This window comes from Bradyrhizobium prioriisuperbiae (assembly GCF_032397745.1).
GTDB lineage: Bacteria > Pseudomonadota > Alphaproteobacteria > Rhizobiales > Xanthobacteraceae > Bradyrhizobium_A > Bradyrhizobium_A prioriisuperbiae.
Window position 1 is genome coordinate 6355334 of the sequence record NZ_CP135921.1, and the last position, 56006, is coordinate 6411339.

General features: G+C 63.1%; 55 protein-coding genes and 1 pseudogene (2 of these 56 running past the window's edge). 29 read left to right on the plus strand and 27 right to left on the minus strand.

The window, feature by feature from the left end; genetic code table 11:
* The 5 genes from RS897_RS30110 to gmk all read left to right on the plus strand — a co-directional run.
* Positions 1-127, plus strand: partial view of an acyl carrier protein gene (locus RS897_RS30110; protein WP_006610957.1) — the 3' portion only. Its footprint begins 113 nt before the window's first position; only the last 127 of its 240 coding nucleotides appear in the window; its start codon lies beyond the left edge, outside the window; its stop codon occupies positions 125-127.
* A 98-nt stretch (positions 128-225) separates the two neighbouring features.
* On the plus strand, positions 226-1491 hold the full coding sequence (fabF, locus tag RS897_RS30115; protein WP_315832338.1) for a beta-ketoacyl-ACP synthase II: 1266 nt from the start codon (positions 226-228) through the stop codon (positions 1489-1491).
* Positions 1492-1725: 234 nt separating this feature from the next.
* Positions 1726-3000, plus strand: coding sequence for an endolytic transglycosylase MltG (gene mltG / locus RS897_RS30120; RefSeq protein ID WP_315832339.1), 1275 nt, complete (start codon positions 1726-1728; stop codon positions 2998-3000).
* A gap of 187 nt (positions 3001-3187) precedes the next feature.
* Complete coding sequence (locus RS897_RS30125; protein ID WP_315832340.1) at positions 3188-4075, plus strand: YicC/YloC family endoribonuclease; 888 nt, start codon at positions 3188-3190, stop codon at positions 4073-4075.
* Between the two features lie 3 nt (positions 4076-4078).
* The gene (gmk, locus tag RS897_RS30130; RefSeq protein ID WP_315832341.1) at positions 4079-4735 is read left to right on the plus strand and encodes a guanylate kinase; all 657 of its coding nucleotides are present in this window, start codon (positions 4079-4081) and stop codon (positions 4733-4735) included.
* A gap of 71 nt (positions 4736-4806) precedes the next feature.
* Here the strand turns inward: gmk and RS897_RS30135 are convergent, their stop codons facing one another.
* The 6 genes from RS897_RS30135 to lptG form a co-directional block, all read right to left on the minus strand.
* On the minus strand, positions 4807-5865 hold the full coding sequence (locus tag RS897_RS30135) for an alcohol dehydrogenase (protein WP_315832342.1): 1059 nt from the start codon (positions 5863-5865) through the stop codon (positions 4807-4809).
* A 21-nt stretch (positions 5866-5886) separates the two neighbouring features.
* Positions 5887-6741, minus strand: coding sequence for a 16S rRNA (adenine(1518)-N(6)/adenine(1519)-N(6))-dimethyltransferase RsmA (gene rsmA, locus RS897_RS30140; RefSeq protein ID WP_315832343.1), 855 nt, complete (start codon positions 6739-6741; stop codon positions 5887-5889).
* Positions 6738-7742: a 4-hydroxythreonine-4-phosphate dehydrogenase PdxA gene (gene pdxA / locus RS897_RS30145; protein WP_315832344.1), complete on the minus strand. Its 1005-nt coding sequence runs from the start codon at positions 7740-7742 to the stop codon at positions 6738-6740. The genes rsmA and pdxA overlap by 4 nt, the downstream gene beginning before the upstream one ends.
* A gap of 4 nt (positions 7743-7746) precedes the next feature.
* The gene (locus RS897_RS30150; protein ID WP_315832345.1) at positions 7747-8694 is read right to left on the minus strand and encodes a SurA N-terminal domain-containing protein; all 948 of its coding nucleotides are present in this window, start codon (positions 8692-8694) and stop codon (positions 7747-7749) included.
* A 120-nt stretch (positions 8695-8814) separates the two neighbouring features.
* A complete protein-coding gene (locus RS897_RS30155) occupies positions 8815-11322 on the minus strand; it encodes an LPS-assembly protein LptD (protein ID WP_407654345.1) in 2508 nt (835 codons plus the stop codon).
* Complete coding sequence (gene lptG, locus RS897_RS30160) at positions 11322-12422, minus strand: LPS export ABC transporter permease LptG (protein ID WP_315832346.1); 1101 nt, start codon at positions 12420-12422, stop codon at positions 11322-11324. The genes RS897_RS30155 and lptG overlap by 1 nt, the downstream gene beginning before the upstream one ends.
* Before the next feature lie 707 nt (positions 12423-13129).
* Between lptG and RS897_RS30165 the strand changes: the two genes are divergently transcribed.
* The 3 genes from RS897_RS30165 (at position 13130) to RS897_RS30175 (ending at position 16065) form a co-directional block, all read left to right on the plus strand.
* Positions 13130-14629, plus strand: coding sequence for a leucyl aminopeptidase (locus tag RS897_RS30165; RefSeq protein WP_315832347.1), 1500 nt, complete (start codon positions 13130-13132; stop codon positions 14627-14629).
* Between the two features lie 50 nt (positions 14630-14679).
* Complete coding sequence (locus tag RS897_RS30170; RefSeq protein ID WP_315832348.1) at positions 14680-15135, plus strand: DNA polymerase III subunit chi; 456 nt, start codon at positions 14680-14682, stop codon at positions 15133-15135.
* Between the two features lie 444 nt (positions 15136-15579).
* Entirely contained in the window at positions 15580-16065 is a 486-nt protein-coding gene (locus RS897_RS30175; protein WP_315832349.1) for a hypothetical protein, read from the plus strand.
* A 615-nt stretch (positions 16066-16680) separates the two neighbouring features.
* Here the strand turns inward: RS897_RS30175 and RS897_RS30180 are convergent.
* Positions 16681-17694, minus strand: a complete 1014-nt coding sequence (locus tag RS897_RS30180) for an IS110 family RNA-guided transposase (RefSeq protein WP_315832213.1) — start codon at positions 17692-17694, stop codon at positions 16681-16683.
* A gap of 139 nt (positions 17695-17833) precedes the next feature.
* On the opposite strand from RS897_RS30180, the gene RS897_RS30185 reads away from it, so the two are divergent.
* Positions 17834-18247, plus strand: a complete 414-nt coding sequence (locus tag RS897_RS30185) for a transposase (protein WP_315832350.1) — start codon at positions 17834-17836, stop codon at positions 18245-18247.
* A gap of 46 nt (positions 18248-18293) precedes the next feature.
* Positions 18294-18974, plus strand: a complete 681-nt coding sequence (locus RS897_RS30190) for a transposase (protein WP_315832351.1) — start codon at positions 18294-18296, stop codon at positions 18972-18974.
* Positions 18975-19006: 32 nt separating this feature from the next.
* Here the strand turns inward: RS897_RS30190 and RS897_RS30195 are convergent, their stop codons facing one another.
* Both RS897_RS30195 and RS897_RS30200 read right to left on the minus strand, forming a co-directional pair.
* Positions 19007-20887, minus strand: coding sequence for an ABC-F family ATP-binding cassette domain-containing protein (locus RS897_RS30195; RefSeq protein WP_315832352.1), 1881 nt, complete (start codon positions 20885-20887; stop codon positions 19007-19009).
* Between the two features lie 372 nt (positions 20888-21259).
* On the minus strand, positions 21260-21901 hold the full coding sequence (locus RS897_RS30200) for a TetR/AcrR family transcriptional regulator (protein WP_315832353.1): 642 nt from the start codon (positions 21899-21901) through the stop codon (positions 21260-21262).
* A 419-nt stretch (positions 21902-22320) separates the two neighbouring features.
* On the opposite strand from RS897_RS30200, the gene RS897_RS30205 reads away from it, so the two are divergent.
* Together RS897_RS30205 and RS897_RS30210 are read left to right on the plus strand one after the other, a co-directional pair.
* Positions 22321-23124 carry an SDR family NAD(P)-dependent oxidoreductase gene (locus RS897_RS30205; protein ID WP_315832354.1) on the plus strand — a complete coding sequence of 268 codons (804 nt, stop codon included), beginning with the start codon at positions 22321-22323 and terminating at the stop codon, positions 23122-23124.
* Between the two features lie 100 nt (positions 23125-23224).
* Positions 23225-24346, plus strand: a complete 1122-nt coding sequence (locus RS897_RS30210) for a DUF5938 domain-containing protein (RefSeq protein WP_315832355.1) — start codon at positions 23225-23227, stop codon at positions 24344-24346.
* A gap of 361 nt (positions 24347-24707) precedes the next feature.
* Here RS897_RS30210 and RS897_RS30215 read toward each other — a convergent pair whose 3' ends face one another.
* The 4 genes and pseudogenes from RS897_RS30215 to RS897_RS30230 form a co-directional block, all read right to left on the minus strand.
* Complete coding sequence (locus RS897_RS30215) at positions 24708-25064, minus strand: hypothetical protein (protein ID WP_315832356.1); 357 nt, start codon at positions 25062-25064, stop codon at positions 24708-24710.
* A gap of 506 nt (positions 25065-25570) precedes the next feature.
* A complete protein-coding gene (locus RS897_RS30220; RefSeq protein WP_315832357.1) occupies positions 25571-25756 on the minus strand; it encodes a hypothetical protein in 186 nt (61 codons plus the stop codon).
* 214 nt (positions 25757-25970) lie between these two features.
* Positions 25971-26231: a hypothetical protein gene (locus RS897_RS30225; RefSeq protein WP_407654346.1), complete on the minus strand. Its 261-nt coding sequence runs from the start codon at positions 26229-26231 to the stop codon at positions 25971-25973.
* Positions 26232-26451: 220 nt separating this feature from the next.
* Positions 26452-26718 (minus strand): annotated as a pseudogene (locus RS897_RS30230) (sulfur globule protein precursor).
* A gap of 423 nt (positions 26719-27141) precedes the next feature.
* Here RS897_RS30230 and ndk point away from each other — a divergent pair.
* Both ndk and RS897_RS30240 read left to right on the plus strand, forming a co-directional pair.
* Complete coding sequence (gene ndk / locus RS897_RS30235; RefSeq protein WP_315832358.1) at positions 27142-27564, plus strand: nucleoside-diphosphate kinase; 423 nt, start codon at positions 27142-27144, stop codon at positions 27562-27564.
* A gap of 112 nt (positions 27565-27676) precedes the next feature.
* Positions 27677-28534 carry a YjbE family putative metal transport protein gene (locus tag RS897_RS30240; RefSeq protein ID WP_407654347.1) on the plus strand — a complete coding sequence of 286 codons (858 nt, stop codon included), beginning with the start codon at positions 27677-27679 and terminating at the stop codon, positions 28532-28534.
* A 51-nt stretch (positions 28535-28585) separates the two neighbouring features.
* Here RS897_RS30240 and RS897_RS30245 read toward each other — a convergent pair whose 3' ends face one another.
* Entirely contained in the window at positions 28586-29515 is a 930-nt protein-coding gene (locus RS897_RS30245) for an autotransporter outer membrane beta-barrel domain-containing protein (RefSeq protein ID WP_315832359.1), read from the minus strand.
* A gap of 64 nt (positions 29516-29579) precedes the next feature.
* On the opposite strand from RS897_RS30245, the gene RS897_RS30250 reads away from it, so the two are divergent.
* Entirely contained in the window at positions 29580-29783 is a 204-nt protein-coding gene (locus RS897_RS30250) for a hypothetical protein (RefSeq protein ID WP_315832360.1), read from the plus strand.
* Positions 29784-30151: 368 nt separating this feature from the next.
* Positions 30152-30355 (plus strand): cold-shock protein, encoded by a 204-nt coding sequence (locus RS897_RS30255; RefSeq protein WP_315832361.1) that lies wholly within the window; start codon positions 30152-30154, stop codon positions 30353-30355.
* 142 nt (positions 30356-30497) lie between these two features.
* On the opposite strand, the gene purN is transcribed toward RS897_RS30255, so the two are convergent.
* Positions 30498-31085, minus strand: coding sequence for a phosphoribosylglycinamide formyltransferase (gene purN, locus RS897_RS30260; protein WP_315832362.1), 588 nt, complete (start codon positions 31083-31085; stop codon positions 30498-30500).
* A gap of 45 nt (positions 31086-31130) precedes the next feature.
* On the minus strand, positions 31131-32204 hold the full coding sequence (gene purM / locus RS897_RS30265) for a phosphoribosylformylglycinamidine cyclo-ligase (RefSeq protein ID WP_315832363.1): 1074 nt from the start codon (positions 32202-32204) through the stop codon (positions 31131-31133).
* Positions 32205-32366: 162 nt separating this feature from the next.
* Here purM and RS897_RS30270 point away from each other — a divergent pair, with 162 nt between their 5' ends.
* From RS897_RS30270 to RS897_RS30290, 5 genes are all read left to right on the plus strand, one after another.
* Positions 32367-32909, plus strand: a complete 543-nt coding sequence (locus RS897_RS30270) for a CDP-alcohol phosphatidyltransferase family protein (protein WP_407654348.1) — start codon at positions 32367-32369, stop codon at positions 32907-32909.
* Positions 32910-33094: 185 nt separating this feature from the next.
* Entirely contained in the window at positions 33095-33778 is a 684-nt protein-coding gene (locus tag RS897_RS30275; protein WP_315832364.1) for a P-loop NTPase family protein, read from the plus strand.
* A gap of 268 nt (positions 33779-34046) precedes the next feature.
* Positions 34047-36248 (plus strand): RNA degradosome polyphosphate kinase, encoded by a 2202-nt coding sequence (locus tag RS897_RS30280; RefSeq protein ID WP_315838793.1) that lies wholly within the window; start codon positions 34047-34049, stop codon positions 36246-36248.
* Between the two features lie 4 nt (positions 36249-36252).
* On the plus strand, positions 36253-37761 hold the full coding sequence (gene ppx / locus RS897_RS30285; RefSeq protein WP_315832365.1) for an exopolyphosphatase: 1509 nt from the start codon (positions 36253-36255) through the stop codon (positions 37759-37761).
* A gap of 47 nt (positions 37762-37808) precedes the next feature.
* On the plus strand, positions 37809-38270 hold the full coding sequence (locus RS897_RS30290) for a cupin domain-containing protein (RefSeq protein ID WP_315832366.1): 462 nt from the start codon (positions 37809-37811) through the stop codon (positions 38268-38270).
* 39 nt (positions 38271-38309) lie between these two features.
* Here the strand turns inward: RS897_RS30290 and rnd are convergent, their stop codons facing one another.
* The gene (gene rnd, locus RS897_RS30295; protein ID WP_315832367.1) at positions 38310-39458 is read right to left on the minus strand and encodes a ribonuclease D; all 1149 of its coding nucleotides are present in this window, start codon (positions 39456-39458) and stop codon (positions 38310-38312) included.
* A 209-nt stretch (positions 39459-39667) separates the two neighbouring features.
* On the opposite strand from rnd, the gene aspS reads away from it, so the two are divergent.
* The 3 genes from aspS (at position 39668) to RS897_RS30310 (ending at position 44450) form a co-directional block, all read left to right on the plus strand.
* Positions 39668-41440 carry an aspartate--tRNA ligase gene (gene aspS / locus RS897_RS30300; RefSeq protein ID WP_315832368.1) on the plus strand — a complete coding sequence of 591 codons (1773 nt, stop codon included), beginning with the start codon at positions 39668-39670 and terminating at the stop codon, positions 41438-41440.
* Between the two features lie 163 nt (positions 41441-41603).
* Positions 41604-43913, plus strand: a complete 2310-nt coding sequence (locus RS897_RS30305) for an NADP-dependent malic enzyme (protein ID WP_315832369.1) — start codon at positions 41604-41606, stop codon at positions 43911-43913.
* 87 nt (positions 43914-44000) lie between these two features.
* Positions 44001-44450 carry a DoxX family protein gene (locus RS897_RS30310; protein ID WP_315832370.1) on the plus strand — a complete coding sequence of 150 codons (450 nt, stop codon included), beginning with the start codon at positions 44001-44003 and terminating at the stop codon, positions 44448-44450.
* Between the two features lie 31 nt (positions 44451-44481).
* On the opposite strand, the gene RS897_RS30315 is transcribed toward RS897_RS30310, so the two are convergent.
* Together RS897_RS30315 and RS897_RS30320 are read right to left on the minus strand one after the other, a co-directional pair.
* Positions 44482-45042 (minus strand): dihydrofolate reductase family protein, encoded by a 561-nt coding sequence (locus tag RS897_RS30315; protein ID WP_315838794.1) that lies wholly within the window; start codon positions 45040-45042, stop codon positions 44482-44484.
* Between the two features lie 41 nt (positions 45043-45083).
* Positions 45084-46028: a polysaccharide deacetylase family protein gene (locus RS897_RS30320; RefSeq protein ID WP_315832371.1), complete on the minus strand. Its 945-nt coding sequence runs from the start codon at positions 46026-46028 to the stop codon at positions 45084-45086.
* A 198-nt stretch (positions 46029-46226) separates the two neighbouring features.
* Between RS897_RS30320 and RS897_RS30325 the strand changes: the two genes are divergently transcribed.
* A complete protein-coding gene (locus tag RS897_RS30325; protein WP_315832372.1) occupies positions 46227-46868 on the plus strand; it encodes a DapH/DapD/GlmU-related protein in 642 nt (213 codons plus the stop codon).
* A gap of 28 nt (positions 46869-46896) precedes the next feature.
* Here RS897_RS30325 and RS897_RS30330 read toward each other — a convergent pair whose 3' ends face one another.
* The 3 genes from RS897_RS30330 to RS897_RS30340 form a co-directional block, all read right to left on the minus strand.
* Positions 46897-47484 carry a glutathione peroxidase gene (locus RS897_RS30330; protein ID WP_315832373.1) on the minus strand — a complete coding sequence of 196 codons (588 nt, stop codon included), beginning with the start codon at positions 47482-47484 and terminating at the stop codon, positions 46897-46899.
* Between the two features lie 70 nt (positions 47485-47554).
* Positions 47555-49192: a hypothetical protein gene (locus RS897_RS30335; RefSeq protein WP_315832374.1), complete on the minus strand. Its 1638-nt coding sequence runs from the start codon at positions 49190-49192 to the stop codon at positions 47555-47557.
* A gap of 92 nt (positions 49193-49284) precedes the next feature.
* Entirely contained in the window at positions 49285-50820 is a 1536-nt protein-coding gene (locus RS897_RS30340) for a L,D-transpeptidase (RefSeq protein ID WP_315832375.1), read from the minus strand.
* 363 nt (positions 50821-51183) lie between these two features.
* Here RS897_RS30340 and RS897_RS30345 point away from each other — a divergent pair, with 363 nt between their 5' ends.
* Positions 51184-51660 (plus strand): CreA family protein, encoded by a 477-nt coding sequence (locus tag RS897_RS30345; RefSeq protein ID WP_315838795.1) that lies wholly within the window; start codon positions 51184-51186, stop codon positions 51658-51660.
* Positions 51661-51723: 63 nt separating this feature from the next.
* Here the strand turns inward: RS897_RS30345 and RS897_RS30350 are convergent, their stop codons facing one another.
* A complete protein-coding gene (locus tag RS897_RS30350) occupies positions 51724-51993 on the minus strand; it encodes a hypothetical protein (RefSeq protein WP_315832376.1) in 270 nt (89 codons plus the stop codon).
* Positions 51994-52220: 227 nt separating this feature from the next.
* Between RS897_RS30350 and RS897_RS30355 the strand changes: the two genes are divergently transcribed.
* Positions 52221-52343 carry a hypothetical protein gene (locus RS897_RS30355; RefSeq protein WP_315832377.1) on the plus strand — a complete coding sequence of 41 codons (123 nt, stop codon included), beginning with the start codon at positions 52221-52223 and terminating at the stop codon, positions 52341-52343.
* Between the two features lie 54 nt (positions 52344-52397).
* A complete protein-coding gene (locus RS897_RS30360) occupies positions 52398-52736 on the plus strand; it encodes a hypothetical protein (RefSeq protein WP_315832378.1) in 339 nt (112 codons plus the stop codon).
* 24 nt (positions 52737-52760) lie between these two features.
* Here RS897_RS30360 and RS897_RS30365 read toward each other — a convergent pair whose 3' ends face one another.
* Together RS897_RS30365 and RS897_RS30370 are read right to left on the minus strand one after the other, a co-directional pair.
* Entirely contained in the window at positions 52761-53024 is a 264-nt protein-coding gene (locus RS897_RS30365; protein ID WP_315832379.1) for a DUF6719 family protein, read from the minus strand.
* Between the two features lie 249 nt (positions 53025-53273).
* The gene (locus RS897_RS30370; protein WP_315832380.1) at positions 53274-53708 is read right to left on the minus strand and encodes a tautomerase family protein; all 435 of its coding nucleotides are present in this window, start codon (positions 53706-53708) and stop codon (positions 53274-53276) included.
* Positions 53709-53894: 186 nt separating this feature from the next.
* On the opposite strand from RS897_RS30370, the gene panE reads away from it, so the two are divergent.
* Positions 53895-54833, plus strand: coding sequence for a 2-dehydropantoate 2-reductase (panE, locus tag RS897_RS30375; protein WP_315832381.1), 939 nt, complete (start codon positions 53895-53897; stop codon positions 54831-54833).
* Positions 54834-54853: 20 nt separating this feature from the next.
* On the opposite strand, the gene RS897_RS30380 is transcribed toward panE, so the two are convergent.
* Together RS897_RS30380 and RS897_RS30385 are read right to left on the minus strand one after the other, a co-directional pair.
* Positions 54854-55906 (minus strand): branched-chain amino acid ABC transporter permease, encoded by a 1053-nt coding sequence (locus RS897_RS30380; RefSeq protein WP_315832382.1) that lies wholly within the window; start codon positions 55904-55906, stop codon positions 54854-54856.
* A 3-nt stretch (positions 55907-55909) separates the two neighbouring features.
* A protein-coding gene (locus RS897_RS30385; RefSeq protein ID WP_315832383.1) for a branched-chain amino acid ABC transporter permease crosses the window boundary here: on the minus strand, positions 55910-56006 show its end. It continues 782 nt past the right edge of the window; only the last 97 of its 879 coding nucleotides appear in the window; the start codon falls outside the window, past its right edge; the stop codon is at positions 55910-55912.

A 56006-nucleotide genomic window follows, 5' to 3' on the forward strand; every position in this document is an offset into this window, starting at 1 on the left:
CGATACGGTCGAGCTGGTGATGGCGTTCGAGGAAGAGTTCGGCTGCGAAATTCCCGACGATGCCGCGGAAACGATCCTGACTGTGGGCGACGCCACCAAGTTTCTGGAAAAGAACGCCAAGAGCTGACGGCCGCATATGGTGTTGCAGAAGCCGGACGGACCGCTTGACCGGTCCACCGGCTTCTTGCCATCTGCCATACGGGCGCCGGGCCGGAGTTTTAGAAAATGAGACGGGTCGTCGTCACAGGCCTCGGCATGTTGTCGCCACTCGGCTGCGGCGTCGAGGAGACCTGGAAGCGCATCATCAATGGCGAGTCGGGTGCGCGGAAGATCGACAGTTTCGACGTTTCCGACCTGCCGAGCAAGATCGGCTGTGTCATTCCACGTGGTGACGGCAGCAACGGGACCTTCAATGCGGACCAGTGGGTCGATCCGAAGGATCAGCGCAAGGTCGACGCTTTTATCGTCTACGCGATGTGCGCCGCCAAGCAGGCGCTCGACGATGCGAATTGGCACCCCACCACCGAAGAGGACAAGTGCGCCACCGGCATTGTTGTCGGCTCCGGGATCGGTGGAATCGATGGTATCGCCGAGACCGCAATCACGCTGAAGGAGCGTGGGCCGCGCAAAGTGTCGCCATTCTTCATTCCCGGGCGCCTGATTAATCTCGCATCCGGGTACGTCTCGATTGCGCATGGGCTGAAGGGCCCGAACCATGCAGTGGTCACGGCCTGCTCGACCGGCGCGCATGCGATCGGCGATGCGTCGCGACTGATTGCGCTGGGTGATGCGGAGGTCATGGTCGCCGGGGGGGCCGAATCTCCTGTTAATCGCATCGCGATGGCTGGCTTCTGCGCGCTTCGGGCGATGTCGACCGGTTTTAACGAAACTCCCGAAAAAGCGTCGCGACCATACGATCGCGACCGGGACGGCTTCGTGATGGGCGAGGGGGCCGGCATCGTGGTGCTCGAGGAGTATGAGCACGCAAAGAAGCGCGGCGCCAAAATTTACGCCGAAGTCGTCGGCTACGGCCTTTCAGGCGATGCCTACCATATCACGGCACCGGCAGAAGACGGCGATGGCGCTTTCCGCTGCATGACTGCGGCGCTGAAGCGGGCAGGTCTTGCCGCGGCCGATCTCGACTACATCAACGCCCATGGCACATCGACCCCGCTCGGCGACGAGATCGAACTCGGCGCGGCGCAGCGGTTGCTCGGCAATGCCGCCTCCAAGGTCTCGATGTCCTCCACCAAATCCTCGACCGGCCACTTGCTCGGTGCGGCGGGAGCGATCGAGGCGATTTTCAGCATTCTGGCGATTCGCGACAATATCGCGCCGCCGACCATCAATCTGGAGAACCCGTCGGTTGAAACCACAATCGACCTCGTGCCGCAGAAAGCGCGGGAGCGGGAGATCAACATTGCGCTGTCCAACTCGTTCGGCTTTGGAGGAACGAACGCATCGTTGATTGTGCGGCGTGTGGCCAATTAACTGGATTTTCGAAGTAATTCCAATGTTTTGCCATATTCCGCGACGATTGGTTTGAATGGGCGTTTGAAAAGATCGCGTTCAGCTATAGTCGGGACCGGTTTCGCTTTGGCGTTTTGAAGACACAGGCTGGATGTGGAGTTTTCGCGCAATCGGTTTCCAGTCTGCATAAATGCGGGTTCGGATGCGGGGGCCGCACCGGACCAAAATTGAATCGACAGGATTCAGGTTGCATCGATGAGTGAAAGACCGCCCATTTCGCCGAGAAGTCCGCGCGCGGCCTTGGAACCCGAACAGGTCCCGCCGCCGCCGAAGCGCTCCGCGCGTGCGCGTAATCCGTTGGTCATTGCTGGAAACGCAATCATCACCATCATCCTTGTCGCGATGCTCGGCGCGGGCGGGGCCTATGTGTACGGCAAGCAGAAGATCGAAGCCCCGGGACCGCTCAAGGAAGAGAAGATCGTCAATATTCCGTCGCGCGCGGGAATGGGCGATATTGCGGATATCCTGCAGCGCGAGGGGGTCATCGACAATAACCGGTGGATGTTCTTCGGCGGCGTCTTCGCCATGAAGGCGCGCCAGGAGCTGAAGTCGGGCGAATACGCGTTCCAGAAGAATGCGAGCCTGCGCGATGTCATCAACACCATTGTTGATGGCAAGGTCGTGCAGCATGCATTCACGATTCCGGAGGGACTGACCTCCGAACAAATCGTGGCACGGCTTTTGGAGAACGATGTGCTTGCCGGGCAGATCAAGGAGATGCCCCGCGAAGGCACGTTGTTGCCCGAGACCTACAAATTCCCGCGGGGCACCACCCGCGACCAGGTGATCCAGCGCATGCAACAGGCGCAGCGTCGCGTGCTGGCCGAAGTCTGGGAACGCCGCAATGCGGATATCCCGATCAAGAGCCCGGAGCAGTTGATTACGCTGGCCTCGATCGTCGAGAAAGAGACCGGCCGCGCCGATGAGCGCAGCCGGGTCGCCGCAGTGTTCGCCAACCGTATCAGGCAGAAAATCAAGCTGCAGTCCGATCCGACCATCATCTATGGATTGGTCGGCGGCAAGGGCACGCTCGGCCGTCCGATCAAGCGCAGCGAAATCCAGCAGCCGTCGCCATACAATACCTATGTCATCGATGGATTGCCGCCGGGTCCCATCGCCAATCCGGGCCGTGCGTCGCTCGAGGCCACCGCCAATCCCGCGCGCACGCGCGATCTGTTCTTCGTCGCCGATGGCACCGGCGGTCACAGCTTCTCGGAGAGCTACGACCAACACCAGAAGAACGTGGTCAAGCTGCGGGCGATCGAGAAGCAGCAGCAGAATGATACGGTCGAGCCGGCCGACGATCCGCAGCCAGCTGCATCGACGCCCGCGGACACGGCACCCGCTGCCGCCGATCCGACCAAGCCTGGCGCCACCAAGCAGAAACAGCGCGCAGCCAATCCGAAGCGGGCGGCTGCCAATGCCAAGGGCGGCGCGGCTCCGGCGGCACCGGAGCCGGTCGAGCAATAGGCGAAATGCTGCGCCAGCTTGTGAGCCCGGACGCGCGCGGATAAAGTCCTGATGTCTCGAATCTGATGGGCTGGCGCGGTCGCTGGACCGGCTTTCGGACCAGAAGCATGCCTTTATTGTTGAGCTATTTTCCGCGGCGGGCCGAACGGCCTTTGCCGGGAACTGCTCGAGTTGGAGCGATTTTATAATGGCGTTATCCAGCATGACCGGTTTCGCGCGGAGCCACGGCAGCAGCGGGCCTTATGCGTTTGAATGGGAGCTGAAGTCGGTCAATGCCAAGGGGTTCGACTTCCGCATGCGATTGCCGCCGGGCTGGGACGACATCGAGCCGTTGATCCGCAAGCGCGCCGCCGATGCATTGTCGCGCGGGACGGTCTACGCCAATCTCACCGTCAAGCGGGCGATTGCGACATCCGCCGTGCGTGTCAATGAAGACGTGCTGGCCTCGATCCTGAAAGTCGCCGGCGAACTGTCGGCGAAGACCGGAGCTGCGGCACCTACGGTCGACGGCTTGCTCGGCATCAAGGGCGTGATCGAGGTGGTCGAACCCGAGAACGACGAAACCGAGGATCAGGCGGCCCGCACCGCGGTGGTCGCCGCCTTCGAGGACGGACTGAAGAATCTTGTCGAGATGCGCCGGCGCGAAGGTGTGGCCCTCGGTCAGATCCTGGGCCTGCGGCTCGGCGAGATCGAGCAGCTTGCGGCCAAGGCGGATGCCGCACCAGGCCGCAAGCCCGAAGCGGTGCGGGCGCGACTGGCCGAGCAGATCACGGCGCTGCTGGAGACGTCGGATCGTTTCGATCCGGATCGGTTGAGCCAGGAAGCGATCATGATCGCGGCGAAAGCCGACATTCGTGAGGAACTTGATCGCATTGCTTCCCATGTCACGCAGGCGCGCGAAATGATCGGCAAGGGCGGCGCGATCGGGCGGCGGCTCGATTTCCTCGCGCAGGAATTCAACCGCGAGGTGAACACCACCTGCTCGAAAGCCAATGATCTGGAATTGACCAACACCGGACTTGAGATGAAGAACGTGGTCGAGCAATTCCGCGAACAGGTGCAGAATCTGGAGTAGGACATGACAAGCGGCCACGGCATCGCAGGTGTGGAGCGGCGCGGACTGATGTTCGTGCTGTCGTCGCCGTCGGGAGCGGGGAAGACGACACTGTCGCGGTTGCTGCTGGACCGCATGCCCGGATTGAGCATGTCGGTGTCTGCGACCACGCGCGCCAAGCGTCCCGCCGAGCAGGATGGCCGTGACTATCACTTCGTCGACAAGGCCCGCTTCGAGGCGATGGTCAAGAACGACGAATTGCTGGAATGGGCGACTGTGTTCGACAATCGCTACGGCACGCCGCGCGCACCGGTAGAGGCAGCGCTGTCGTCGGGAAGCGACGTGCTGTTCGACATCGACTGGCAGGGCACCCAGCAACTGCGCGAGAAAGCCCGTGCCGATGTCGTCAGCGTGTTCATCCTGCCGCCGTCAGCCGCCGACCTGGAAAAGCGCTTGCATACCCGTGCGCAGGACTCCGACGAGGTGATCCGCGGACGCATGAGCCGCGCCACCCATGAACTCAGCCACTGGGCCGAATACGACTACATCGTCATCAACTACGATGTGGAGGACGCGTTTGCCGAAGTGCAATCGATCCTCCAGGCTGAGCGGCTGAAGCGCGAGCGGCGCACCGGCCTGACCGCATTCGTGCGCGATCTGCAAAAGCAGCTTGGTCAGTGAGGCAGCTTGGTCAGTGAGTCAGAAGCGCGGCCACGAGGGCGGCCGCGCATCGCTTGTCCGGTGGGATGGCGTCAGTTCACCATCATGATGCGACCGACGACTTTTCCGGCGCGCAATTCCTCGATCCACTTCTGCACATCGGCCATCGGTTCTTCCTTGATCGGCGGCGCGGAAATCTTGCCCGCGCGGGCCAGCGCCATCAGTTCCTTGCCTTCGGCCAGGGTGCCGGTCATGAAGCCTTCGATGGTCATGCGCTTGTAGATCCACTGCACCTGCGGAATGCTGAAGGTGCCGCCCATCAGCCCGGACACTGCAATCTTGCCGCCGCGGGCGAGCACGGAAACCGCGAAGGCCATCGATTTCTCGTTGCCTGCGAAGTCGACGATTTCGTCAAATCCGCCATTGGTCTCTTTCAGAATGCGCTTGACCACGTCGGGCTCGCTTGGGTCGTAGGCGAACGAGGCACCATTCTTCAGCGCGGTGTCGCGCGCCGCCGGGCTGAGATCTGCGACCGAGATCTTCTGCTTGAACATCGCCTGTGCGAATGAAAGGCCCATCATGCCGACGCCGCCCAACCCGATCAGCAGCAGATTGCGCTGCCGCGGGCGATCGACCAGACGCTTGAGCGCGCCATAGGCGGTGGCGCCCGAGCACATCAGCGTGGCGGCGAGATTGATCGGCAGCGGATCGTAATCGAGCAGATATTTCTCGTCCGGAACGATTACGTGGCTGGCGAAGCCGCCGTCGATCGAGACGCCGAGGAAGCGATTCTTGGCACAGAGATTTTCGTCGCCATTCAGGCAGTCCGGACATTGCCCGCAGCCGATCCAGGGAAACACCGCTTTGCTTTTACCGATCAGCTCGCTGGATCCCTCCGGTCCGACTTCCTCGATCACGCCTGCGATCTCGTGTCCAAGCGTGAAGGGAAGCACCATGCCACGCGTGGTATCGAGGCGCTTGCCGCCGCCGATGTCGGCATAGCCGTCCTGAATGTGAAGATCGGAGTGACACAGGCCACAGCGTTCGATGCGCAGCAGGATCTCGCGGCCCTGAGGCTTTGGTGTATCGATGATGGTTTCGCAGAGCGGAGCATCGAATTTGACCAGTGACTGGCGGCGCATGAGCGGCATGACGTTTTCCCTGACGATTTTTCAGACTGTGGTTTTTATATTGATGAATTCGCGCGCCATGGCAACGAAGCCGTTGACCGGGATGGTCTCGGCACGGCGGGTCGGATCGACGTCTGCCGCGGCCGCGAGGCGCGCGGGGTCCACGCCCAGCGATTTCAGGCTCTGCCGCAGCATTTTGCGGCGCTGTCCGAACGCTGCCGCCGTCACGCGCTCGAGGGCCCGGCGGTCGCATGGCTCGGGAGACGGCCGCGGCACCAGCCGCACCACCGACGAGGTCACCTTGGGCGGCGGGACAAAGGCCGATGGGGCGATGTCGAACAGCCGTTTGGTTTCGGCCCGCCAGTTGGCGAGCACCGCCAGCCGGCCATAAGCTTCTTCGTCAACGCGCGCGGTAATGCGGTCGGCGACCTCGCGCTGGAACATCAGCACCAGCATGTCGAACCATGGCGGCCAGGGCTCGACCGTGAGCCACGAGGTCAGCAAGGGCGTCGCGATATTGTAGGGGAGATTGGCGACGATCTTGGCGCGCTCGCCGTTCAGCAGCGGCCGCGGATCGAAGGTCATGGCGTCGGCCGCGACCACGGTGAGCCGTCCCGGATAGTGCTGCGCGATTTCCTCGAGCGCCGGCAGTACCCGCTCGTCGCGCTCGATGGCGATCACCCGCCGGGCGCCCAGCGCCAGCAGCGCGCGTGTCAGGCCGCCGGGGCCGGGGCCGATTTCGATGATCGTGGACTGATCCAGCGGCTCGGCCGCGCGCGCGATGCGCGCCGTCAGATTGAGGTCGAGCAGAAAGTTCTGTCCCAGCGATTTTCGCGCCGACAACTCATGTCGCCGGATGACGTCACGCAATGGTGGAAGGTCGTCGATACCGCTCATGCCGCGGCTTGTCCCGCCATCCGCGCAGCCAGCCGCAGGGCCGCGATCAGGCTCGACGGGTTGGCGCGGCCGGTGCCGGCAATATCGAACGCGGTGCCGTGATCGGGCGAGGTCCGGATGAAGGGCAGGCCGAGGGTGACATTGACGCCGTCATCGAACGCCAGCGTCTTGATCGGGATCAGGGCCTGATCGTGGTACATGCCGATGGCGCAATCATAGGTGCGGCGTGCCGCGGCATGAAACATCGTGTCGGCCGGCAGGGGGCCGCGGACGCTAATGCCTTCGCGACGCAGCACCTCGATCGCGGGCGCGACGATGGTCTGGTCCTCGCTCCCCAGCGAGCCGTCTTCGCCGGCGTGCGGGTTAAGCCCGGCGATGGCGAGGCGCGGGTCGCTCAATCCAAAATGCCGCTTCAGATCCGCAGCCACGATCCGGCAGGTGGCGACGATCAGGTCGCTGGTGAGCGTCGTGATGGCGTCGCGCAAAGCGAGGTGGATGGTCACGGGGACGACGGCGAGGTCCGGTGACCACAGCATCATCACCGGCATCGGCGTGACGCCATCCCGGGCGGCGAGCTCGGCCAGGAATTCAGTATGGCCGGGATGGGTGAAGCCGGCGCGGTACAGTACGCTCTTGGCGATCGGATTGGTGACCACAGCGGCGGCCCGTCCGGCGTTCACGTCGGCGACCGCCTGGCGGATCGCCGCGATCGCCGCCGGCGCACTGGTGGCGTCCGGATGGCCTGGGCGGGCCGTGACAGGGTGGCCGGTCGGAAGCACGGGAAGGACGTCGGCAAACGTTGCGACAGCTTGCTCCGCCGTCACTTGCGCGAAAGCGACAGTCGCTCCGAGCGCTTTTGCCCGGTCGCGCATGAAGTCCACATCGCCGATCAGGTAGAACGGCGGCAGTCCGTCCGCGCGTCGTCGCAGCCACGCGGCAATTGCGATATCTGGTCCGATACCCGCCGGTTCACCGATCGTCAGCGCCAGCGGCTTGGTCACGGCACTAGCGTTTCTCGATCATCGCAGCTTTGCGGAGATCCTGCAGGTAGGACTTCGACTTGGCCTCGAACTTCTGCACGAACATCTTGTCGCGCAGTTCACGCTTTTCCGGCGTATCCGCGGTGGTCGGTTTGCGCGAACACAGCGCGACCATCTCGACGCCTTGCTTGGTGACTTCCGGCGGGGTGAGGCGGCCGATCTCGATTTTGTCGAGCATCTCTCGCAGCGGCGCGGGGAGGTCGGCAGAGGTCTTGACGACGTTGTCGCGGATCGCAGCGTCGCGCATGGTGCGGAAGATGTCAGTGGCTTGGTCGCAGCTCTGGATGCGACTGCGCAGCGCTTCGGCTTCCTTGCGACGGGCGTCCAGCACGCCGGGGGCTGCGCCGCGCGGCACGACCAGAACGATCGGTCGCATGTTGTATTCGAAGCTGGTCGCCTTGTCCTTGTTCTCGGGATTCTCGTCGCCTTTGACCAGGATCGCCGAATTCACGTCCTTTTCATTGACGACGAGGGAGTCCTTGTAGCGCCCGCGGATCAGGCTGGCCCAGACCGAATCGGCCTTCATCTTGGATTTCATAGTTTCGGGGCGCACGCCTTGCCGGCCGAGCACGGCGGTGAGCTGGTCCGCGTTGAGGCGCATGCGCGCGCCCATCGATGCGTACATCGCGTCGACCTCGGACGCGGTGGGGTCGATGCCGTATTTCTTGGCTTCCTTGAGCTTCACCTTGTCGTCGATCAGCTCGTTGATGATCTGTTCGCGAGGCGGGGTCTTGTGGGTCGACAGCGCATCGAGCTTGCCGCGCTGCTCGATGTCGAAACCGGTGATCGGCTCGCCGTTGACCATGAGGACGACGGACTGGGCCTGCGAGGGCGAGTTCCAGCCACCGACGACCAGCAAGGCGAGGCCTGCTGCCGCACAGCGCACCGGGCGAGACAAGGAGATCTCAATCATGATGGAAACCCGTATGTTCCAAGTCTGAATGTTCCAAGCCTGAACTTGATTAGCGTCTGAATTTCATCAGATCTCACGCAATCGGAAAACTTTGTGTTCCGGCCATGGCGTCGCCGCGGATTACTGCGCGGAACCGACGTTCTGGTTGAACGAGGTCGTGCCGATGGTCCGCAGACCGATTTGCAGCATGACGCGGTGATCGAGCGTCGGCGTCGTCGTCGTCAGCGAGGTATACGAGTAGTCGGTGATGTAGTTCACCGCCAAAACGAAGCAGTCGTCGACGTAACCGGCACCGATAATATACTGATTGACCTTGTTTTTCTGAAGGTCATAACGCACGCCGCCGGACGCCACCCAGTTCGCGGCGAGCTTGATCGAGCCGGTGGTCAGGATGCCTTCGCGGCGGGTCAGGAACCCGAGATCGGGCTGGGCAGCGTAATTGCCGTAGATCAAGTTGACCGACCAGCGGTCGAATGCAGCTCCGCCCTGGAGTTCCAGGCGCGACACATTCAGCGTGTCCTGATCCAGCCGGGTGCTGGCCGAGAAGGTGAAGGTCCGGTTCGGTTGATAGGTGAGGCGGCCGACATAGTCGGACGTGGACTTGTCGAGACCGCTTTCGAGGCCGGTATTGGTCAGGCCGCCGACAGCGTACGAGTTCACGCCGAACAGCTGATAGGACTGGCCGAACAGCACGTTGACCGTACCGCCCTTGTCGAACTGGGTGGTGGCTTGCACGCCCACATTGGCGCGGCCGCCGCCTTCAACGCGGTCCCAACCCGAGAATTTGTTGACGCTGAACAGGTTGCTCGCATCGAACGTCAGGCTCTGGGCGTCCTCGTTCGGCAGTTTGCCGGCCTGGGTCTCGTTCGGCCGGATGATGACCTGCGCGATCGGCTCGATCGTGGTCGTGCCCCACGGCTGCACGTTGATGAACGGATAACGGTACTCCAGGCCAACGGCCGGCATCACCCGCGCGACCTGGGTATCGCCCGGCGCGACGTAGTTGGAGACACCCGGCTGATTGCTGATCGAGGCGTCGATCAGATCGGCGCGCAGCGAGGCAAACGGGGTCCAGATCTGTCCGAGCGGGTCGGTGAACGACCGGCGCCAGTCAACCTGCCCCGACAGGCGAGTGTAATCGCCGGCAACGCCGCGCAACACGCAGTTCGCTGAAGTTCTGTTCGCCGCCGGATCGGCCGAGGTGGGCAAACATAAGCCGTTGACTGCGGCGTTGGTGTTGATGGCTTCGAAGTCGGCCGTCCCTCGGCTCAGGCTCAGGAAATTGGCCTTGTAGCTGAATTCGCCGCCGAGGATGTTGCGGTTCAGGACGTTGGAGTAATCGACGACGGGCCGGATGATGGGGATCTGGCTCTGCACGTCATAGCCGGAGAAGCCATAGTAGTAGAGCGTCCGGGCGTCGAAATAGCTGCGATTGCCGATACCGGTCAGATACAGCTGCGAGGTCGCTTCCGTCGGCGTGGTCAGGAATGCCGACAGCGGGTTGCGGTACACCGACAGGCTGTAATCCGAGAAGAAGGTCTTGTCGCTGATCAGGGTGCCATCCCAGCCCCAGACCCATTTGTCGTTCAGGGCGAACTGGCCGCGGGTTTCGATTGCACCACGCAGATCACGATCGCCGGGCTGGCCGGCAAACGCCTCCGGCTTCAGCTGGCTGATGCCATAGGCGCGGATCTCGTAGGAGCCGTTGATCAGGCGCTGGCGGAACTCACCCTGCATCAGCACGCCTTGGCGGGTGGTGACGCGCGGCGTCAGCGTCAGGTCGTAGTCGGGTGCGAGCGCCCAGTAATACGGGATCTCGAGGCCGAGGCCGGTCGCGTTGCTCTGCATCGCCCACGGCGTCAGGAAGCCGGACTTGCGCTTCACGGTCGGGTCGGGGGTCGAGAAGTAGGGCAGGTAGGCCAGCGGCACGCCGAAGAACTCCAGCCGCGCATCCTCGAAATACAGCATCTTGTCCTGCTGATCGTGGATGATGCGCGCGCCCTTGACCTGCCACAGCGGCGGCTTCTTCGGGTTGTCCCGGCACTCGGCGCAGGCGGTGTACACGCCGTTCTGGAATACGGTGTAGCGGCCGTCGGTGCGATCGGCGCGGGTCGCTGCCATGCGCGTCGCATCGGCCGAATCAAGCCGCAGCGAATCGACGAAGCCGTCACGGTAGTCGTCGCTGAGGTCCATGATGTTGGCATAGGTGATGCGGCCGTCCGCATCGGTCATGCGCACATTGCCCTCGGCGCGCAGGCGCTTGGACTTCTGGTCGTAAATCACCTTGTCGGCCTCGACGGTCGACGAGTTGTGATAAATCTGGACGTTGCCGACCGCCGAAACCCGCTGGTTGTTGTAGTCGTAGTCGACCTCGGTCGCCTGCACGAGCATCTGGCCGTCATTCGGCCGCGGCGGCGGTTTGGGGCGGGGCGGCTGCGGATTGAAGGTGAAACTCTGGGCGGCCGCGGGCTTAACCGCCGCAATCTGCACCAGACCCCCCAAGATCAAGGAGGTGGTCAGGACAGCGGCGACAGTCATCATCGCGGACATGACAGACCGATAGCCGCGCGCAGCCGTGCGCCGCCGGTGATCGGACGTCAGTCTCTGTCGGGCGGCGACAACGGCCACTACCCGTCCTCCTGGTACAACAAGGCCAAAAAGCCGGTGAGGCCGCCCACGCACACGGGCAACCACGCCGCAGCAATGGGATGCATCAACTCGGCCTTGCTCAAATCCGTCGTTACTTTCTGCAAGACGTAGAGCAGAAAGCCTGCACCCACGCCACTCAAAACCATCTTTTGCACGCCGCCGAACCGGAAGAAGCGAAGGCTGACCGCACCGGCCAGCATCACCATTCCAGCCAGCAGAAACGGCCGTGACAGCAGCTTTTGATACTGCAGCCGATAGCCGGCGGTGGCCAATCCGGAATTCTCTGAGGACTTGATATACTGAGGTAGTTGCCAAAATGACACAGTTTCTGGAGTGGAGAAGCTATTCCTGACCTGAGCGGGGGTCAGATTCGTGGTCAGCAGCAGGGTGTCCTGCTCGGTCGGAGGGCTGTCGAGGCTGTATCGGCGGGCCTGCCGGAAGCGCCATCGTCCGGGCTCCAGGGTGGCTTCACGGGCTTCGATTCGCTCCTTGAACTCACCGGTCTTGGACTCGGTGCCGGGAGCAAAGCGGAAAACCGTCAGGCCGGTCAGGCGGGCGCCCTGTTCCTGGCTGCTGGCGGCATTGATAATGGTCTGGCCTTCGCTGGTGAGCTGATTGATCCAGAAGCCGGAGGCGTCCTGCAGGCTCTGCCGTTCGGCGAACAGCTCGGCTTCCAGCTGCTTGGCGCGCTCCTGCATGTCGGCGGACACCGGATTGTAGACCATGGTCGCGGCGGCGCCGAGAATCAGCGCGGTGACCAGCGCCGGGGTCAGGAACTGCCAGGCCGAGATGCCGGCGGCGCGGGCCACCACCAGTTCGAGCTTGCGGGACAGCGAGAGATAACAGGACATCGCGCCGACCAGAATGCAGAACGGCATCAACTGCTCGAGCAATTGCGGCACCTGATACAGCGCGGTCTGCGCCACGACCAGCGCCGACGCGGTGGCGATGTTGGCGGTGCGCCGCATCAGCTCGATGTAATTGACGAACACGACAAGCAGGAAAATGCCGGTGAACACCGCGGTCGTGGCCAGCAGGAAACGGCCGGCAAAATAACGGGCGAGGGTGTTCACGACCATCGGCGTTACCCCGCCACGCCAACAGCGGTCGTCGCACGGCCGCGGTGGCGCGTCACGGACACCGCGCGGGCCGGATGTCTCCTGGCCCGGCTGGTCCGGCAGCGCGGCACCGACGCGAGCGTCGTCCGGCAATTATCGGCGTCGATGGACCCCATCGTCTTTACGCGAACCCCGTTCCCCAAACTGCCTGATCCGGACTGGATCGGGCACTGCCCCAAACACACATTCCAAGTACTCGCCAAGTACTCGCCAAGTACTCGCTTCCAAGTACCCGCTTCCAAGTCCTCGCCAAGCGCTGGATCCGGCTCATCTTCCAAGGCCCCCCACGGACCTGGAATGCTTGACGCGAGTCGACTCCAACCAGCCTGATATCCCAATAGTATCTATTTGATTGGTCAACAAAATGGCTGAGCCATGGTTGGCTTGAGGAATTGGTTAATTATTCATGGCCGTGGCGCTTCGGCCACGCACTGCCCGTGGCCGGGACGCGACTCAGGAGGGCTTGCGATTTGCCCCGGATTTGCCCGGGATTCGCCCCTGAACTTCTCTGAACGTGTCTCTGAACTTGACTTGGATTTTGAGGTGCAGGGCGGATGTGCGGGGGCGATGCTTGGCATGGTAACCGTGACCGGTTCATAGTGGGTATCCCGCCACGTGGCCCCGCTTCAAGCCGTTCGCTTTTTTTTGCGTTTTTGGAGGATCTGCCTATGTCCGACGCCGTCAAGGTCGGCTTCGTCCCGTTTTCCGCCGCCCCCAAGGGTGTTCTGGTCGTGTTCTCCGACGAGACGTTGAAATTCGGGCCGGCGACCCGCAAGGCGCTGGGCGCCGCCGTCGAGACCGTGAAGCGCGCCGCGACCGCCAGCAAATTCAAGGGCAAAAGTGGTTCGGCGCTCGACATCCTGGCCCCGGAAGGCCTCAAGCTCGACCGCCTGATCGTGGCGGGCACTGGCAAGAAGGGCGACCTGAAGGACGAAGACTATATCAAGATCGGCGGCGCCACGATCGGGCGGCTGAAATCGAACGTCGAAGCGGTCACGATCATTGCCGAGCTGCCGGATGGCCCGCTGCAGCCGGGCCAGATCTCGTCGATCGCCTCCGGCATCCGGCTGCGCGCCTATCGGTTCGACCGCTACAAGACCAAGAAGAAAGACGACGACAAGAAGCTGACCGCGCAGATCTCGCTGGCGGTGGCCGACGTCGCCGCCGCGCGCAAGGATTTTGCCCGCAACGATCAGATCGTCGACGGCGTGCTGGTGGCGCGCGAGCTCGTCAACGAGCCGCCGAACGTGCTGTTTCCCGCCGAATTCGCCCGCCGCGCGGCGCAACTGCGCAAACTTGGCGTGCAGGTGGACATCCTCGACGTCAAGGCGATGACCAAGCTCGGGATGGGCGCGCTGCTCGGCGTGTCGCAGGGCTCCGCACAGGACGGCCGCATGGTGGTGATGCGCTGGAACGGCGGCAAGAAGAGCGACAAGCCGGTGGCGTTCATCGGCAAGGGCGTCTGCTTCGATACCGGCGGCATTTCGATCAAGTCCGCCGGCGGCATGGAGGACATGAAGGGCGACATGGCGGGCGCCGCCTGCGTCGTTGGCCTGATGCATGCGCTGGCGGGGCGCAAGGCCAGGGTCAATGTGGTCGGCGCGATCGGCCTGGTCGAGAACATGCCTGACGGCAACGCCCAGCGTCCCGGCGACATCGTCACCTCGATGTCCGGGCAGACCATCGAGATCATCAACACCGATGCCGAGGGACGTTTGGTGCTGGCGGACGTGCTTTGGTATGTCGGCCAGAAGTTCAAGCCGAAATTCATGGTCGACCTGGCGACCCTGACCGGAGCGATCATGGTGGCGCTCGGCACCGATCACGCCGGGCTGTTCTCCAACAATGACGAATTGTCGGAGCGGCTGACCAAGGCCGGGCGCGCCACCGGCGAGCATGTCTGGCGGATGCCGCTGGGCCCGGAGTACGACAAGCAGATCGATTCGAAGTTCGCCGACATGAAGAACACCGGCGGCCGCAATGGTGGCTCGATCACGGCGGCGCAGTTCCTGCAGCGGTTTGTCGACGATATTCCCTGGGCGCATCTCGACATCGCCGGAACCGGCATGGGTGCGCCGTCGACCGACATCAACACCAGCTGGGGGTCGGGCTTCGGCGTGCGGCTGCTGGATCAACTGGTGGCCGATCATTATGAGGACAAGCGCTGATCCCGGCGTTATCGAGCGAAGAAGCAAGAATCTGAAGAAGCAAGAGTCTGATGACGGACGTGCTGTTCTACCATCTGCAGGACATGACGCTGGAAAGCGTGCTGCCGTCCCTGCTCGAGAAATCGCTCGAGCGGGGGTGGCGCGTGGTTGTGCAGACCGCGTCGGAGGAACGCGCCGACGCGCTCGATGCGCATCTGTGGACCTACCGGGACGATTCGTTTCTCCCGCATGGCACGTGGCGTGACGGCGATGCACGCGATCAGCCCATCGTGCTTGCCGTGGAGGGAGGCAACCTGAACGCGGCTAACGTCCGCTTCCTGGTCGACAACGCCGTGCTGCCGGAGGACGCGGCGAGCTATGAGCGGCTGGTGCTGATTTTCGACGGCAATGACGACGACGCGCTGTCCGCCGCGCGCGCGGCCTGGACCGACAGCAAGGCGAGGGGATTCGAGGCGACTTACTGGCAGGCGGACGAGCGCGGCCGGTGGCAGAAGCGCTCGTCCTGATGAGAGCCATTCCATCGACCTGATCGTGGAAACGTCCGGTCACAAAACATGCACAAGATGGCCGCTGCGAGAGCCTGTTCTGCGGGGAATCGTTTGCCGCGTTGCGGGGCCGCGGAGCCTCATAGCCGCCGGGCGCAGGCATTTTGACACTGCTGCGGCCGGGTTTTGGTTCCCGTCAACATTAATCTTGTTGAAGAATTTCCGGGCTATAGCTTGCGCAAGGCCATGGTGGTGCCTCAAATGGATGGTGGGAACGGGACATCGAGCATCATCCAAGGTGGGGGTTGCACCGGGAAATGCTCTGCTTCAATGAGGACGCGGCGTCCGCAGCGAGACGGGCACCTGTTTTGCAGACGAAACGTACAGGGTTGAGCGTACCTGGTTTGAACGTACCTGAGTGGGAACAGACTGATCGTGAAACGAAACATCGTGTTGCGAAATGGAGTGGCGTTGCTGCTCGTCGCGGCTCCCGCGCTCGCAGGGTGCGGCGCCAGCCTGTCGGACTATTCGCTGAAGGATCAGGAATGGTTTTCGCGGCCGGCCAAGATGTTCAACCGTTCGGTGTCGATTGAAACGCCGCCGCTCTCTCCGACTGCAGCCATCACGCCGGCCGACCTGATCACCGCCGAGGGCGCCTGCGCCGGCATGGCGCCGTCGGATGCGAACGCGCTTGCCGAGGGCCAGTCGGCGCCCGGCGGATCGGTGGCGCTCGGTCACACCGAGTGCGACGTCGCGCGTGCCGCCGGCACGCCCGACAACGTCAACATCTCCGCCAACGAGCGGGGCGCCCGGGTGACGGTGCTGACCTACACCCGCGGCCCGCGTCCGGGCATCTATCGCTTCACCGCGGGACGGCTGACGGATGTCCAGGGCGTGGCGGCGCCGGAGCCCGTGGCCAAGCCCGCGAAGCGATCCAAGAAGCACGCCTAGCGTCGCGGGGCTTAAGCCATCGTTGCGACATGGCCTCGCTTGTTCGTTGTCCTTCACGATGCGCACGCGTTCGCCTCGCGGGCGATCGAACACGGTTGCTTCCGCGGCGATAACGATACAGTGCAGCGCTGCTGCGATTTTGTCATCGAGCAGTATATTGGGAATTCGATCGTAGTCATTGCAATTGCTCGGTATGTTACGGTGACACCCATTAGCCGGCCCCTCGTCAAGGGTGCAAAACTACTTTTCAGCAGCGCGAGCTGCTCAATGTTTCGTTCGTCGTTCCAGCGATAGTGTTCGAGCCGCGCCCGTTTCTTCGGTTTGTGGCTGCGCCGCATCACGGATCGCGCCAGACACCCATGAGGATCAAGCATCGGCCCGATTGAGGCCTGCGCCCTGGCGGCATAGCCGCCCCAGAAGAACGTTGGTACCGAGCCGCATCCAAAAGAATTTCACAGAACCGTGGCTACCGGCGTGCCGGCGCCAATCTCCGAATGGCTTGCGGTGCGGGCGATCGTCGTCACTGCAACTGGTGACGGCGATCCGGCGTCCAATTCAGTGCAGCTGGTTGCGACCCCAGTCACCGTACGTGGCTCGCCGGATCGTCGTCGTCCTTCAGGCAAAGCAGCGCGTTACGTCGAACGGTTTGCTCTCCTTCAGGATGTGGTAGCAGGCGCGCGCCAGCTTGTGCGCCAACGCCTTGGTGGCGACAATGTTGTTGGTCCGGGCCTTCTTGCGCTCGTGGAAACGCTTGGCCTCTGGGCAAAACCGCACGGCAAAATTCGCCGCCTCGACGAACGCCCAGGCGAGATACTTATTGCCGTTCTTGACGTTGCCTTCGCCTTTCTTCTTGCGATTGCTGGTGTGCACGCTGTTGACGCAGCGCGCGTAGGACGCAAAGTTGCCGACGCCGGCAAACCGATCGATCGGACCGGTTTCCAGAAGAATGACGGTGGCGAGCGTCGGGCCGATGCCGGGTACGCTAGTCAGGAAGCCGTAGTGAGGTCGGGGTTTGACGCATTCTTGCAGGCGCTTTTCGAGGACCGAGATCTGTGACTGCAGGGTCGCGATGACCGCGACGTTGGTCTTGATCGCCAGGCCGACATCGGCCGCCAGCGGCATATTGTCGATTGCGTCGGCGGTCAGGCGCTTGATCTGATTGCTGGTCATCCGCCCACCCAATTGCCTGGCCATGATGTTCTCGACCGCGAGGACATGCGTGGTGCAGCAGTGCACCATCTGCATGCGCTTGCGCGCCAGATCGCGGACGACGCGGTGCTCTCGTGGCAGGATCGTGCCCGTCGGCAGGATACCCAGCCGCAGCAGGTGGGCCAGGTGCTGCGCATCCGTCTCGTCGCCACTGTGCTTGAGTCCGTCGTATTGCTTGATCGCGGCGGTGTTGGCGAGGTGCACGTGGAGTCCCGCGTCCTGCAACCCGTCGACCAGCCAATACCAGTTGTAAGTCGACTCGACCACGACGCCGGCCAAGTCATCTTGCCATCGAGTTAGAAATCCGACGATCTTCGTGATGTCGTTCGGCAGGCGCTTCTGCGCCACAACGCGATCGGCATCGTCGATGATCGCGATAACGCTGTTGTTGGAATGCAGATCAATCCCGCTGTACATCATCTTCGCCTCCTTGTGGCCTAAAGTGATTCGGTGATGCCGAATTCACATTAGCCCCACCGCCTTCTGTGTTGCGAAGGCCGGCTAGATGATCTTCAGTGCACTAAATTGACATCGCGGCCACCTCGCGTCATTGTCGGGCATGGCCCGTCTCGCCCGCGTCGTCGTTCCCGGTATTCCGCACCACGTCACCCAGCGGGGCAACGGCCGCGCGCGGACCTTCTTTGAAGACGCCGACTATGCGCTCTATCGCGATCTCCTGGCGGAGCATTGCGGCCAGGCCGGGGTCGAGGTGTGGGCCTGGTGCCTGATGCCCAATCACGTGCACCTCATCCTGGTGCCGTCGGATCCCGACGGGCTGCGCCGGGCGCTGGCGGCGCTACACCGCCGCTATGCCGGCATCATCCATGCGCGGCGCAAGCGCACCGGGCATTTCTGGCAGGGGCGCTTCGGCGCCGTCGCCATGGACGAGGCGCATCTTGCCGCCGCGTTGCGCTATGTGTCGCTCAATCCGGTGCGGGCGCGGCTGGTTGCTCGCGCGCAGGAATTACGGTGACAGTGCATTAAATTGACATCGCGGCCACCTCGCGTCATTGTCGGGCATGGCCCGTCTCGCCCGCGTCGTCGTTCCCGGTATTCCGCACCACGTCACCCAGCGGGGCAACGGCCGCGCGCGGACCTTTTTCGAAGACGCCGACTATGCGCTCTATCGCGATCTGTTGGCGGAGCATTGCGGCCAGGCCGGGGTCGAGGTGTGGGCCTGGTGCCTGATGCCGAACCATGTGCACCTGATCCTGGTCCCGTCCGATACCGACGGGCTGCGCCGGGCGCTGGCGGCGCTACACCGCCGCTATGCCGGCATCATCCATGCGCGGCGCAAGCGCACCGGGCATTTCTGGCAGGGGCGCTTCGGCGCCGTCGCCATGGACGAGGCGCATCTTGCAGCCGCATTGCGCTATGTGTCGCTCAATCCGGTGCGGGCGCGGCTGGTTGCCCGCGCGCAGGACTGGCGCTGGGCGAGCACGCGGGCGCACCTGTCGGGTAAGGATGACGGGATCACGGAACGCAAGCCCGTCCGCGACCGCTTTCCCTGCTTTGCGGATCTGCTCGCGGCGGAAACAGACGTCGAGGCGTTCGACCGGCTGCGCGCCGCCGAGAGCATCGGCCGTCCACTGGGCGACGACCGCTTCCTGAGCCGCATCGAACGCGCCACCAAGCGCCAGCTCAAGCCGCGCAAGCGTGGACCGAAGCCGCGGACGGACGTGGAGGGGGATGATGGATAGTTTTGTGCACTGTCACCGAAATAAATTGCCGTTCAATTCGCCGCGTTCTCGTAATCTGAACTGACCTCCAGCCACGCCTCTTCAGCGCGCTGCAGCGCCGCTTCCGCGCCGGCGCGGGCCTTGCTGAGCTGGGCGGCTTTCGCCGGCTCCTTGCTGAAGATGTCGGGTAGCGCCAGCGCCGTATCGATCTTGGCGATGATGTCGCTGATGCGGGCCATCTCGGCTTCGGCCTCGGTGATCTTCTGCTTCAGCGGTGAGCGTTTTTCGGACTTCTTGCGCGCCGCCTCTTCGGTGCTGCCCTTAAGCTGCTCCTTGCCCCAGCGATCGCGGCCGGAGGTTCGCATGCCGCGTGCGGAGAGCACGGCGCGGCGATAGTCGTCGAGGTCGCCGTCATAGGCCGTGACCGCCTGGTCGGCGACCACCCACAACTGGTCGGCGCAGGCTTCGATCAGATAACGGTCGTGCGAGACCATGATGACGGCGCCGGGGAAATCGTTGATCGCCTCGGCCAGCGCCGCGCGGCTGTCGATATCCAGATGGTTGGTCGGCTCGTCCAGGATGATCATGTTCGGGCCGAAGAAGGTGGCCAGCCCGAGCAGCAGGCGGGCTTTCTCGCCGCCGGAGAGGCTGCTGACCTTGGTGTCGCCGGCCTTGCCGGAGAAGCCGATGGCGCCGACGCGGGCGCGCACCTTGGATTCAGGCGCATCGGGCAGCAGCCGGCGGACGTGCTCGTAGGGCGTGCCGTCCTCGTTCAGTTCGTCGAGCTGGTGCTGGGCGAAATAGGCGATCGACAGCTTGTCGGCCCGCACGATGCCGCCCGAGAACGGCTTGAGCTTGTTGGCCAGCAATTTGACCAGGGTCGATTTGCCGTTGCCGTTGGAGCCGAGCAACGCGATGCGATCGTCGCTGTCGATGCGCAAGGTCACGCGGTTGAGCACGGGCTTGCCGGGCTCGTAACCGACCGAGGCGTTGTCGACAGCGATGATCGGCGGCGACAGCAGTTTCTCGGGCGCGGGGAAGGTGATTTCCCGCACATCCTGCCGCACCAGTGCGTTGATCGGCTTCATTCGCTCCAGCATCTTGACGCGCGACTGTGCCTGGCGTGCCTTCGAGGCCTTGGCCTTGAAGCGGTCGACGAACGCCTGCAGGCGCTTGCGCTCGTCGTCCTGCCGCTTGACCTGCTTGGCGTCGAGCATCTCGCGGGTGGCGCGCTGTTCCTCGAACGAGGAATAAGCGCCGCGATAGAGCGTCAGCTTGCCGCGATCGAGATGCAGGATCTGATCGACCGATGTCTCCAGCAGGTCGCGGTCGTGGCTGATGATGATGACCGTGCGGGGATAGTTCGCAAGGTGATCCTCGAGCCAGAGCGTGCCTTCGAGGTCGAGATAGTTGGTCGGCTCGTCCAGCAGCAGCAGATCGGGCTCGGCGAACAGCGTCGAGGCCAGCGCCACGCGCATGCGCCAGCCGCCGGAAAATTCGGCGCAGGGCCGGGCCTGGTCCGCGGTGGAGAAGCCAAGGCCGCTGAGGATCGCGGCCGCGCGGGCAGGGGCGGAGTGGGCGTCGATGTCGACGAGACGGGTCTGGATCTCGGCGATCCGGTGCGGATCATGCGCGGTTTCGGCCTCGGTCAGCAGCGCGTCGCGTTCCACGTCGGCCTTGAGCACGACCTCGATCAGGCTTTCCGGTCCGTTCGGCGCCTCCTGCGCCAGGCTTCCGACCCGCCATCGTGGCGGCAGGGTGATGCTGCCGGTTTCCGTCGGCAATTCGCCGCGAATGGCCTTGAACAGGGTCGATTTGCCGGTGCCGTTGCGCCCGACCAGCCCGACCCGGGCCCCCGGCACGATCTGCGCGGTGCCATGGTCGATGAGAAGCCGCCCGGCGATCCGGACCGAGATGTCGTTGATGGAAAGCATGCGGGGTTGTCACCGCTGCGCTGCGGAAACGCAACTCGTTTTTCGATCCCGTCATGGGTTTGCGAAGGCGCGCATCGCGGCATCGTTGTGTTGTGGAACTGCGATATAGCAGTGCAATATCAATAAGTTAAATAAGAGTGGGGCAGCGCGTGCGCCGGCAGCAAAGAAATTCCGCCCAACGTTGCAACGAATGCCTGGATGGGTGAGGCGACAATGTCCTGAATTCTGATCGCGACACCGGGTCGATTGTTCGGGAACATGAGGCCGTCACCGTCGTGCGCCTGCGAGGCGCCGCACCGCGGATAGGGATCTCATCGCGCATTGTTTGCCCGCGCATCCGCGCGCGATGCGATCCCCGCGCACCACAAGGTGTCAGGCGACGAGTGGAAGCAGCCGGCGGACTTCACTGAGGAAGTCGCGAATGGCACCGCGATCATTCGACAGATGTTTGAGCAGATAGATCTGGAACAGGCCATCAAACAGGGCGTAGACCGCGCTCGGCGATAGCTTTGGCTGTTGTCCCTGAAAGTCGGCAAAGCGGGAGGCGACGCGCCACATCATGTCTTCCAGAGTCTTGTCGATGGTCTTGACGTCGTCCCGGAAGGCTTCCTCGAACAGAGCCTGGGACCGCAGATCATACCACAAGCGGTGCATCTGCGCTTCGACGCGCATGCCTTCTTCGAGCTTTTCAAGAAAGCCGTTCAGCAATTCGTCCCGGCTGCGCGAGGCGGCAATGACCTCATCGTAGCGGGTGACGCATTTGGCTTTGTAGTGCCGCACGCTGCAGCAGATCAAATCGATCTTGTCGGTGAAGTAATAGTGCAGGACGCCATGGGTGAAGACCGACTTCTGGGCGATTTCCCGAAGGCTGGTGCGCGCATAACCGAGCTCGGCGAGTGTTTCGAGCGCCGCTTCCGCCAGTTCGATGCGGCGGGCGCTGAATTTGTCGACTGGTATCCGCCGGCCTGCGGATGCATCTGCCCGCCGCTTTGCTGGGGCCGTCTGTCGTGCCATTCTCAATTCCTTGACCGCTCACAATCCGCGATGGCCATGAATTGTGATGCGGCACGCGCAATGCGATCTTTCATTATTTCAAATCACCTCTTTATCCGAGCGTCAAGCAATGCCTTGACGATTGTCCAGATTAAGCTTGACATGTGTCAAGATTTTATTGGACGATTGCCCAAAGAATAACCTGCTGCTTCGCGTTGTGATGCAGGCGGCGGGGATGGGTGGAAGGCCAGGGATATCGACATGTGCGAACAGGCAACGGCGCGCGCCCGCGCGCTGAACGCTGGGCCATGCCCGCGACGCTGGCCTTCGTGGCTCCGCAACGTCAGCCGCCTTTTTCATTCGACTGAGACCTCGTTTTCCAACGAGCAGTCGAAGCCGAGCCGCCACCAACATCAAAATTGCAAAGGGAGGACTGTATGATGAGCGACAAGAAACTGGCGGGCCGCAAGGCCCTTGTGACCGGCGGAGCCAACGGTATCGGCGCCGACGTCGCGCTGGCCCTGGCGGCCGCCGGCGCTGATGTGATGATCGGAGACATCCTCGTCGACAAGGGCAAGGACGTTGCAGGAAAAATCGCCAGGAGCGGGGTCAAGGGGGGCTTCGTCGCACTCGATGTGACTGATGATGCGCAATGGAGCAGGGCTACTGCTGCGACCGTCAGCGAACTCGGCGGCTTCGATATCCTGATCAACAATGCAGGCATCGAGATCGCTTCGCTGTTGATCAACGTCGAGACAGAAGACCTGCGCAAGATGTGCGACGTCAACATCATCGGCACCGCGCTCGGCATGAAGCATGCGTTCCGCGCCATGAGGCCAGAGGGGGCGGCAGGCAAGGGCGGCGCGGTGGTCAACATCGCCTCGGTTGCCGCCACCATCGCGTTCCCCGCGATCGCGGTTTATTCAGGCACCAAATCCGCGGTCGATCGGATGACACGGATCGGTGCGGTGGAAGCGGGCAAGCTCGGCTTCGGGGTCAGGGTCAATTGTATCTATCCGGGCCTGATCGCCAATGAGATGGGCGTGCGGCTTGCCAACGATATCGTGTCGTTCGGGCTCGCGCCCGACGTCAACGCGGCAGTCAGCGATGTGGTCGGACAGACGCCGCTGGGACGGCTTGCCGAGCATAGCGATGTCGCCGACGCGGTGATCTTCCTGTGTTCCCACGAGGCGCGTTTTATCACCGGCGTCGGCCTGCCGGTCGAAGGCGGCATGGGGACGTAAGGACACGCACGCACGTCATCGGTGCGGCCGGGATGGTCCGAACGGCCGGGCCCGGACTCGCGAAACCGTAAACTTTGCAACATTTGAGAGGATCTGACTGATGAGCGAGAAAAGACCGGTCGTCGTCTACGGCGTCTCTGGCTACACCGGGCGCCTGGTGTGCGAATATCTGCGTGAGTACAACATTCCCTTCATTGCCGCCGGCCGCGACAAGGCCAGGGTTCAGGCCGTCGTCGACAAGATTCCGGGAATCGAGACCGCGGATTATGAAGTGGTCGGGGTCGAGCACACTGTCGAGGCGCTGACCAAACTGTTCAAGGGCGCCAAGTCTGTCAGCAACATGGTCGGCCCCTTCATCAAATATGCCCCGGAGGTGGTCGAGGCCGCGCTGGCCGCCGGCTGTCATTACAGCGATACGACCGGTGAACAGGATTGGGTCATGCTGGCGCAAGAGCGCTGGGGTGCGAAGTTCGCCGAGAAGGGCCTGTTGCTGGCACCGAATATCGCCCAGATGTACACCACGGGCGAGATCGCCGCCAACATCTGCCTTGAAACGCCCGGCCTCGATACCCTCGACATCCAGGTGTTCTGGAAAGGATTTCCAACCTACGCCTCGACCCAGACGATTTTCACCATCCTCAAGGCGCAATGGTACTATCTCGAGCAGAACAAATACGTCGAATGGGACGTCACCGCCCGCGCCGACGTGGTGGTGCCCGGCCAGCATGAAACGGCCATCGCGGTTCCCTGGGGAGGCACCGCGCATCCGGTCTGGTTCAAGAACGATCCGCGGGTGTCGAACTGCCGGGTGCTCGGTGGTGTGCTTGCGCGCCCGGTGATGGAGGGGGTGGTCCAGACCACGCAGATGGTGAAGGAGAAGATCAAGCCCTTGCCGCCGGCCGAACAGGAGAGGGCGCTGGCCGAGATCGCCAGCTCCCTGCAGGCCAACATGCCGCCGCGTGAAAATCCCCGCATCAATACCTCGGTCGAATCCGTGCATGCGTCCGGTCCGCTCAGCCGCGCCCATTGCGTCATCCACGGCAATTGCAATTACAAGCAAACCGGCATGCTGCAGGCCTATGCTGCTTTCGCGTTGCTACAGACGCCGCCGAAGAAGGTTGGCTTTGCTTCGGGGTGCCAGGCCTTCGGTCATCGCGAACTGCTCGGCCAGCTCCGGAGCTTCGGTCTGGTGTCGAAACCGATTCTGACGGTGCACGATTGATACAAAACAGGTGGCGCGGCGCGGCCGCGTCACCCTCGTTTCGACGGTGCGAAGATGCGGCCTGTCGACAATCTCAACATTCGCCAAGCGCGCAATGAGATGTCGCAATTCCAGGGCTCGGTGCGCCCGTCCAATCCGCGAAGCCGCGCCATGCCATTATCATTGCATCGTCGGCCGCGGCTTGCGAATGGCTTGTTCGAATGAATTGGAGGGTCAGCCCCGGACTTGCACCGGAGATATGAAGCGTTGCATCGCCCCTGCGTGACTGTTCCGCCACCGACCCGTCGGGACTGCTAGCAGACCCTTGGACCAAAGCGTCCCGCCAATTTGCCGCAGCATAGCCGCCATTCTGACGCGGCCGTCAGTGGTGATGGTGGCCGCCACCATGATGACCACCACCATGGTGACCGCCGTGATGGTGATGGCCATGGTGATGATGGTGGTGGTGACCGAAGCCTCCGCCGCCAAAATAGAAGCCGGGCGCGCCGTAACCATAACCCGCTCCGCCGTCGTAGTAGCGGGGGCCCGTCTCATAGCAGGACCGGGCCCAGCGATGACCGTTCCACACCCGCTCGCACACCAGGCGAACCTGTCCGACCGGCAGCGCCGTTGACGCGGTCAAACCACCCGCTGCGGGCATGGCGTTGGCGTACGTGCCGAAAAGCGATCCGCCGACAAGAGTCACGGCAGCCACGGTGGAAAAAACCAAACGACGCATTCTTCTCTCCTCTCGGGCCAGAGGCCCACTGCGCCGACCCGGCGCTTGGTCATGACCGTGAGCAGAGCAGCAGACCTTTTTGTGGTGAGCAGGGCCTTTGTTTTGTGCCCAAATGCCGCAGCGCTGATGCAGCGACGGCGACAGTGCTTCATCCATCGTTCATCGACGCCGTTGTCGGCGCGTCGTTTGCGTTGGAGCCAATATTTTGGGGCGCATGTCGATGCAGCCGCGATGTCGCGTGATCACTGAGGTCGCCAACGATGAATGCGGCCATCGACCTGTGTTCGCGGCCCCGATGGCCGCGTCCGCGGTGGACGACGCGCATCGGTCTGTGTGCCGTGTCTGGATTGGCGGACGCGTGCGATTGCATCCACGCCTGTCACTGCATCACGGGCGCGCGTTGAGCGATCGGCAGCCGGTCACTCAATCGGAGCGTTTTATCTCGAAGGGTATTGTCCGGCGAACTTCACACCATGATACCTGCGGCGCTTCGCCGCGCCCAGGGATCAGCGGGAACGAAGCGCACCCTCGTTTTCCCGGCGCTGCATCTCGTCGAGAAGGTCCTGCAGGCGGGAAGGGACGGTCGAGGTCTCGGCGGCCAGGGTCTGTCGCAGGCGCTCGCCGATCCCCTTGCAGACCGCGACACTGGTCGCGCCGTCCATTAGGGTTCGATCGTCACTCCTGCTCGACATCACGGGCTCCCGTCTCGGTCCGGAATTCTGCTGCCAGATAGGCAATCAACTGCCGCGGAATTCGTTGCGCCCTCCCAATCATCACAGGCTCAATAAGTAAAGATTGAGTAAAAATATTGGGTCCGAAACCCGGAACCGACTGCCCCAAAACCCAAGGGCCCCGACTGCATGGCAGTCGAGGCCCTGGTTGCCGGCAATGGCCGCCGGTCTGGTCTTAGTAGGCGCAGACGTTCACGAGGCGAACCCGCGGCCCACGGCGAGTCTCGACCACGCGGCGCTGCACGCAGTCGTCGTTGTAGTAGCCGCCACCAACCACGAAGGCCGGGCCGCCGTAGAAGCCGTGATGGCCGAAGTGATGATGATGGAAGCCGCCCCAGCCGAAGCCCTTTGCCGAAGCAACTGATGGCGTCAGCGCCATCGCGCCGAGGGAAGCTGCAGCAACGAGTCCGAGGGTCAGTTTGCGAATCATGGTCATGGTCTCTCTCCTGTTCAGGGGTGCGCATCGTGCGGTTGTTGTGTCCCTGCCTTTGGGTCGCGGTGTCTTCGGAGCGCGTTCAGAGCGTCGCCGATTTATTGTGTTTCAGAAGTGTTTCATCGTGCGCGTTCATGTGTCGTCGTAAAATAATGCGACAAGAAAAACCCCGGCTGTAGAACAGCCGGGGCGAAGAGTTGGTAGATGAACGTCGCATTCAGATTCAGTAGCAGCGGTTCACTGTTCTCCAGCGCAGTCCCCAAGGTGTCGAGACCAGGCGCCTCACATAGCAGCCGCCGTCAAAGCCGCCGACATAGAAGCGGGGGCCGCCCTAGCCGTGATGCCAGCCGTGATGCCAGCCGTGATGCCAGCCGTGATGCCAGCCATGGTGCCAGCCGCCGTGCCAGCCATGCCAGGCCGATGCGGAGGTGGGGGTCAGGGCAGCGACATCTAGTGTCCCGAATTCGAAGTTCGCATCACGTGGCAGCACTTCCGGGCGAACTTCGAATTCGATCAGGACACTAGAAAGCTTTAGACTTTAGTGTGGCTTATGTTTCCGAAATTCCCCTCGAAGAGGCTGCCGCGACGCTGGAGGGGAATTTCGGAAACGCCACACTGCGCGGTAACCGCCACCAGAGCGAAAGCGAATTTGCGCAACATCATCATCTCCTCTTGATCAATCTGCCGGCACGGCCGGCCTTCAGCGTGAAGCCCCGTCGCGCATCTGTCGCACCGGCGGAAAAGCGGGTTCATGGCCAAAAAGCGAGGAATTTGAAGGTGAACGGATATTGGGCTGTAACGTTCAGCGCCGATTCATTTTCGGGAGGCCGCGATCGGGGAACGGCCTTGCCGTGGTGCTGTTGCACCGTTATAAGCGCCGGAAATTCCCCCGAAAACTCAGTCAGGAGTCACCATGGCGACCGAACGCACCTTCTCGATCATCAAGCCGGATGCAACCGCGCGTAATCTCACCGGCGCGGTGAATGCGCTGATCGAGAAAGCCGGTCTTCGGATCGTGGCGCAAAAGCGCATCCAGATGACCCGCGCCCAGGCCGAGACGTTCTATGCCGTGCACAGCGCGCGCCCGTTCTTCGGCGAACTGGTTGACTTCATGGTGTCCGGCCCGGTGGTCGTGCAGGTGCTGGAAGGCGACAATGCGATCGTCAAGTACCGTGACGTGATGGGCGCGACCGATCCCGCGAAGGCGGCCGACGGCACTATCCGCAAGGCGCACGCGAAGTCGATCGGCGAGAATACGGTTCACGGCTCCGACGCCGCGGAGACCGCTGCGATCGAAATCGCGCAGTTCTTCGCCGGCAACGAGATCGTCGGCTGATCGACACGCTGATAAACGCATCGCGGCATCGGGCTGGGGCCTTTGATGCCGCGATGACCACTTTGATCGTTGTTGGTAGCTTGCGTGGCTGCTCGCTGGGGAGAGCTCTGCCGTGGATTGGTTGACGCAGTTTCTGGATCCACTGTTCAGTGGACATCTGTCGGCGGATCTCGCCGCCGAGATGAGGCGGCCCGAGTTCTGGGTCGCCCTGACCAAGATCATCTGGATCAACGTTCTGCTCTCGGGCGACAACGCCCTGGTGATCGCGTTGGCGTGTCGCGGCCTCGAACCGCGCCAGCGCTTCTGGGGCATGATCCTCGGCGCCGGTGTCGCGGTGTTCCTGCGCATCATCTTTACCGGCATCGTTGCGACGCTGATGTCGCTGCCGTACCTCAAGCTGGTCGGCGGCCTTGCGCTGATCGTGATCGCGGCCAAGCTGCTGGTCCCCGAGAACGAGGAAGAAGAGGTCAAGTCGGCCTCGAATCTGTGGGCTGCGGTGCAGATTGTCGCCATCGCCGACATCATCATGAGCCTCGACAACGTGATTGCGGTCGCGGCGGCCGCCAACGGCAGCGTTTTGCTGCTGATCCTGGGTCTGCTGATCAGCATTCCGATGATCGTCGCCGGTGCGGCGTTGATCATGGCGCTGCTGGATCGTCTGCCGATCCTGGTCTGGCTCGGAGCGGCGCTGCTCGGTTGGGTCGCGGGTGACGTGATTTCGACCGATCCCGCGGTGCATCCGATCCTGCACGGGCTGCTGGACGGTCAGATCGCCCTCAACATCGATGCGGTGTCCACGACCTTCGGCACGGCGAAAGCGATGAAGTTCGGCGAGCCGCTGGCCGAATTCACCTGCGCCCTGCTGTGCGCCGTCATCGTCCTGGTCTGGGGCGGCTTGTGGCGGCGCAAGCGCCTGCGGTCCTATCAGGACCATGCGCTGGCGTCGGTCAGCTCGGGCGACGCGGTTTAATCGCGGCCGTCAGGGGAGTGCTCGTTCCCCTGACGCCCTCTCAGTGACGCGTCACCACTTCACTTCCACCCCGATCGTGCCCTGGTGGCTGACGAGGTTGGAGCGGAACTTGCCGTCGTAATTGGCATAGACGCGCAGGGCGTTGGTGAGGCCGTAAGAGATGCCGGCTCCGGCATCGGCGCCCGTGGTGCTCTCGCGAATGCCCTGGACGGCGACGGTCACGCCCTGGGCGCTGACCGAGACCGGGCTGATGTTCTGCACCACATTGTCCACGAACTTGCCATAGCCCGAGACGTCGAGGACGTGGCGATCCAAAATCCAGTAGTGGCCGACCTCCGCGCCGATCAGCACCCGGGTTCGTTCCGCGGTGGCCTTCGCGGCGGTGACGGGAATGAAGCCGCCGACCTCCGCGAACGGATCGCTTTCGGCGCGCACATACTCGACGCCGAGTTTCGGTACGATGCGGCCCTGGCCCAGCGCCCAATAGTAGCTGAGCTCGCCGAGTGCGCCGTCGATCCGCCCGTGATAGTTCGAGAAGGCGGTGCCTATGAGGGTGCCGCGCTGGGAGCTGATATTGCCCCAGCCGTGAACCATCGCGCCGGCCAGCGTCCACGGCCCGGTGGTGTAGGACGCATTGAAGCCGAGTTGGGTCAGGCCGAGCTTGGCACTCTGCAGCGCCACCGGCATGTCGATCCTGGTGTCGCTCTGGTCGACCCACGCGCCGACATTGAAGCCCGGCAGCACAGTTGCACCGATGCCCGCCACGCCGCCATACGTCCTGCGGCGATCCCCAGTGAAGCTGCCTTGCGCATCGGTGCGGGCCGAGATGCCGTAGAACTCCGCCCAGCTTCTAAAGGTCTGCGCGGGGGCCGCGCTCTCGGATGCGCCACCGCCGCCCGGGTTGTTGCCGAGCGCGGCGTTGTATCCCCAGGTCGCCTGGTTGCCGAGCCGGCGCAGGAAATTGCTGCCGAGATCGAACATCGCCTGGTCGGACGAAAATTGCCCATTGTTGTCGCTTGCGCCAGGGCCGGGAGGAGGCGGTGGTATGACCACTGGCGGCGCGGTGCACGCGGTGCAGGAGGCGGCATTGGCCGGCGGTGCGATGGCCAACATCACCACTGCGCAGAGTGCACTGCTGCAGGAGCCGACCGTCCATATGGCGCGCCTGGTGCCCGCGTATCTCGGCAAAAACGACATGATCAATGCTTCCGGGCGCTCAAATAAAACCGCGCCACCGGATTTGGGCTGAATTGCGAGCTGGGGTCAACGCTTCCGCACCGCACCATCGGCGGGATTGCGGACGTTGTTGTTGCGATGCCACACACAGGGTTATGCGGATTTGGCGGTCATGGGCGAGGTCAGCGCGAAGCGGCATGCCGCGTTTGCAGCCGCGAGACGACGCCGACGCTGCGGTATGGCGTTACGCCCTGCAGTCCCGCGGCTCTTGCTAACACCGGATTTTCATGTTGGGATTGTTGCGCAATCGGATTTAGGCCGTTCGACTGTGCGTTTTGAGATCGAAGATATCGTCTTATACACACTCCTCGAGCCCGTTTGTGACGTGGCGCGCGTGAAGCGCGACCTCGTCTTTTTTTATGTCTAGAGCAGGAGACAGACGTGGCAAAAGGCACCGTCAAATGGTTCAACCCGACCAAGGGTTATGGCTTCATCAAACCGGCCGTCGGCGACAAGGATGTGTTCGTTCACATCTCCGCTGTCGAGCGGGCAGGGCTCAGCACGCTGAATGAAAATCAGGTCGTCGAATATGACCTCGTGGAGAACCGCGGGAAGGCCTCGGCGGAAAATCTGAAGGTCAACTGATCAAAATCGAACTGAAGTCATAACTCCCCCGGTCACCCCCGGGGAATTCTTTTTGTGCGCGATGTCTGCGCGATGAGATGTTTTGCGCGGATCGGTTTCGCGCCGATTGAATTGCGCCTGCTCCGTCAAGACACAGCAGGTGTCAGGATTTGGCGAGGGACTTCAGAACCTCAACAAAGAACGCCGGCTCGGCTTGCGTGATACGCTGCTGCAGGTCGTCGACGGTGTCGCCCGGCAACACGGGCACTTCGCGCTGCGCGATGATGGCGCCGTGATCGTATTCTTCGTCGACAAAATGAATGGTCGCTCCGCTCACGGTTTCGCCGGCGGCGATCACCGCTTCGTGCACGTTGCGGCCGTACATGCCCTGGCCGCCGAACTTCGGCAGCAGCGCGGGATGAATGTTGATGATGCGGCCACGATAGGCCTCGAGGGTGGCCGGGCCAAGTTTGCGCAGGTAACCCGACATCACCACCCATTCGGCGCCGCCGTCTTTCAGCGCACGCGCGATCGCTGTGTCTGCGGCCTGCTCGCTGCCTGCGGTCCTGGCGCTGATGTGGCGAAACGGGATGGCTTGTTGTTTGGCGAATTGCAGTGCGGGGGCGTCGCCATTGTTGCCGATCACGATGCGCGCGCGGCCATCGAGTTCGCCGCTGGCGATGGCGGCGACGATTGCCCGCATGCTGGAGCCGCCATGGGAGGCGAGAAAGCCGAGGTTGAGCGTGCTCATGGGTGCATGCCGTAACGGGCCGCGCCGTGCGGATCGGTCATGGCCTCACGCATCGAGGTCGAGATGACCATGGTAAAGCACCCGCTCATCGCCTGAGGCCGGGGCCACTTCGCCGAGGTGGACCACGTCTTCACCGCTTTGCGCGAACACATCCATCACCTCCGCCACGGCGTCGGGCTTGACGATGACCACCATGCCGATGCCGCAATTGAAGGTGCGCAGCAGCTCGAGCTCGTCGATGCCGCCTTGTTGCGCCAGCCATTTGAACACCGGCAGCACCGGCACCGCAGCGAGATCGATGCGGACGCCGAGCCCCTTGGGCAGCACGCGCGGAATGTTGTCGGTGAAGCCGCCGCCGGTGATGTGGGCCAGGCCCTTGACCGCACCGGTCTCGCGGATCGCCCGCAGACAGGACTTCACATAAAGCCTGGTCGGGGCGAGTAGCGCGGCGCCAAGGGTCATGACCGGGGAAAATGGCGCTTGCGATTGCAGGCTGAGGCCCGAGCGCTCGACGATCTTGCGGACCAGCGAAAAGCCGTTGGAATGCACGCCGGAGGAGGCGAGGCCGATCACCGCGTCGCCGACGGCGATGTCGGGACTGGGCAGCAGCGTGCCGCGCTCGGCGGCCCCAACCGCGAACCCGGCCAGATCGTAATCGCCGTCCTTGTAAAGACCGGGCATTTCCGCGGTCTCGCCCCCGATCAGGGCGCAGCCGGATTCCCGGCAGCCCTGCGCGACGCCCGAAATGATGGCGGCAGTGGCATCTGGATCGAGTTTGCCGCAGGCAAAATAATCCAGGAAAAACAATGGTTCAGCGCCCTGGACCACCAGGTCGTTGACCGACATCGCGACCAGGTCGATGCCGATGCCGCTGTGCAGGCCGGTGTCGATGGCGATTTTCACCTTGGTGCCGACGCCGTCGGTGGCCGCGACCAGCACCGGATCCTTGAAACCGGCCGCTTTCAGGTCGAACAGGCCACCGAATCCGCCGATCTCGGCATCCGCGCCGGCCCGGGCGGTGGCACGGACCAGCGGCTTGATCATATCGACCAGCCGGTTCCCAGCGTCGATATCGACGCCAGCGTCCGCATAAGTGAGGCTGTCTTTTCGTTCGGTCATGGCGTCCAGGCCGCTTTTCTGAGAGTTAGGTGGTGGTTACGTAAGATTTGGTCCAGGCGCAATGCTTGGCCCTGGGAGCGCGAATTTCCCGTGTTGACAACGGGGCGCCCGGAACCGATCAAGATGACAATGCCTGCAAATCAGGCTCGTCCGGGAAACAGCGTGCTTCCAAATATCATCACCCTGGGCCGCATTCTGCTGGTGCCGGTCATCGTATGGGCGATTGCGTCCAATCAGATGACGATCGCGTTTGCCTTGTTCGTAACGGCGGGCCTCAGCGACGCCGTCGACGGCTTCCTGGCCAAGCGCTTCAACATGACCAGCGAAATCGGCGCTTTGCTCGATCCGCTCGCCGACAAGGCGCTGCTGGTCTCGATTTATGTCGCGCTGGGGGTCTGGGGGGCGATTCCACGGTGGATTGTCATTCTGGTGGTGTCGCGCGATATCATGATCGTCGGTGCCGTGATTGTGTCATGGTTGCTCGGCAAGCCCGTCGCCATGAAGCCGCTGATGGTGTCGAAGCTCAATACGGTAGCCCAGGTCGCCTTTGCCGCATTGATCCTGGCTGCGCTGGGATTTGATTTTGCACCAAAACCGTTCGACGTCATCCTGATGGGGGCGGTGACGATCTTGACGCTGCTGTCGGTGTCTTTCTATCTCGTGGACTGGGTGCAGCACATGAGCGAGATCGAGCCGAGCCGCTGACACGCGTGTGGCGTTTCCGAAATTCCCCTCCACATTCGCGGCGACTTCTTCGAGGGGAATTTCGGAAACATAGGCCACACACGAATCTAAAATTATCTAGTGTCCTGATCGAATTCGAAGTTCGCTCAGGGGGAGCTGCTAAGTGATGCGAACTTCGAATTCGGGACACTAGGGGAGTCATTTGCGTGGCAGGCCGTGTCGTTCGCCCTCGTCAGCTTGCGTTTGCCCTGTCGCACACGGAAAGTCTCACGCGCGATAATTTCCTTGAAGGTCCGAGCAACGAGACGGCGCTGGCGCTGATCGATAGCTGGCCCGACTGGCCGAACCGGATCATGCTGCTGAGCGGTCCGGAAGGATCGGGGAAAAGCCACCTTGCCACGATCTGGGCCGAGCAGGCCGGCGCGCGGGCCATCAGCGCCCATTCCCTGATCGACACCATGGTGCCGGACACCCTCGTCACCGGTGCGCTGGTGATCGAGGACCTCATCCCCGGCACGTTCGACGAACGTGCGCTGTTCCACCTGATGAACATGGCCCGGGAAGACGAAGCCTATGTCCTGATCACGGCGCGCGTGGCGCCGGCGTCCTTCGCGATTCCTCTCCGCGATCTGAACTCGCGGCTGCGGGCGGTTCCCGTGGTCACCGTTGCGGCGCCCGACGACCAGCTGTTCCGGGCGTTGATCGTCAAGCTCTGCAGCGACCGCCAGATGACGGTGGACGAATCCCTGGTGAGTTACCTCGCGACCCGCATCGAGCGCTCGGTCGCGGCGGCGCGGCGGGTGGTCGCAGAGCTGGACGCCGAGTCGCTGCGTTTGCGCCGGCCGGTGACGCGCGCTTTGGCGGTCGAGGTGCTGCGGGACAGCGCCTAGAGCTTCCGTTCCGATAGAATCGGAACGGAAGCTCTAGATTCTTGTTTGACGCGTTTTCTTGACGCGAACCGGTATCCACTTCGCTGGAAAACGCTCTAACGCCGTATCCGGCAAGCTGGGGCGAAGCGGGCGGGTCCGGACGGGCCCGCGCTTGACGGCGTGCCGCCATAGCCCATCATGTCATCGAAACGTCATGTGGTTCGCACATGCTCCCCGCGAACCCCCGCAGGGCGGCAAAGTCGCCATTATCGAGATCGGCTCATTTCTCATGGATTCCGCGCAAGCTGTTGTTTTAAAAGAAAAACCTGAGGCGGAAGAAGCGGTCTCTTCGATCGTCGGCAGCCCCGAGCGATTCATCAACCGCGAGCTCTCGTGGCTGCATTTCAACCGCCGTGTCCTTGAAGAAGCGGTCAATCCGGGACATCCGGTGCTGGAGCGGGTCCGCTTCCTGTCGATTTCGGCGAATAACCTTGACGAGTTCTTCATGGTCCGCGTCGCCGGCATCAAGGCGCAGATCCGCGAAGGCATCACCGAGCGCAGCCCCGACGGCCTGACCCCGACCGAACAACTCGCCCGGGTCAACGAAACCGTCTCCAAGCTCGCCTCGGACCAGCAGGCGATCTGGCGCGATCTCCGCGTCATCCTGGCCGATGTCGGCATTCACCTGATCGACGGCAAGGAGCTCACCAAGTCGGAGCGGACCTGGATCGAAGATCATTTCCTGCACAACATCTTTCCGCTGCTGACGCCGCTGGCGATCGATCCCGCGCATCCGTTCCCGTTCATTCCCAGCCTCGGCTTCTCGATCGCGCTGCATCTGGTGCGCACGGCCGACGGCAAGGCCATGAATGCGCTGATCCGCATGCCCGGCAAGATCGACCGCTTCATCAGGCTGCCGGCTGGCAAGGACGGCGCGATCCGCCTGATGTCGCTGGAGCAGGCGACCAGCCTGTTCATCGGCCGGCTGTTCCCCGGCTACACCGTCAAGGGGCAGGGCGCTTTCCGCCTCATTCGCGACTCCGAAATCGAAATCGAGGAAGAAGCGGAAGATCTGGTGCGGGTGTTCGAGACGGCCTTGAAACGCCGTCGCCGCGGGTCGGTGATCCGGCTCGAACTCGAAGCCAGCATGCCCGAGGAGTTGCGCGGCTTCGTCCAGCGCGCGCTGGCGACGGCCGAGGGTGAACTGTTCGTGGTCGAGGGTGCGCTGGCGATGAACGAGCTGTCGCAACTGACACGGCTCGACCGGCCCGATCTCGAGTTCACGCCCTACGTTCCGCGCCACCCCGAACGGGTGCGTGACCATGGCGGCGATATTTTCGCCGCGATCCGGCAGAAGGACCTGGTGGTCCATCACCCCTACGAGTCGTTCGACGTGGTGGTGCAGTTCCTGCAGCAGGCCGCGCGCGATCCGGACGTGGTCGCGATCAAGCAGACGCTCTATCGCACCTCCAGCAACTCGCCGATCGTGAAAACGCTGGTGGAGGCGGCCGAGGCCGGCAAGTCGGTCACCGCGCTGATCGAGCTGAAGGCGCGGTTCGATGAGGAAGCCAACATCCGCTGGGCGCGCGACCTGGAACGCGCCGGCGTGCAGGTGGTCTACGGCTTCATCGAGTTGAAGACCCACGCCAAGCTGTCGCTGGTGGTGCGCCGTGAAGGCGGTTCGCTGACGAGCTATGTGCATGTCGGCACCGGCAACTATCATCCGGTGACCGCGCGCATCTATACCGATTTGTCGTATTTCACGTCCGATCCGGTGATCGCCCGCGACGGTGCGCGCGTGTTCAACTACATCACCGGTTACGCCGAGCCGATCGATATCGAAAAGATGGCGGTGTCGCCGCTGACGCTGCGCAAGCGCATCCTGCAGCACATTTCCGACGAGATCACCCACGCCCGCCACGGCAAGCCGGCGGCGATCTGGATGAAGATGAATTCGCTGGTCGATCCCGACATCATCGATGCGCTTTATGAAGCGTCGCAGGCCGGCGTCTCGGTCGATCTGGTGGTGCGCGGAATCTGCTGCCTGCGCCCCGGCGTTGCCGGATTGTCGGAGAATATCCGCGTCAAATCCATCATCGGACGTTTCCTGGAACACGGCCGAATCTATTGTTTCGGCATGGGCCACGGCCTGCCGTCGCCGAAGGCAATTGTGTATATCTCGTCCGCCGACATGATGCCGCGCAATCTCGACCGCCGTGTCGAAGTGTTGTGCCCGTTGCAAAATCCAACGGTGCATCAACAGGTTCTGGAGCAGATCATGGTGGCGAACCTGAAGGACAATGAGCAGAGCTGGCAATTGTTGCCCGACGGATCGTCAACGCGTATGAAGGCCGCGAAAGGCGAGGAGCCTTTCAATGTGCATAATTATTTCATGACGAATCCGAGTCTGTCAGGCCGTGGAAAGTCCCTCAAAGAATCTTCGCCACGCCGCCTCACGCGCCGCTCGGAGCGCCAGTCACAGCCGTCGTAAGCCGGTGGCAGGCTCGCGCGCACGCAAGTCCGCAGCGAGCGTTGCCGTCATCGACATCGGTTCGAACTCGGTTCGTCTCGTTGTTTATGAAGGCATGACGCGCAGCCTTTCGCCGATCTTCAACGAAAAGACGCTGTGCGGTCTCGGCCGCGAAGTGCAGACCACCGGACTGTTGGCATCCGACGCGGTGGAGAAGGCGCTGGCGTCACTGCGCCGCTTTCGCGCGCTGTGCAAGGTGATGAAGGTCGGGCGGGTCTATGCGATCGCCACCGCGGCGTGTCGTGATGCGAGCAATGGCCCTGAGTTCATCGCCAAGGCCGAACGCCTCTGCGGCGCGCAGATCGAAATCCTGTCCGGCCCGCGCGAAGCGCGGCTGTCGGCGCTCGGTGTCATCTCCGGTGTCTACAAGCCCGACGGCATTGTCGGCGATCTCGGCGGCGGCTCGCTGGAATTGATCGACGTGCGCGGCAGCCGCGTCGGCAGCGGATTGACGCTGCCGCTCGGCGGCCTGGCGCTGCAGGACACCTCGCAGAAATCGCTGAAGCGCGCCGAACGCATCGTCAAGGCCGAACTCACCGGGGTGACGCAATTGACCGCCGGCCGTGGCCGCACGTTTTACGCGGTCGGAGGCACGTGGCGGGCGCTGGCGCGAATCCACATCATCCAGAGCGGCTATCCGCTGCGCATCATGCACGGCTACAGCATCTCGGCCGTGGAAGCGCTCGATTTCGTGGCGCGATTGCGACGTCTCGCCGCCGCCGACATGCTGGCGGATATCGAGACCGTGGCAGATGCACGCCGCCCGCTGCTGACCTATGCGGCGCTGGTTCTCGAATACATCCTGCGCATCGCCAAGCCCAGGACCATCGTGTTCTCCACCTACGGCGTGCGCGAGGGATTGCTGTATGAGAAGCTGTCCGCGGAACAGCGCAGCCAGGACGGGCTGATCACGACGGCACGGACCCTGAACCAGTTGCGATCACGGTCGCCGCGCCATGCCGAGGATCTGATCGGCTGGAGCGATCGCCTGATCAAGGTTGCCAAGGTACGGGAGACCGAGGAAGAGCGCCGGCTGCGGCATGCCGCGTGCCTGTTGTCCGACATCGGCTGGCGCGCGCATCCCGATCATCGCGGCGAGCAGACCATGAGCCTGATCACCAACGGACATTTCGGTGCGATCAGCCACCAAGGGCGCATATTTCTCGCGCTGGCGATCTACTATCGTTACGCCGGGCTCAACGTGGAAAACGAAGCGCCGGAAGCGGTCCGCGCGCTGGTGACCCCGCACATGCTGGAGCGGGCGCGGGTGCTGGGAGCGATCTTTCGCGTGGCGTATCTCGTCTCGGCGGCACAGCCGGGCCTGCTGCCGGCGACGCATTTCCGCAGCCAGGGCCGCAAGCTGCAGCTGATCTTCGAGCCCAAGGCGGCCGATCTCGTCGCCGACCGGGTCAACAACCGCTTCAAGCAATTGGCGCGGCTGATCGGGCGCTCGGGATCGATCGTCCGGAAATAGGACGCCGCTTCGCATACGTTCGATCGCTGATCGCCGGGAGGATGACCATGCCCAAGATCGACCTCGCCGCCGTGCCGAAACGCCAGGGATCGGGGTACCCGCCGCCATTCGACGCCGCTTGTACTGAGCGCGTGCGGCAGCGGCTGGGCAATGCGGGCGGGTTGACCGATGTCGGGATCAATCTCATGCACCTGCCGCCGGGCAACTGGTCGAGCCAGCGCCATTGGCATTCGGAGGAAGACGAATTCGTCTACGTGATCGAAGGCGAAGTGACGCTGATCGAAGACGACGGGGAGACGGTGCTGCGCGCCGGCGACTGTGCGGCCTTTCCGAAAAACTCCGGCAACGGCCATCACATGATCAACAAATCGGACGCGATGGCGATTTATCTTGAGGTCGGCACGCGCTCGCCCATCGACATGATCACCTGCTCCGACATCGACATGATGAGCTCCAGCACTGACGGCCGGTTCGTGCACAAAGATGGCGCGCCCTATAGCGAGGGCTGAAGTCTTCCCGGCGTTTTCGGTTGTGATCCGGTGGCCGGATCAGTCCCGATTGATCGGGACCACGCGGCCCTTGTTGATCGCAAGCGCAAGCCGGCCGTGTTTCAGCCCGAGCGCGTCATTGCCGAACAGCTCCCGCCGCCAGCCGTGCAGGGCCGCCACCTCTGCCGCGTCATCGCCGGCGATCTGCTCGAGATCGTCCACCGTCGCGATCACCTTGGAAGCGACGCCGTGGCGTTCCGAGGTCATCCGCAACAGCACCTTCAGCAGCTCGACGATGGCCGAGGTGTTGGCGTTGCCGCGAGGCTTGTCCAGTTTGGGCAGGGTGTGCGGATCGCGTGCCAGCCCGCGCTGAACCGCGGCCAGGATGTCCTGTCCCCATTTCGAGCGCTCGAAGCCTTTCGGCAGCGAGCGCAGGTTCGCCAGCCGCTCCAGCGTGGTCGGCGCGTGGGTGACGATGTCACCGATGGCATCGTCCTTCAGCACGCGCGAGCGCGGCACGTCGCGGCTTTGCGCTTCCTGCTCGCGCCAGGCCGCGACTTCCATCAGCACGGCGAGTTCTTTCGGCTTGCGCACCCGGGTCTTCAGCCGCTCCCAGGCCCGCTCGGGATGGAAGTCGTAGGTGTTCGGCGAGGTCAGGATTTCCATTTCCTCGCTGACCCAGTCGTTGCGGTCGCGCTTTTTCAGGTCGGCGTCGAGGGCGGCAAACACATCGCGCAAATGGGTGACGTCGGAGACGGCGTAGTGCAACTGCTCGTCGGTCAACGGCCGGCGCGACCAGTCGGTGAAGCGGTGGGTCTTGTCCGGCCGGTGGCCGGTGATGCGCTCGACCAGGGCGTCGTAGGCGATGCTGTCGCCATAGCCCAGCACCATGGCGGCGACCTGGGTATCGAACACCGGGTGGGGAACGATACCGGCCCGGTGCCAGATGATTTCGATGTCCTGGCGGGCGGCGTGGAAGACCTTCAGGACCTTTTCATTGCCCATCAGGGCAAAAAACGACGCGAGGTCGATGCCCTCCGCCAGGGTGTCGATAACGACCGCCTCATCCGGGCTCGCCATCTGGACCACGCAGAGCAGCGGATAATAGGTCGTTTCACGCAAAAATTCGGTGTCGACGGTGATGACGGGGTGGTCGGCGAGGCGAGCACAGGCGGCTTCAAGGTCGGCAGTTGTGGTAATCAGCTTCATGAAGATGCTGCATAACCGTTCTTTTGGCGCTTGTCGCCCCGATTTGTGAGGATGACAGTGTTGTTTTTTCGAGCCTTTTCGCGTTTGCGAGAGCAAGATAACCCGCTCAAAACGCGCTGCATTTGGTTGCCGCGCGGGTCCGGCTCGGGTAAACCCGGTCGCTCAAAACCCAGCAGATTCACCATTTCGGCGGCTTAATCAGGATTTCCATGCATCGCTATCGGTCCCACACCTGCGGCGCGCTCCGCGCCAGCCACATCGGCGAGACGGTTCGGCTCTCGGGCTGGTGCCACGTCATTCGCGACCATGGCGGCCTGCTGTTCATCGATCTGCGGGATCATTATGGCCTGACCCAGTGTGTCGTCGACCCCGATTCGGCGGCCTTCAAACTGGCCGAGACGCTGCGCTCGGAGTGGGTGGTCCGGATCGACGGCAATGTTCGCAAGCGCCCGGAGGGGACCGTCAACGCCGAATTGCCGACCGGCGAGGTCGAGATCTTCATCAGCGAGATCGAGGTGCTGGGACCAGCCGGCACGCTACCGCTGCCTGTGGCGGGCGATCAGGAGTATCCCGAGGACATCCGGCTGAAGTACCGGTTCCTGGACCTGCGCCGGGAGCGGCTGCACCAGAACATCATGACCCGCGGCGGCATCATCGATTCGATGCGGCGGCGGATGAAGGAGACCGGCTTCTTTGAATTCCAGACCCCGATCCTGACGGCGTCGTCGCCGGAAGGGGCGCGGGACTTCCTGGTGCCGAGCCGTATCCACGCGGGCAAGTTCTATGCGCTGCCGCAGGCGCCGCAGCAGTACAAGCAGCTCTTGATGATGTCGGGCTTCGACCGCTACTTCCAGATCGCGCCGTGCTTCCGCGACGAAGACCCGCGCGCCGATCGTCTGCCCGGTGAATTCTATCAGCTCGACGTGGAAATGAGCTTCGTCACCCAGGACGACGTCTTCGCGGCCATGGAGCCTGTGATCACAGGTGTGTTCGAGGACTTCGCCAAGGGCAAGCCGGTGACCAAAAACTGGCCACGCATCCCGTTTGCCGAAGCACTGCGCAAGTATGGCTCCGACAAGCCCGATCTGCGCAACCCGCTGGTGATGCAGAACGTCTCCGAGCAGTTCAAGGACTCGGGCTTCAAGGTGTTCGCGCGCATGCTCGAGGACACCAAGAACGAGGTCTGGGCCATCCCGGCGCCGGGCGGTGGTTCGCGTGCGTTCTGTGACCGGATGAATTCCTGGGCCCAGGGCGAAGGCCAGCCGGGCCTCGGCTACATCATGTGGCGCGAGGGCGGCGAGGGTGCGGGTCCGCTCGCCAACAACATCGGCGCCGAGCGTACCGCTGCGATTCGCGCCGCGCTCGACCTGAAGGAGGGCGATGCTGCGTTCTTTGTCGCCGGCGATCCAGAGAAATTCTGGAAGTTCGCGGGGCTTGCGCGCAACAAGCTCGGCGAAGAGCTCAATCTGACCGACAAGGACCGGTTTGAGCTGGCCTGGATCGTCGACTTCCCGATGTACGAGTACAACGAAGACGAGAAGAAGATCGATTTCTCGCACAATCCATTCTCGATGCCGCAGGGCGGCCTGGAAGCGCTGGAAACGCAGGATCCGCTGACCATCAAGGCGTTCCAGTACGACATCGCCTGCAACGGGTATGAGATCGCGTCGGGCGGTATCCGCAACCATCGCCCCAATGCGATGGTGAAGGCGTTCGAGATCGCGGGCTATGGCGAGAAGGACGTCGTTGAACGGTTCGGCGGCATGTACCGGGCCTTCCAGTACGGCGCGCCGCCCCATGGTGGCATGGCAGCCGGTGTCGATCGCATTGTCATGCTGCTGTGCGGGACGAACAACCTGCGCGAGATCTCACTCTTCCCGATGAATCAGCGTGCTGAAGATCTGTTGATGGGGGCGCCGTCGGACGTCACGCCGAAGCAGTTGCGCGAGTTGCATATTCGGCTCAATCTGACGGACACTTGAGTCAATTGGGGTGGATCTCGGGGCTAGTGTGAACCGGGTGTTTAAGAGCGTGGGTGCGGGCCGCAGGCCCGCATTTGCAACTGAATTGCCGAATGGCAATCACATGAATTTGGCTTTGGCTTTGGTTTGACAAGGCCTTGGGTGGAAGCGTCGGAGAACATGTATGGCGTCGTCTATTTCTGAAGATCTTCGTGCAGCCGCGCTTGCCTACCACCGCCTTCCACGCCCCGGTAAGCTGGAGATCCAGCCGATCAAGCCGCTGGCCAACCAGCGCGACCTGGCGCTGGCCTATTCACCCGGCGTGGCCGCGGCCTGTGAAGTCATTGCCCAGGATCCAGGCGAAGCGGCGACCCTGACCAGCCGCGCCAACCTGGTGGCGGTCGTGTCCAACGGCACCGCGGTGCTTGGGCTTGGCAACATCGGTCCGCTGGCGTCGAAGCCGGTGATGGAGGGCAAGGCGGTCCTGTTCAAGAAATTCGCCAACATCGATGTGTTCGACATCGAGATCGCGGCGAACACGGTCGAGCGCGTGGTGGAAACCGTCGCCGCGCTGGAGCCGACCTTCGGCGGCATCAATCTGGAAGACATCCGCGCGCCCGAGTGCTTCGAGATCGAGGCCCAGCTCAAGGAGCGCATGAAGATCCCGGTGTTCCATGACGACCAGCATGGCACCGCCATCATCGTCTGCGCGGCCGTGCGCAATGCGCTGGTGCTGAACGGCAAGAAGCTGGAGGATGTGAAGATCGTCACGTCCGGGGCGGGGGCTGCTGCGCTCGCGTGCCTCAATCTGCTGGTGTGGATGGGCGCCAAGCGCCAGAACATCTGGGTCAACGACATCGACGGCCTGGTTCATGAAGGCCGCAACGAGAACATGGACCGATGGAAATCGATCTATGCCCAGAAGACCGACAAGCGGAAGCTCGCCGATGTGATCGGCGGCGCCGATATCTTTCTCGGACTGTCTGCTCCCAATGTGCTGACCAAGGAGATGGTGGCGCAGATGGCGGACAAGCCGCTGGTGCTGGCGCTCGCCAATCCGACCCCGGAGATCATGCCCGAGGACGCCCGCTCGGTGCGGCCGGACGCGATGATCTGCACCGGACGCTCGGACTTCCCCAACCAGGTCAACAACGTTCTGTGTTTCCCGTTCATCTTCCGCGGCGCGCTGGATGTCGGCGCCACCGCCATCAACGAAGAGATGAAACGCGCGGCGGTGGATGCCATCGCCCAGCTCGCCCGCGAGGCGCCCTCGGATGTGGTGGCGCGCTCGGAGGGCAGTGACACCCAGGGCTTCGGTCCGGGCTCGCTGATCCCCAGCCCGTTCGACCCGCGGCTGATCCTGCGGATCGCGCCAGCGGTGGCCAAGGCTGCGATGGAGTCCGGCGTCGCGACCCGCCCGATCCTGGATTTCGACGAGTACATCAGCAATCTCGAACGCTTCACCTTCCGCTCCGGCCTGATCATGAAGCCGGTGTTCGCCAAGGCGAAGACCCAGCCGGTGCGTGTGATCTATGCCGAAGGCGAGGACGAGCGCGTGCTGCGCGCGACCCAGGCGGTGCTGGAGGAGAAGCTTGCGCTGCCGATCCTGGTAGGGCGGCCGTCGGTGGTCGCGGCGCGCATCGAGCGTTTCGGCCTGTCGATCCGCGCCGGCCAGGACTTCCACCTGGTCAATCCGGAAGACGATCCGCGTTATCGCTCCTATGTGCAGAGCTACATCGACATCGCCGGCCGCAACGGCATCACGCCGGATGCGGCGCGCACGCTGGTGCGCACCAACAACACGGTGATCGCGGCGCTGGCGGTGATGCGTGGCGAGGCCGACGCGATGATCTGCGGCGTCGAAGGCCGCTATATGAGCCATCTGCGGCATGTGCGGCAGATCGTTGGCTTCTGTCCGGGCGCCGATGATTTCTCCGCGCTGGCGCTGCTGATCACCAGCAAGGGACCGTATTTCATCGCCGACACCCAGGTTCGCGCTGATCCGACGGCGCCGGAGCTGGCCGAGATGGCGGCGCAGGCCGCGCTGCACGTGCAGCGCTTCGGGCTGAAGCCGAAGATCGCCTTCCTGTCGCACTCGGACTTCGGCAGCCACGACAGCACCTCGTCGCAGAAGATGCGCGAGGCCGCGCGGCTCTTGGCCGACAAGCATCCGGAGATCGAGTCGGACGGTGAGATGCAGGGTGACTCGGCGCTGTCGCAGATGACCCGGCAAAGCGTGCTGCCGCATTCGCGGCTGGAGGGCGTGGCCAACGTGCTGATCATGCCCAACCTGGATTCGGCCAATATCGCCTACCAGATGATCAAGATGCTGGCGGACGCGTTGCCGGTCGGACCGATCCTGATTGGCCCGTCGCGGCCGGCGCACATTCTCACGCCGTCGGTGACGGCGCGGGGCGTGCTGAACATGACGGCGGTCGCCGTGGTGGAGGCCCAGGAGAAGGCGAGCCGGCAGCAGCCAAACCTGTTCGCCTAATCGTGTTTTCGAGCGACGTGGATAGGGAGTTCGCGCGTTAGATTTCAAGTCGTCCTTGTATTGTCATAGCAGTCCAGTGGGGCCAGCATGCTTGTCGTCGGTCGTATTCTTTTCGCGGTGTTGTTCGTGGTTTCCGGAGTCCGCAAGCTGATGGACATCCCGGGGGTTGCCCAAGGTATCACCGACAAGGTTGCGATTCCCGCGATGCTTTCGGCCTACACGGGTCAGCTGGAAACCGCGCTCGGCATGCCGATTGGACAACAACTCGCGATTGCTGCGGGAGCCATCGAGATCATCTGCGGCTTGATGATCGCCCTGAATTTCGGTTCGCGGTTCTTCGCCATTGTGCTGGCGCTGTTTGTCGCGGTAGTGACGTTCTACTATCACAATTTCTGGGACATGAGCGGCGCGGATTTTCTCAACAACATGACCCAGGCGCTGAAGAACCTGTCCTTGATCGGCGCGCTGCTGATCATCGCCGGCTATCCGAAGCCGTTCCAGGCGGAAGCCGCGGCGGCCTACGACGATCGCCACTGACGGGCTGCGCGCTACTATTTGTGTGATGCCGTCAGTCTGAAGCGCCGGGCCTGCGCCATGCGGTGACGGTGACCTGCTGCTGCGCGTCCAGCGTCCGCTGTTCAGCTGCATGCAGCCCCGAGGCTTGCAGGATGGCCTCGGGCGAACGCTCCGGCACGCCGGGAAACGCGCCCACGCCGCCGGGCAGGTGGACGCGCGGGGCCTGCGACAGCCAGAACGTGTCGTAGCGTCCCAGGAACATCGCAAACACGCGAGGGCCGCCGATGATGGCGGCTATACCCTTGTCAACGCCGGCCGCGTCGCAGGCGTTTTCGAACGATGCTCCGGCTGGATTCCACAGCGTGGCTTTCGGATTGTCGGGGGCGGGCGCGATCGATGCGATCGATCGGGTCAGGATGAGCCGGGTCCGGTGCGGCGAGTTCGGCTGATCCTCGAATGAATCGCGTCCGTGCACGACCAGGTCGACACGGTCGAGGGCGGAACTGAAGAAACGAAGATCGCCCTCGAACTTCAAGGTATTCGGCATCACGTGAGCCGCATTGGCCAGCATGCCGTCGGCGGAAACGATGACATAACCCTCGATACGCAACATCGTCATCACGACAACCCGGCAATCAACGCGATAAGAATAATCTATTCAGAAATGGTCTGCACCACGCTCGAGACCGGCTTGCTACTCATGGTCGGAAGCTTGGTGTCCTTTTGCAGGGCTTCGTCGTAGCTCGCGATGGTGTGTACGGGGGCCTTGGCTTTGATCTGCACCACCTTGTAGCCGCCGGCTTTCAGTTTGCGCAGCAGCGCCGGCAGCGCTTCGGCCGTATGCTTCTGGAAATCGTGCATCAGGATGATGCCTTTGCCCAGCTTGTCGATCTTGGTCATGACGGTGGTGATGATCTTGTCCGGCGTCGCTCCTCGCCTGAAATCGAAGGAGTCGACGTCACACGACCAGATGCCGATATTGCGCTCGCCGAGATAGCTCACCATTGCCGGTGGATGCTGCAAGGCCGGAAAACGGAAAAACGGCGAGGGCGGTGCGCCAAGCGCCCAGCGCACGGCGCTGAAACCCTTTTCAATTTCCTCCTTGGCGGCATCGTCGGTCATGCCTTTGCGGGTCAGCACGGCGTGCGACCATGTGTGTGCGCCGACGGTGTGCCCCTGCGCCGCCACCTGCTTGAGGATTTCAGGATGGTAGGTGGCGTGCTTGCCGATCGGGAAGAACAGCCCCTTGGTGCATTCGTCAGCCAGCGCCTTGAGCACGGCAGGTGTATTCACCGGCCACGGACCGTCGTCGAAGGTCAACACCACTTCCTTGTCGCGCAGGAAGTCGAGCTGCTTGAAATGCTCGAAGCCGAAACCGGGGCCGCCGGTCGTATCGATCTGGACCACGCGCGCCACGCCCAATGCATCCGGATTGCCGCAGCTGGTTTTGTCCGCGGCGGGGGGAGGGGCGGCAGGAGCTGGAGCGGGGGCCGCTTGCGGCGCTGAGGTCGGTGGACGAGCCGGCGTTTGCGACCAAGCCGCCGTGAAAGCCAACACTGACACAGCACTCGCGAACATCAGGCCTGTCGTAATCCGCATCGAACTCCCCGCCGGTTGTAGAGCAAGATTTTCTGGACGCTTTTGTCGCGGCCGCGTTGCCGCAGGCCATATCCTAGTGTAGGCGCGGCTGAGTCGCCACGGCCCGGCTGTGGACGTACGGCGCGGCGTCACACGTTTGCAATGATGATTGTGCTAGCCGCGTGAATTCGGCCGGATCGGCCCGAAGGGAAGAGTTCCATGCAGCAGCCAGTTCCAGCGCGCCCCAAGATTGCCGAGACCGTGATCGATCCCAGTGTGCGGTTGCGTGAAGCCAATATCGGCCGCTGCTGCGAGATTCTCCGCGACAGTGTCGTCGAATACACCGAGTTCGGCGACTTCTCGTATCTGGGCGAGGACTGCACCGTGGCCAATGCACGGATCGGCCGCTTTTGCGCCATCGCTGCACGGGTGCGTATCGGCGCGCCCAATCATCCGATCGATCGTCCGTCGCTGCATCGCTTCACTTATTGTCCGGAGTATTATTCCGCCACCGCAAGCCGGGATCAGACGTTCTTTCAGAACCGGCGGGACGACCGTGTGACCATCGGCCACGATGTCTGGATCGGGCATGCGGTGATTGTGCTGCCGGGCGTGACCGTCGGCGACGGCGCAGTGCTGGCGGCGGGGGCCGTGGTCTCGCGCGACGTCGAACCTTATACGGTGGTGGGCGGCGTGCCGGCGCGGCCGATCAAGGAGCGTTTCAATCGCGAGATCGCGGCCAAGCTGGCGCGGATCGCCTGGTGGGACTGGCCGTTCGAGACCATCCTGCAGCGCCTGCCGGAATTTCAGTCCGGCGATATCGAGGCATTTTGTGCCCGCTGGGAGTCCGTTGAAGTTTAGGCCGGACGCTTTTCTGAATGCGTTGGCATCATGACGCGGCGAGGGCGCGGCCGATAGCGGTCTTGACGCGGGTGTCGGTGGGCTCGATGGCGGTGGCGAACACGTCGGCGACGTGGCCATCACGGCCCACCAGGTACTTGTGAAAATTCCAGGCCGGCAAGTCTTTCGGCCGCTCCGTTGCCGCCCAGCGGTAGAACGGATGAGCGCCGGCGCCGCGCACGATCGCTTTCGCCGTGATGGGAAACGTCACGCTATATTGCTGATGGGCGGTGCGGTCGATGTCGGCAACGTCACCGGGCTCCTGGCTGCCGAAATCGTTCGAGGGCACACCGATCACCATCAGGCCCTGGTTTTGAAACTCGGTCCATAACTGCTGCAGGCCGGTATATTGCGGCGTGTAGCCGCACAGCGACGCGGTGTTGACCACCAGGATCGGGCGGCCGGCGTAGTCGGCGAGCCGGATGTCGTTGCCATTCAGCGCCGGGAACGAAAAGCCGTAAGCGGTGATGCGGCTCATGCCGGCGGGCGAGGCCGTCTGTGCGAGGGCCGGATGGACAACGGCAGGCGCAACCGCCCCCGCGAGAGTGAGCATCAGAACCTGTCTGCGATCGACCATGGTGACCCTCGCGCGCCGGATAATGTCGGACACTAACCGATCGCCGGTCCGGAAGAGGATCAAGTCCCCGTTACGAGCGCGGTGGACTGGCGCACCACGGTGGCGGCAGCAGCGGAAGGTAGTCCGCAGTCCAGACGCAGATCTCGACCTTGCCGCTTTGCTTGAGCAGATAATGCACCGGTTCCGCATTGGCGAGGACGACATGCAGGAGCGCGAGGCTTGCGCCGATCGGATAGGCCCAGCGCCGCAGGCCGAGGTCCGTCATCCGGTCGAGCAGCACGGCGCCGGCCAGGATGATCAGGGGATCGGTGAAGATGAAATACTCGGTTTTCAGGTTGCGCCGGATGCCGATCGCATCGATGCCGAGCGCGATCAGCAGCAATATCGCAGCCTGGATCGTGGCCTGACGCTCGCCGCGCCGCCACGCGACAACAAGGCCGGGAATGATCAGCCAGGTCAGGAATATGGTCGGACGGGCCGAGGAATGCAGCACGAAGGTCCACCGCGCCAGCGCCAGCCGCACGCCATCCAGCAAGAGCCATAGCGCACCGGTCAGGCCGCCGTCGGCTGCGCGCGCGGTGGCGGGATCGGCGTAGGTCATGGCCTTTTCCAGCGGATTGAAGACGGCGATGACATTGTTGATGTTGTAGGACAGCTTCAGCGCGAGCAGCGCCAGCGCTGCGCCGGCGAACGCCGCGCAGATCGCGGCAAGCGTTTCCGCCGGGCTGATGCGCCAGACCGTGGCGAAGGCAATCATGCCGGCAACGATCCAGAGCAGCAGCAGGGCTTGATACGTTCCGGGTCGTCCGAACAGAGCGGTGAGGCCCGCGGCCTGAACGGCCGTGGGATCGAGACCGGCGGCGATGATCGGCCAGGCCGCGGAGATCGATGCCACTGCCGCAACAGCGAAGGCGAGAGCGAGTCCCCATCCGCCGCTCCGCCGCCAGAACTCCGTGCTGGCGCTGTCGGGGCCGCCAAACGGCAGCAGGGCAACGGGAAGCGCCGCGATCAGCAGGACGGCGTTGACCTTGTTCTCCAGCCCGAGCACGCAGAGCGCGCCGGCCATCGCCAGCCACAGCGGCCGCCACTGGCTGGCACGGCGGCCGACCACGATCAGCAGCAGCAGCGCGATCACCAGACAGCCGGCCGAGATCATCTCGCTGCGCAGGATACGGACGTGAACAGCGATGCCGCCGGAGAAAGCAAATGCGAAGGTGGCGAGCATCGCCACACGCCAGTCCCGGACGATGCGGCGCATCAGCGCTGCAAAGATCAGCAAGCAGCCGGTTGCCGTCAGCCAGGCCACCAGGCGGCCGGCGCGAACCGCATGGGTCATTGCGGCCTCGAATGCGGCCGGATCGTTGGCGGAAGGAATGGCGGAGAGGGTGTACGCATCGAGCAGGCCGAGCGCATGCAAGAGCTGGAAGGCGGCCTTGACCGACAGGATGGTGAGATAGGCAGGGTGGTCGAAGAAGTGCTGCGGCTTGCCGTCGTTGAGCAGGAACGCGTTGTAGACCACCATGAAGTCCATGTCGGCATTGCGCCAATAGATGGCGAAATAGCCGAGGGCAAAAAACGACAACGTCAGGCCGGCGATAATCGCCACCAGCGCGCCGCGCGGGCCGAGCCAGGTCAGCCGGTCCAGCGCGTCAAAACGCACTGGCGCGGACGTGGCGGATAGCGGGATGCGGGCTGGGTTTTCATCCATGCGAGCATCTTCCTACCCCAGCAGGGCGGACGAGGCGACCCGGGCGGTCCGGCCTTTTCGTGTCGATCGGTGTCTGAGCGGAACCCGCGGCCTCAGCGCAGCGGCACGATGAAGTCGGTGCCGAGCCCGGTTTCACCCCCGAGCCCCTGATCCGAGACAATGATCGATGCACCCGGCGCGAGCACCGAGGCGATCTTGGTCATGACGTCATCGGGGATGGTCAGGCGATCCAGTGCTTCGCTGGCGGTCGGTGGCAATGGTGCCGCCACCGCCTCGACCGGGGCCGGTCGTTTGCGGCGGGTGCCGAGATCCTCAGCGAGGGCGTCGGTCTTCCTGGACAGGCTCGGCGGCGAGACGACGGACCAGCGGAAGCTGCCGGCCTCGCTGCCGTCGGCGCGAGCGGTGAAGACATGGGTGCCGAGCGGACGGTCGCTCTGCGCAATCGTCACCGGCACGTCGAACAGCGGCTCGAAATTCTGCCGCACATAGAGGCGGCCTTCCTTGCGGCTGATGAAAACGGCGAGGTGTCCGGTGCGCTTCGGTGCCGGGGCGGCCTGTGCCTCGACTTTCGCTGCATCCTTCGCACTGTCCTTGGCTGGATCTTTGGCGACATCGGCCGGACGGCTTTGATCCTTGCCAGCCTCGGTGGGGGCGGCGGCATCTTTCGCGAGCGGTCCTGCCGGTGTGTCGGAGGGGGGCGCTGCCGGTTGGGCTGGGGATGTGCCGGCCTCCGGCTTGGTGTCCGCGGTCACCGCGATCGCCGCCGCGCCACGGGCGTCGGCGAGGCGAACGCGGTCCGACACGTCGCCCGGCGCGACCTGGTCGTCGTGCTTGGGCGTCAACCGCAATTCCATCCGCGCGAGCTCGGCCGCTGGCGCCTCCGTCGCATCCGCCTTGTCGGCTTTTCCAGCCGCGACATCGACGGGCTTGTCCACCGTGACCGCCGCAGCCACAGGCGCCGGGATCCGCGTCGCCAGCAGGTGATGGGAAATGTCTTCCGGCGTTATCTCGCTGGGCGCAATGATCACGCGGGCGCCGAGCTTGCCCCAGCTCCACAGCTTGGTGGCGAACGACATCGGCATCCGGATGCAGCCATGGGAGGCCGGATAGCCCGGCAGCACACCGGCGTGCAGTGCGACACCGGACCAGGTGATGCGCTGCATGTAGGGCATCGGCGCATCGCTATAGAGATTGGAGCGATGCCATTTGCTCTTCTGGATGATACTGAACACGCCCATCGGCGTGGAATGGCCTTTCATCCCGGTCGAGACCGGGGTTTCCGCGAACAGGCCGTTGGAATCGTAGATCTTGAGACGCTGGTCGGCGATCGAGATGGTGATGACCAGGGGTCCCTTGGGTTTCACCAGATCCTTCGGGACTTCGGCCAGCTTGGGATAGCTCGGCTTGTGCCGTTTGCGCGGAGCCACGGGCGGCTGCGCATAATAGTCGTCGTACCGGTCGTAGCTCTGGCTGGGCCAGTAGAGCGGATAGGCCGCGGCCGGCATGACTGAACCGAGCAGGCCGGTCGCCAATACGGCGGCCGTAATCGCGATGATTTTCGAATGGGTCCGCGACGAAAGGGCTGATAACGCCGTCCCGGTCAAAAACTGAATCGAATGACTACTCACGCTTGCTTCCCAGTGTACTCGGTACTCGATGATGAGTGTCGCAGGTCGTGCGGAAGTTCATCCACACGCTGCGCATCCGGACAAGTTATCTGAAAGGATTAACCAAAATCTCCTGACGCCGGCTTAACACCGCATCTATTGCTGAGCCATCTGTCATCTCTTGGTTTCCTTTGATCCTTCGTTGTTCCCTGTGCCTTTCCTTGGCCACGGGATGATCCTACATGGGCGTCGTCGGACCTCATTTGGAAATGGGGCTCTTAGGAGTGAATGCCAATGACACTTTGCCGCAATCTTGACCAAAAGCGCCCGGTGTCCAGGCCGGGGCGGCGGAGTGCGTGGCTGGCGCTTGCTGGCCTTGCTCTGATGCTGGTGTCCGCGCCCGCACAGGCCGCCGATGAGCCGGATCTGATCTTCCGCCGCTCGACCGTGTTCAAATGGCTGACCCCCAACGACAAGCTGGCGACCTATGGCGTCGACGATCCTGAGGTCGAGGGAGTGGCCTGCCATTTCACCGTGCCGGAAAAGGGCGGGGTCAAGGGCTGGCTTGGGTTAGCTGAAGAAGTGTCAGATATTTCATTGGCTTGCCGGCAGATCGGCCCAATCCGCTTCAAGTCCAAGCAGAAGCAGGGCGACGATATGTTCCGTCAACGCCGCTCGCTGTTTTTCAAAAAGATGCAGATCGTGCGCGGCTGCGATGCCAAGCGCAACGTGCTGGTGTATATGGTTTATTCGGATCGCATCATCGAAGGATCGCCCAAAAACTCGACCTCGTCGGTCCCGGTCATGCCATGGGGTGGCAGCGATACCATTCAGAAGTGCTCTGACTTCATCGCGGATTAGTTAGCTCGCGCATTGCGCGAGGATCGTCGCACAATGATTTGATGGTATTTTAGTATTCCGAATTCATGCCGCGTCGGAGGTCCGTCGGACCCGGCGCCATGAGGCCGGTGGCGTCACCGGATTATAGGTTCCGGTCAATCGGATTAGCATCTGCGGCATGGAGTCGTTGCCGGGCAGCGAGGCCGGCTGGGACATCATGCCCTGCGGCACCGGATCGGCGGGGACGACGGCTGGCTCTGTCACGGTGGCGAGCTTCAGAACGGACGGCCGCTGTTCGGATGCGACCTTGCGATCCGACGGCACACGTTTGCTGGTCTGGAATTGGGACGACACGGGTAACCTCCCTGGACGAGGCGCTGGAATAACGCCCAAGCGTTACGAAAGTTGCATGAGATGGCGCGGCCCCGGGATTTTCTGAGGCTCTTGTCGAGGGCGGTTAACGGAACCGATCTAGCCGACTGTCGCGACACGTTAACGACACAGCGCAACAAATCTTGCCGGGGTTTGAACCTGACAACCGGAGGTCGCGACACATTGTCAGAACCGCCCGGAGACAGACGATGCGCGCCCTGAGCTTCATCCTTGCCTTTGCCTTCATGCTGGCCGCGCCGGCATTGCAGGTCTCGGCGGCGCACGATCAGCTGCCGGGCGTCGGGACCTTCAGTTACAACGGTTCACGCTGAGACGGGCGGACTTCACTGCCGTCCGGACCTTTCATGAAACACCGATTGCCTGCGATGACCGCCGCCCTCCTGGTCGTCCTCGGCGCGTCCGCTTTTGCGGAATCTTACTCGTTCTCAAGCATGCCGGATCCGCGCGGCGAATTCATTCGCTTGTGCGCGCCCTACATGATCAAGCGTTCGGACCATCCGGAAGCAGTGTGCGACTGCCTGCATCGGCAGGCTGTGGCGATGGTCGAGGACGTCGAGGTGCGCGATGCCTTGCTCTACGGCATCAGCGAGACCGGGGTTCCAACCATCGACAAGGCCTGGCTGCCGCCGGTCAAGGAAGAGCAGATTGATCGGACGATGACCCGGATCGCAGCCCCCAGCATGGCCTGCATCTACGGAAAGTAGCGCGACCTCGAGCGTAAAAACGCTCTATCGCTTCACGCAGACGCGCGAGCGCGCGATGCCTTGCGGCGTCAGCTTTGCGGCGGTGACTTCCTTGACCTGGCCGGCGGGGCAGGTTCCGTCGTCGACCCGGACGCGCTGTCCCAGCCGCATCTCGCCTTCGGCCGGCTCGCGTTGCAGGGCGACGGCCGCCCACGCCATCGAAGCACCGAACACCGTGGCGCCAAACACGGCAGCCCCAATGCAAAGCGCAAACAGCGGCGGCGAGCGGTGCGGTTTATTTGTTTTCAATTTTGACGCCATTGGGACCAAGGTTGATCTGCAGGCCTTCGGGCTGCTTCTTGGCCTGATAGAGATTGTAGCCGAGGACCGCAACCACCATGACCAGTGCGCCGACGACAGCGTAGAGAAGGTTGCGGTGTTCATCGGAATCATCCTGCAGCCAGCGGTGCCGCAGCTATGCTGATTCTTGGCGGCCGCGTCCACAACCATCACGTCGCAACTGTGTTCCCGGGCTGTGGTCCCGCGCGCCGTGGGGCCTCAGATCTTCTGCATGCGTTCCCGATCGGCGGACGGCAGGCCCGCCAGCCAGTCCGCTTCGTGCCCCGGCTCCGGCAGGACGTGGCCGTATTCGATCATGTCGCGCGCCGGCAGATCCGTCAGATAGACCCAGACACTGTTGGGTTGCGCGCCTGCAGCAGCAGCGACCACGCGATGCAGTTCGCGCAGCAGACGGCCGCGATCGACCGCGCTGCGTCCGGCGCGAATCTGGCCGTTGATGAAGATCTGGTCGTCGTTCAACGGCTTTCCGCCGATGAAGTAATTACCGGCTGGCACGTCATTGAAGATGACCTGGGCGAAGAAGGTCGCAGCACCGGTGACCTCGTTATGCACCCGCGTGATATCGCGAGCGACCGCGCCCTTCTGTTCGGCGGAGAGACGACCGGCCGGCACGGTGCAGGTGTAAGTGGGCATGGTCGTTCTCCCTCGATTGTTCGATTGGATTGTCTTTTCAGTTCTGTAATAGAACTTGTCAAGCGTGGCGCCGCGTCCGGTGCGAGACCCGCATTTTTTGAGGGGCAGCCGATCCCCGGATAAAGCAACTTGCCATTCGCAATCGCAAATTCGATCATCGGCAAAACTTCTATGAGGAGACGAAACATGCGCGTGTTGGTGATCGGTGCCGGTGCCCTGGGCGGCTATTTCGGGGCGCGGCTGATCGAGGCGGGACGTGACGTCACGTTCCTGGTTCGCCCGCGGCGCGCCTCCGAACTCGGCGATGGGCTGGTGCTGAAAAGCCCGGCGGGAGACATCACCATCGCCAAGCCGCAACTCGTCACCGCGGATCAACTGAAGGCGCCGTTCGACCTGATCCTGCTGAGCTGCAAGGCCTATGATCTCGACAGCGCGATGGACTCCTTCGCGCCCGCGGTGGGGCCGCAAACGCTGATCCTGCCGCTGCTCAACGGCATGGGCCATATCGACGCGCTCAATGCGCGCTTCGGCAAGGACCATGTGCTGGGCGGCCAGTGCGTGATTTCAGCGACGCTGAGCGACAAGGGGCACGTGCTGCACCTGAACGACCTGCACAGCATCACATTTGGCGAGCAGGGCGGCGGTTCATCGGCGCGAGCCAAGGCAGTGGCCGATACGCTGTCTGGCGCGAAGTTCACGGTCCAGGTCAGCGACGCCATCCTGCAGGACATGTGGGAGAAGTGGGTGTTCATCGCCACCGCGGCCGGCATGACCTGCCTGATGCGCGCGGCGACCGGCGATATCGTTGCGGCCGGTGGTGCCGACCTGGTGATCGGGCTGCTGGATGAATGCGCCGGCGTGGCGACGAAACACGGTCACGCGCCGCGCCCGGCGCCGATGGAGCGCTTCCGGGGCATGTTCGTCGCTCCGGGATCGCCGATGATGGCCTCGATGCTGCGCGATATCGAGCGCGGGTCGCGGATCGAGGCGGATCATATTATCGGCGACCTGCTGCGGCGGGGCGGCGAGGCCAGCGACAAGATCTCGCTGTTGCGCATCGCCTATGTTCATCTCAAGGCGTATGAGGCGCGGAAGCAACGCGAGCAGGCCGCCACACCTGCATAACAAACGACGGCGATCGGAGATCAGCCGTTGTTTGCCGAGCTTGCGGCATTGCGTAGGGTCCGCAGCAGGCGCAGCAGACCTGCGCAGCCGCCGGGCATCACCAGCATCAGCACCACCAGCATCAGGCCGTAGGTCGCCCCCGACAGGCCCTTGGAAAAGTGCTCGGCGACATTCGGCACAAACAGAATGAATGCCGCGCCGAAGAACGCGCCGGGCAGCCAGCCGACGCCGCCGACCACCAGTCCGACCACCAGCGCTACCGACAGGCTGATGGTGAAACTGTCCGGCGCCACGAACTGCAGCACGATGGCGCCGAGCGCGCCGGCGACGCCAGTGTAGAGCGCGCTGACGCCAAATGTGAGCGCCTTGTACAGTGGCGTGTTGATGCCCATCGAGCGCGCGGCGAGGGGGTTGTCACGGATCGCCATCATGGCGCGTCCGGTGCGGGTGCGGATCAAGTTCTGGGCGACCGCGAACAGCAGGAACGTGACGATGAGAGTGAAGAAATAAAGCCACTGGTCCTGGGTCAGCGGTAGTCCGGCCGGCGGATCCGGCTTGGTGATGACCAGGCCTTGCACGCCACCGGTCCAGTGCTCGAACAGCGAGAATTTGAGGATCTGCGGGGTTGCGATCGACAGTGCGAAGGTGGCGAGCGCCAGATAGATCCCTTCCAGCCGCAGGGCCGGCAGGCCGAACAGGAAGCCGAACACGAAACAGATCGCTGCAGAAACCGGCAGGGTCCAGACATAACTGATGTCGCCCTTGTCCATCATGATGGCGGCGGTGTAGGCACCGATGGCATAGAACGCCGCGTGCCCGAGCGAGAACTGGCCGTTGAAGCCGGTCAGCAGATTGAGACCGATGATCGCGATGGCGTAGATCAGCACCATGGTCATCTGGAAGATGAAGAAGGTGTGCAGCACAAACGGCAGCACCACAGCGACGATCAGGACGGCAACGCCGGTGAGCAGCTTGAGGTCGACGCTGCGCTGGGTCGATTGTGTGCCGCCGAGCACGGCTGCGAGCTCGATCGGCGTTTCACTGGCGTGTTGCATGGAGCTGGCTGGCGGCATGGATCAGACCCTCTGCACGTGGCGGCTGCCGAGCAGGCCGCTCGGCTTGATGACCAGGACGACAATGATGATGGCGAGTGCGATGGTGAGCTTCAGTTCG

What these genes read in the sequence shown, in the direction of transcription:
- RS897_RS30315 (WP_315838794.1), bottom strand. Translation starts at nt 45,042, where the DNA reads ATGTTGCGTATCGAGGGTTATGTCATCGTTTCCGCCGACGGCATGCTG.
- RS897_RS30150 (WP_315832345.1), bottom strand. Translation starts at nt 8,694, where the DNA reads ATGATTGAGATCTCCTTGTCTCGCCCGGTGCGCTGTGCGGCAGCAGGC.
- RS897_RS30205 (WP_315832354.1), top strand. Translation starts at nt 22,321, where the DNA reads ATGAGCGACAAGAAACTGGCGGGCCGCAAGGCCCTTGTGACCGGCGGA.
- RS897_RS30305 (WP_315832369.1), top strand. Translation starts at nt 41,604, where the DNA reads ATGGCGTCGTCTATTTCTGAAGATCTTCGTGCAGCCGCGCTTGCCTAC.
- RS897_RS30165 (WP_315832347.1), top strand. Translation starts at nt 13,130, where the DNA reads ATGTCCGACGCCGTCAAGGTCGGCTTCGTCCCGTTTTCCGCCGCCCCC.
- RS897_RS30210 (WP_315832355.1), top strand. Translation starts at nt 23,225, where the DNA reads ATGAGCGAGAAAAGACCGGTCGTCGTCTACGGCGTCTCTGGCTACACC.
- RS897_RS30215 (WP_315832356.1), bottom strand. Translation starts at nt 25,064, where the DNA reads ATGCGTCGTTTGGTTTTTTCCACCGTGGCTGCCGTGACTCTTGTCGGC.
- RS897_RS30345 (WP_315838795.1), top strand. Translation starts at nt 51,184, where the DNA reads ATGCTGGTGTCCGCGCCCGCACAGGCCGCCGATGAGCCGGATCTGATC.
- RS897_RS30225 (WP_407654346.1), bottom strand. Translation starts at nt 26,231, where the DNA reads ATGACCATGATTCGCAAACTGACCCTCGGACTCGTTGCTGCAGCTTCC.
- mltG (WP_315832339.1), top strand. Translation starts at nt 1,726, where the DNA reads ATGAGTGAAAGACCGCCCATTTCGCCGAGAAGTCCGCGCGCGGCCTTG.
- RS897_RS30355 (WP_315832377.1), top strand. Translation starts at nt 52,221, where the DNA reads ATGCGCGCCCTGAGCTTCATCCTTGCCTTTGCCTTCATGCTGGCCGCG.
- RS897_RS30280 (WP_315838793.1), top strand. Translation starts at nt 34,047, where the DNA reads ATGGATTCCGCGCAAGCTGTTGTTTTAAAAGAAAAACCTGAGGCGGAA.
- RS897_RS30360 (WP_315832378.1), top strand. Translation starts at nt 52,398, where the DNA reads ATGACCGCCGCCCTCCTGGTCGTCCTCGGCGCGTCCGCTTTTGCGGAA.
- RS897_RS30170 (WP_315832348.1), top strand. Translation starts at nt 14,680, where the DNA reads ATGACGGACGTGCTGTTCTACCATCTGCAGGACATGACGCTGGAAAGC.
- gmk (WP_315832341.1), top strand. Translation starts at nt 4,079, where the DNA reads ATGACAAGCGGCCACGGCATCGCAGGTGTGGAGCGGCGCGGACTGATG.
- rnd (WP_315832367.1), bottom strand. Translation starts at nt 39,458, where the DNA reads ATGAAGCTGATTACCACAACTGCCGACCTTGAAGCCGCCTGTGCTCGC.
- ndk (WP_315832358.1), top strand. Translation starts at nt 27,142, where the DNA reads ATGGCGACCGAACGCACCTTCTCGATCATCAAGCCGGATGCAACCGCG.
- fabF (WP_315832338.1), top strand. Translation starts at nt 226, where the DNA reads ATGAGACGGGTCGTCGTCACAGGCCTCGGCATGTTGTCGCCACTCGGC.
- RS897_RS30195 (WP_315832352.1), bottom strand. Translation starts at nt 20,887, where the DNA reads ATGCTTTCCATCAACGACATCTCGGTCCGGATCGCCGGGCGGCTTCTC.
- RS897_RS30370 (WP_315832380.1), bottom strand. Translation starts at nt 53,708, where the DNA reads ATGCCCACTTACACCTGCACCGTGCCGGCCGGTCGTCTCTCCGCCGAA.
- RS897_RS30180 (WP_315832213.1), bottom strand. Translation starts at nt 17,694, where the DNA reads ATGATGTACAGCGGGATTGATCTGCATTCCAACAACAGCGTTATCGCG.
- RS897_RS30250 (WP_315832360.1), top strand. Translation starts at nt 29,580, where the DNA reads ATGACCACTGGCGGCGCGGTGCACGCGGTGCAGGAGGCGGCATTGGCC.
- RS897_RS30290 (WP_315832366.1), top strand. Translation starts at nt 37,809, where the DNA reads ATGCCCAAGATCGACCTCGCCGCCGTGCCGAAACGCCAGGGATCGGGG.
- RS897_RS30190 (WP_315832351.1), top strand. Translation starts at nt 18,294, where the DNA reads ATGGCCCGTCTCGCCCGCGTCGTCGTTCCCGGTATTCCGCACCACGTC.
- panE (WP_315832381.1), top strand. Translation starts at nt 53,895, where the DNA reads ATGCGCGTGTTGGTGATCGGTGCCGGTGCCCTGGGCGGCTATTTCGGG.
- RS897_RS30320 (WP_315832371.1), bottom strand. Translation starts at nt 46,028, where the DNA reads ATGCGGATTACGACAGGCCTGATGTTCGCGAGTGCTGTGTCAGTGTTG.
- RS897_RS30380 (WP_315832382.1), bottom strand. Translation starts at nt 55,906, where the DNA reads ATGCCGCCAGCCAGCTCCATGCAACACGCCAGTGAAACGCCGATCGAG.
- RS897_RS30185 (WP_315832350.1), top strand. Translation starts at nt 17,834, where the DNA reads ATGGCCCGTCTCGCCCGCGTCGTCGTTCCCGGTATTCCGCACCACGTC.
- RS897_RS30200 (WP_315832353.1), bottom strand. Translation starts at nt 21,901, where the DNA reads ATGGCACGACAGACGGCCCCAGCAAAGCGGCGGGCAGATGCATCCGCA.
- purM (WP_315832363.1), bottom strand. Translation starts at nt 32,204, where the DNA reads ATGACCGAACGAAAAGACAGCCTCACTTATGCGGACGCTGGCGTCGAT.
- purN (WP_315832362.1), bottom strand. Translation starts at nt 31,085, where the DNA reads ATGAGCACGCTCAACCTCGGCTTTCTCGCCTCCCATGGCGGCTCCAGC.
- RS897_RS30135 (WP_315832342.1), bottom strand. Translation starts at nt 5,865, where the DNA reads ATGCCGCTCATGCGCCGCCAGTCACTGGTCAAATTCGATGCTCCGCTC.
- RS897_RS30125 (WP_315832340.1), top strand. Translation starts at nt 3,188, where the DNA reads ATGGCGTTATCCAGCATGACCGGTTTCGCGCGGAGCCACGGCAGCAGC.
- RS897_RS30330 (WP_315832373.1), bottom strand. Translation starts at nt 47,484, where the DNA reads ATGGTCGATCGCAGACAGGTTCTGATGCTCACTCTCGCGGGGGCGGTT.
- lptG (WP_315832346.1), bottom strand. Translation starts at nt 12,422, where the DNA reads ATGGTCGTGAACACCCTCGCCCGTTATTTTGCCGGCCGTTTCCTGCTG.
- RS897_RS30220 (WP_315832357.1), bottom strand. Translation starts at nt 25,756, where the DNA reads ATGTCGAGCAGGAGTGACGATCGAACCCTAATGGACGGCGCGACCAGT.
- RS897_RS30335 (WP_315832374.1), bottom strand. Translation starts at nt 49,192, where the DNA reads ATGGATGAAAACCCAGCCCGCATCCCGCTATCCGCCACGTCCGCGCCA.
- aspS (WP_315832368.1), top strand. Translation starts at nt 39,668, where the DNA reads ATGCATCGCTATCGGTCCCACACCTGCGGCGCGCTCCGCGCCAGCCAC.
- RS897_RS30310 (WP_315832370.1), top strand. Translation starts at nt 44,001, where the DNA reads ATGCTTGTCGTCGGTCGTATTCTTTTCGCGGTGTTGTTCGTGGTTTCC.
- RS897_RS30245 (WP_315832359.1), bottom strand. Translation starts at nt 29,515, where the DNA reads ATGTTCGATCTCGGCAGCAATTTCCTGCGCCGGCTCGGCAACCAGGCG.
- rsmA (WP_315832343.1), bottom strand. Translation starts at nt 6,741, where the DNA reads ATGAGCGGTATCGACGACCTTCCACCATTGCGTGACGTCATCCGGCGA.
- RS897_RS30325 (WP_315832372.1), top strand. Translation starts at nt 46,227, where the DNA reads ATGCAGCAGCCAGTTCCAGCGCGCCCCAAGATTGCCGAGACCGTGATC.